Here is a 47,814-nt window from a genome sequence, read left to right on the forward strand (position 1 = left end):
GCGAAGATCAGCGACATTGCGGTCAGCGCCTGCTCGCCGCCGGAGAGCAGCGTCATCGTCTGCGGCTTCTTGCCGGGCGGGCGCGCGAGAATGTCGAGGCCGGCCTCCAGCGGATCGTCGCTCTCTATGAGCTGCAATTCCGCCGTGCCGCCGCCGAACAGCAGGCTGAACAGCTCCTTGAAATGCGCGTTCACCTGCTCGAAGGCGACGAGCAGGCGCTCGCGGCCTTCCTTGTTGAGGCTGGCGATGGCGCCGCGCAATTTCTTGATCGCCTCGGCGAGGTCTTCGCGCTCGGCCATCATCTTGTCGCGCTGCGTCTCGATCTCGCCGAGCTCCTCCTCGGCGCGCAGATTCACCGCGCCCAATCTTTCGCGATCCGCCTTCAGCCCTTCGAGCTTGCGCTCGATATCGGGGATGGAGGGGAGCTGCGTCTCCTCGCCGGTGACGCCGGCGAGCTCGGCGAGCGAATGCTCCTCGCTCTCCAATTCCATTGCGATGGCGTGCTCGACATCGGCCGAGCGGCGGCGCGCGGCCTCGAGCTGCGCCTCGCTACGGGCTTTCTCCTCGCGCGCGGCGCTCATCGCCTCCAGCGCCATGCGGGCGGCGCGATCGGATTCCGCCTGCGCGGTCTCGCCGGTCGTGCGCGCATCGGCGGCGGCGCGGCGGGCGGCCTCGGCCTCCTCGATCGCCGAGAGAAGATTGCGGCGCTGGAGCAGGAAGGTCTCCGGCGAATCGATCAGCCGCTCCTGCTCGTCACGCGAATCCTCGAGGCGGCGCTCCAATTCGGCGATACGGTCCTGCGCGCGGTCGCGCCGCTCCATCCAGGAGGCGTTCTCGCGCAGGATCGCGGATTTGCGGGCGGCGCGCGTCTCGGCCTGATGGCGCAGCGAGGTGAGCGCGGCGCGCGCCTCGCCGGCCTGAGCGCGCTCGGCGGCGGCGCGGGAACGCACATGCTCCACCGCGCCGGCGAGCGAGGCCGGCTCGTCCAGCGCATCCAGCGCATGCGCGGCGCCCTCGCGCTTCATCGCCGCCTCGTCGCGATTGGCGAGAATTTGCGCCTTGGCCTCCTCGAGCGCCGAGAGGCGCTGGGCGATCTGGCCGAGCCGGCGCTCCGCCACGACATGACGCTCGCGCGCTTCCTCCACCACGGCGCGGGCGCGGCGCTGTCCCTCGCGGGCGGCGCTTTCGGCGAGCGCGGCGGCGCGGGCCTGCTCCTGCGCCGTCTGCGCCTCGTCGGCGAGGGCGTCGGCGGTCTCGCGGGCGGCGGCGGCCTCGAGGCGCAGATCGGCGAGGCGGTTCTTCTCGGCGAGGCGGCGGGCGGCCGGCGTCGGCGCCTCGGCGGCCTGGGTGAATCCGTCCCAGCGCCAGAGGTCGCCCTCCTTGGAGACGAGACGCTGGCCGGGCTTCAGCATGGAACGCAATGCTGCGCCCTCGCTGCGCAGCACGACGCCGATCTGCGCGAGGCGCCGGGCCAGCGCCGGCGGCGCCTGCACCATTTCGGCGAGCGTGCGCACGCCCGGCGGCAGCGAGGGGTCGCCGGCGCCGGAGGTGAGCGCCCAATGGGCCGGGGCGGAGGTCTCGACGGAGGCGTCGAGATCGTCGCCGAGCGCGGCGCCGAGCGCCGTCTCATAGCCCTTCTCGACGCTGACGCTCTCGACGATCGGCGCCCAGAGATCGCCGCCGCCCGATTCGAGCAGCTTCTCCAGCGTGCGCGCCTCGGTCTCGAGCCGGCCGGCGCGCTTCTCGGCCTCCGCCAGCGGCTGGCGCGATAGGCTCTCCGCCTCGCGCGCCTCGATCGCCGCTTCTTCGGCCATCAGCGCGGTCTCGTCGGCCTCACGCGCCTGCTCGTTCGCCATTTCCAGCGATTCGGCGAGGCGCTCCACCTCTTCCGCCGCGCCGCCCTGGCCGGCGATCAGCGCGAATTCGGTCTCGACGCGGGTCAGCTCCGCCTCGAAACGCGAGACGCGCTGCGTCTCCTCGCGCAGCGCCGCCTCCAGCGCGGCGCGCTGGGCGTTGACGCCGGCCAGCGATTGCTGCGCCTCGGAAAGCTCGGCCTCGGTGCGGGCCAGCGCCTCCTCTATCTCGGCGAGACGCTCGCGGGCGGCCTCCTCGCGCTCGGCGCCGATGGCGTCCTGCTCGGCCAGTTCGCCGCGCTCGTCCTCGAGCCGCTGCGTCACTTCCGCCGCGTCGTCGATCAGCGCGCGCTCGCGTTCGACGTCGCGGGCGAATTGCTCGGCGTGGCGGGTCAGCTCGGCGATGCGGTCCTTGGCGCGTTTCTCCTCGCCGTCCAGCGCATCGCGGGCCATGATCAACCGATGCAGCGCCGCGCCGGCCTCGGCCTCCCTGTCGCGGAGCTTCGGCAGCTCGAAGGCGGCGATCGCCTGCAATCGCGCGGCCTCGGCCTGCTGCAGCGTGCGCTCCTCGACGAGCTTCAAATCCTCTTCCAGCTTGCGCTCGGCGGCGGTCAGCTGCTCGCTCGCCTGGCGATGCGCGATGTAGGCAGCGAGCGCCTCATTCTTACGGATTTCCGCCGCCACGGCGCGATAGCGCTGCGCCTGCCGGGCCTGACGGCGCAGGCTCTCGGTCTGGCCGTCGACCTGTTTCAACACATCCTCGAGGCGGGTGAGATTTTCGGCCGCCGCGGTCAGCCGCAGCTCGGCCTCGTGCCGGCGGGAATGCAGGCCGGCGACGCCGGCGGCGTCTTCCAGAATGCGGCGGCGCGCCTGCGGCTTGGCCGAGATGATCTCGCCGATCTGCCCTTGGCGCACCAGCGCCGGCGAGCGCGCGCCGGTGGCGGCGTCGGCGAAGAGCAGCTGCACATCCTTGGCGCGCACCTCGCGGCCATTGATCCTATAGGTGGAGCCGGCCTCGCGCTCGATGCGGCGGGTGACTTCCAGCGTCTCGGCGTCGTTGAAGGCGGCCGGGGCGGTGCGGGAGCTATTGTCCAGCACGAGGCCGACCTCGGCGACATTGCGGGCCGGGCGCGAGCCGCCGCCGGAGAAGATGACGTCATCCATCCCCGAGCCGCGCATGTTTTTATAGGAGTTCTCGCCCATGACCCAGCGCAGGGCCTCGACGAGATTGGACTTGCCGCAGCCATTCGGACCGACGACGCCGGTCAGGCCGGGTTCGATCAGAAAATCTGTGGCCTCGCAGAAGCTCTTGAAGCCGAGAAGTCGGAGCCGCTGGAATTTCATGGCGGCAAGAGCGCCACAAAATAGCGGGGAAAGCAAGAACAGGGCCGCGATATGTTGTGGAGGCAGGGCCTCCCGGCGGGGGCGGGCGCGGCCTCTCCCGACTCACCCACGCCGTCCTGGCCGGGACTAGCCCGGCCAGGACGGCGCCTTATGGGTGTGCGAAGCGCTGACGCAGAAACAGGGAGCGATCACGCCCCCGCAGCGATGAATTGCGCCTTGGCGAGCGCGGCGAACAGCCCGCCTTTGGCCACCAGCTCGTCGAACGTCCCGCTCTCGACGATCTCGCCGCGATCCAGCACCAGAATGCGGTCCGCATGGCGCACCGTCGCCAGACGATGGGCGATGATGAAAGTGGTGCGGCCGGCGGTCGCGGCCTCCAGCGCCTTCTGCAACTGACGCTCCGTCGTCGCGTCCAGCGCGCTGGTCGCCTCGTCGAAGATCATGATCGGCGGGTCTTTCAGCAGAGCGCGGGCGATGGAGAGGCGCTGACGCTCGCCGCCCGACAGCGTGCGGCCGCGCTCGCCGACCAAGGTCGAAAGCCCCTCGCTCTGCCGCGCGACGAGATCGCGCGCCTGCGCCAGCTCCACCGCGCGGGCGATCTCTTCTTCATTCGCATCCGGCTTGCCGACGCGCAGATTCTCCTCGATCGAGCGGGCGAACAGCATAGGCTCCTGAAACACGACGCCTATGTTGCGGCGGAGCGAGGTCAGCGTCATGTCGCGAATGTCGACCCCGTCGATCGTCACGCGGCCTTGCGCGGGATCGAAGACGCGATGCAAGAGACCGAGCGTCGTCGATTTGCCGGAGCCCGTCGCGCCGACCAGCGCGATGGTCTCGCCCTGCCGCGCCGAGAAGGAGACGTCGCGCAGCGCGAGACGCTCGCCGCCATAAGAAAAGCTCACATTCTCGAAGGCCACCGCGCCCGCGAGCCGGCCGAGATCGCGCGCATCCTCGCGATCGGCGACCGTCGGGCGCGTGTCGAGGATCGAGAAGAATTCGGCGATTTTCGGCGCGAGCAGAAACAGCACGTTCAAAAAGCCGACCATTTGCTCGAGCCGGCCGATGAGCATGGTCGCAAAGCTCATGAAGGCGACGATCTCGCCGATGGAGGCGAGGCCCTGCAAATGCAGCCAGGCGCCGAGTAGAAAAATGACGAGCAGGGTGAGCGTCGCCGAGGCGCGGCTCGCCACTGCGGCGAGCGCCCACCAGGACAGCACGGGAATTTGCGCGGCGAGCAATTCGTCGATGATCCGCCGCAGCGCATTGGTCTCGCTCTGCACGCGCGTGAAGCTCTGCACCACGGCGACATTGCCCAAAGCGTCGGAGGCGTGCTCGGCGAGCGACGAATGATGACGCTCCACTTTGCTCTGCAATTGCTCGGTGCGGCGCAGGACGAAGGAGGTGAGCGCGCCGAAGACGATGACGAGCACGATGAGCGGCAGAGCGAGTCGCCAATTGACGAAGAGCGTCGCCGGCAGCAGCACGAAGAGTGCGACGAAGGAGGCGCAATTCTCGCGGAAGAAGGAGAGCCACAGCCCCGCCATGCCGGAGGCGCCCTCCAGCATCACCTTCAGCAGCCGGCCGGAATGCGCGCCGGCGTGAAAGCTCGACGGCAGATCGAGCACATGCTCGAAATAAGCGGCCATCACCGCGAGCCGGCTCCTATGCGCGAGGCGGTCGGCATGGAGCGCGACCAGCACAGAGGCAGCGATGGAGAAGAGGCCGAAGCCGGCCCAGGCCGCGAGCAGCGGCACGAGATCGCCCCAGGCGAGCTTGACGCCGGCCGCCTGCGCGCGCGTGAGCACGTCGATGACACGGCCGAACAGCATGGGCTCGGCGAATTGCGCGACGGCCACGGCGAGATTGGCGGCGACGAGGATCGCCGCGAGACGTTTCTGCGGCTTCAGCTGCGCGAGGACACGGAGATAGACGGCGAGGACGGACATGAGCAACTAAATGGGTGAGGCGATGACGCGGTCTATAGCGGGCGGGGCGGAGAGCGCAAGGCGGTCGTGTCTCGCCGCGGCCCGATTTGACGTAGATTTCTCGTGGTGACGCCGATGGCCGAAATTCGGGTCTGCGCGACACCCGCAATTGGCGGTCTCATAGATGCCGATCACATTTCGCATGTCGACAATCGATGATCTGAGCAAATTTCGCGCTTGGTTTCACGACGACGAACTTCGGCGCCGCCTGTCTTTTCCGACGGATGATTGGTTCGCCTATGTGACAGCCGGAGACGCCGCCCGTAGTTGGGCGGCTTTGTACGCCGGCGAGATTATCGCGCAAGTGCAGGTCGATCGGGAAAGCCCCGAGCGCGGCTGCCTCGCTTTCGCCATGCGTCCCGACCGCAGAGGGCGAGGATTAGGAAAGCGGGTGCTTTCTGCGTTTTTGTCGGGACCAGGGCTGGCCTATCCGGTTTTGGAAGGGCAAATAGAGTTCGACAATGTCGCAAGTCTCGCTTGCTGCAGGCGATGCGGTTTCACGATCGCGCATGAGCCCGACGCCGACGGCTTCATTCGCGCGTCCTATCGCTCCAAACAGTGACGCTCGCGGCGTGCGCGAGGCCGAGCGAGACGCGAGCTTTGCAGAATCTCGCCGGCCACGCTTGTATTATGCGCCCATATGCCCCACATACGGTCTATCGAGTTTTCGGCCGGTCGACTCCTGCTTCGCGCCTAACGGCGCCCCGGGCACTATGACTTCCTCTCCAGAACATCGATCAAGCAAGGCGTCGCATGTCGCGAACGCCCCAAATCCCCGTGTTCTTCGAAAGGACAAGTCATGCAGACCGGCATAGTGAAATGGTTCAATGCGCAAAAGGGTTTCGGCTTCATTCAGCCGGAGGCCGGCGGAGCCGACGTCTTCGTTCATATCAGCGCCGTCGAGCGCGCGGGCCTGCCCGGCCTCGCCGAAGGCCAGAAGCTCTCCTATGAGATCGTCGTCGACCGGCGCAGCGGCAAATCATCGGCGGATCAGCTGAAGGTCGACTGACCTCGAGCGATCGGGCCCTGCACGCCGACCGCGGATGTACCGGCGGCGAGCGCGGGGCCTTCTCCCCCGGTGGAGGCGCGTCGTTCCTCAAAGGATCGGCGCGTCGCACTCCATCCGAAAGGGCCCGACATTATGAGCGCGCATTCGAATGAGCTCTCCCGCCATCAGCGGCTTCGCAAAGAGGCGCCGACGCATAAGTTTCGTCTCGGCGCGCAAATCTATCACCGCATCGGCGCGCGATCGGAAAAAGAGACATTCCGGATCATGCGCCTGCTGCCCGACAGCGGCGCGGGATTCCAATATGTCATCAAAGGAGACCGGGACGGTCTCGAACGTGTCGTGACGGAAGCGGGAATGGAATTCGCCTGGTAGTTTCTCGCTTCGTCTCGTCCCACACAGGCCGCGCGGCGGCGCCGTGATCGATTTCGCGCCGAAAAGCGCGGACGACAGGGAGAAGAGCGATGAGCGCATTCGATTACGGCATGGAAGCCGGCCTTTTCTCGTCCAAGACTCTCGCCAAACGGTCGAGATCCTATCAGAACTCCGTCCAATTCCGGCGCTTCGCCCAGGCTGCGGAGGCGATTCGCTACGCCGTGGAGGACATGCCTCCCGCCATGCTGGGAAGCTGCTCGCTCGAAGTGGCGGAGGCGACATATTCCGGCGCGGCGATTCGCGGATTATATGAAAGCGCGGAATTTCCGCTGCCACGACGGGTCGACTCGAAAAAATAAATTCCGCGGCGTGAAGCGAGCCGTTTCAACTTTGCGCAGAGGCTTTCGGGACAAACCGCTTCACGGCGATCTGGTCGGAGCGGTCGCGCATGGCGCAGGCGTCGAACCACGCCTGCATCTTCAACAGAGTGTCCATGCTCATTCCGAACGCCTTCTCTATGCGCAGCGCCATTTCCGGCGATAAAGCCGCTTTGCCGTTCACGAGGTCGGACAAAGTGGCGCGGCGCACGCCCAGCGCATCGGCGGCCTGCGCGACCGAGAGATCGAGAGGCTCGAGGACCTCCTCGCGGATGAAAACGCCGGGATGCGGCGGCCTCATGCCTATGGTCACAGGCGCGTCGGTCATCAGTGATAATCCTCCATGTCGAGGTTGGTGATTTCGCCGCGGTCGAGTTCGAACGTAATGCGCCAATTGCCGGAAACGGAAATGCTCCAGGTTCCGGCCCTGTCCCAAAGTTGATGTATCCGCCAGCCCGGCGGGCCTTGCAGGCCCTCCATATTCGTCGCGGCGACGAGCGCGGCGAGAATGTTGCGCGTTCGGTTCACCAGATCGGGACGCAGCTCCCTCGGGTCGTCGCTCTCGATGAAGCGCCTCAGGCCTCGGTGCTTGATCGTGCGAAGGTTCATCGCAATTAATGTACGGCGTAACCGTACATACCGCAAGTGTTTTTCGCGCCGCGCCGCTGGAGCATCGCCGCGGCGCGCGATAGATTCCCGCCATGACCGCCCCGCTCACCCGCGACGATTGCGCCCTTTCCCTTCTCCCCCGGCCCGGTTCGCCCCCGGTGGAATGGGTCGTGACCCCCGGCCTCGTGGCCTATGAGGCCGCCGTCGCCGAGATGGAATCGCGCGTCGAGCGCATCGCCGAGGGCGCGGCTCCCGAGCGCGTCTGGCTCATCGAGCATCCGCCCGTCTATACCGCCGGAACTTCGGCCAAGGAGGCCGATCTCCTCGATGCGCGTTTTCCCGTGCATCGCAGCGGGCGCGGCGGGCAATTCACCTATCATGGGCCGGGACAGCGCGTCGCCTATGTGATGCTGAATCTGACGCGGCGCAAGCGCGATCTGCGCGCCTATGTGGCGGGGCTCGAGGCCTGGCTCATCGAAACGCTCGCTTCGCTCGGCGTCGCCGGCGAGCGGCGCGAGGATCGCGTCGGCGTGTGGACGCGCCGGCCGGACAAACCGGCGGGCCTCTTCGGCGAGCCGGCCGAGGACAAGATCGCCGCGATCGGCGTGCGCGTGCGGCGCTGGACCACTTTCCATGGATTGGCGCTGAATGTCGCGCCGGATCTCACGCATTTTTCCGGCATAGCGCCTTGCGGCGTGCGGCAATCGCATCTCGGCGTGACGAGCCTCGCCGATCTCGGCAAGGTCTCGGATATGGCCGCGGTGGACGTGGCGCTGCGCCACGCCTTCGAGCCTATTTTTGGAGCGACGACGCCTCAGCCCGCCGAGAGATGAGCGAAATCGCGCACCACGCGCTCATAGACGTCGCGCTTGAAGGGCACGATCAGCTCCGGCAATAGCGCCGCGCGCTCCCAGCGCCAGGCGTCGAATTCCGGCGCGTGCTGGCCGCCGCCGGGCCGCTCTATGTCGATCTCCGCCTCCTCGCCCTCGAAGCGGAAGGCGAACCATTTCTGCGTCTGGCCGCGATATTTGCCTTTCCAGCGCTTCGAGGCCTCGGGCGGCAGATCGTAGCTGTACCAATCCTGCGACTCGGCGAGCACGGAGACGCTGGTCACATTGGTCTCCTCGGCCAATTCGCGCAGCGCCGCGGCGAGCGGCTCCTCGCCCTCGTCTATGCCGCCTTGCGGCATTTGCCATTCATGCTCGATCACTTCCGGATCGGCGCGTTTGGAAAAGCGCCGGCCGAGGAAGACGAGGCCTTCGGCGTTGATCAGCATGACGCCGACGCAGGGTCTGTAGGCCAGCTCGCTCATTTCCACTTTCCGGCTCTCGCCTCTTTGTCCTCGACCCGCGACGCCAGCGCGCTCAGCGGGACGAGCGCTATTCCCTTGCGCTCGAGCTCACGCGCGAAACGCGCGAGGCGCGCCATCGTCCGCGGCAGCGCGCCAGCGACGATGATCGCCTGACCATTACGGCGCGCGAGCGCCTCGATCTGCGTCAAGGCCTTCTCCACAGCCTCGCCCGAAGCGCCCGCGTCGATCGCCACATCCGCCCGCGCCGCCGTCAAGGCGAGGCGCGGCGCCAGGCTCGCGACCAGCGAGCGCGGCGAGGTGCCGTCGTCGAGAAAGAGCAGCCCGCGCCCGGCTATGTCCGTGAGCGTCGGCGTCAGCGCCGTCTCGTCGGCGGTGAATTGCGCGCCGAGATAGTTCACGACGCCGATATAGCCGGAAAAGCGGCTCATCAGCCAGCGCAGATCGTCGAGCCCGGCGCCGCGCGTCGTCAGCAGCGTGTGCGGCCCCGGATTTTCGCGTGGATAATCGTAAGGCTCCATCGGCGCCTGCAGCAAAATCTCGTGACCGCGGTCGCGCGCCTTCGCCGCGACGCTCTCGGGGTCGGCGCCATAGGGCGCGAGCGCCAGCGTGACGGCGCCCGGCAATTCGTCGATGGCGCTCGCCGTGAGCTGCGCATTGAGCCCGACGCCGCCGACGACGAGCGCCACGCGCGGCGCGCCGGCCGGCAGACGCGCGCTGATGGCGGCGGGGCGGGCGTAGATTTCCATCGGCTTTTCGCCGCCGGCGCCGATCTTCGGCAGCGGGCCGTGGCGGCCCTTTTCCATCACGCGCTTGTCGGGCGCGGGCGCGAGCGCCGTATGCTGCTCGTCGAGCCTTATCACGAGAGCGCCGGGCGCCTCGGCGCCGCCGATGCGCGTGATCTTGACGCCGGAGCGCTTCTCTATGTCGGCAATCTCATCCGCGCGCTTGTCGGATTCTGTGGCGACATGTTCCGCGGGAGGGCTCGCCGGCGCCGGCGGCTCGACCGTCTCTATCCGCGCGACGGCGACGGGCCGGCCGGCCTGCGGGTCGCGCATCGTCGGCGCGAAGGCGGCGAGACAAGCGCCGCCGAGCAGCGCTGCGGCGAAGACGACGGCCCGTCCGCGCCGGCGGGGGGCGGGGCGCGGCTCCAGCGGCGCATTCAAGCCCAATGGCGCGTTCAATTCGTCGGTCATGGCCCGCGGCGGCTCCCTATTGCGGCGAGGCGCGATTCGCGGCGCCTCGATCATTCATAATGCGTCGAACCCGCGCCGGCTCACGAAACCGCCTGCGCCAGCGCCGCCTGCTGTTGCGTGGTCATGCCGGCGATCTGAGTCGTGGTGAAGGCGGCGATCTGATTGCCGTTGAGCGCCAGGAGTTCTGTCGTCGTCAATGCGGTGATGGCGGTCGCCGTCAGCGCGCCGACTTGCGTCGTCGTCAATCCGGCGAGCTGACGCGCATCGAACGACGCGATGACCGCGCCGTCGAGATTGCCGAGTTGCTGCGTGGTGAGCGCGCCGATCTGCGTGGAGGTCAGCGCATCGAATTGGGTGGGCGAGAGAGCGCCGAGCTCGGTGGTGGTGAGATTGACGATCTGCGTCGTCGCCAGCGATGAGATTTGCGTGGTGGTGAGCGCGCCGACCTGCGTCGTCGTCAGCGCGCGCAATTGCGGGCGCAGCAGGCCGCCGAGCTGGTCATCGGTCAGCGCCGCTATCTCGGTCGTCGTCACCGCCTGCATCTGCGTCGTCGTCAGCGCCGAAAATTGCGTGGCTTGCAGCCCCGCGAATTGCGTCGTCGTCAGATTGGCGATCTGCGACACAGAGAGGCCGGCGATTCCATCCGAGGAGACGGCGCCGATCTGCGTCGCGCTCAAAGCCGAGAGCTGCGTCGTCGTGAGCGAGGCGGCCTGCGTCGCGGTGAGGCCGCCGAGCTCCGTCGCGGAGAGCAGCGCGATCAGCGTCGAGGTGAGGCTCGCAAATTGCGACGATGTCAGCGCCGCAATGGCGGAAGCCGAGAGGCTCGCAAATTGCGTCGAGGTGAGCGAAGCGATTTCTGTGGTGCTGAGCCCCGCCACGGCGGACGGCGACAGGGCGCTGATCTGATTCGCCGAGAGCGCGGCCGATTGCGTGTCGGCGAGAGCGGCGATCTGCGTCTGGCCGAGACCCGAGACGCCGGTCGTCGAAAGATAGGAGATTTGCGCCGCGCTCAGCGCCGTCAAACGCTCTGTGCCGAGCGAGGCGACCTGCGCGGAGGTCAGACCATAAATTTCCTGCGCGGTGAGCAGCTTCAGCTGCGTCGTGGTGAGCGCGGCGAGCTGCGTGGTCGAGAGCGCGCCGATCTCGGTGGAGGAAAAGCTCTGCAATTGCGTCGTCGACAGCGCGCCGAGTTCCGTCGTCGTCAGCCCGCCGATTCCGGTCGTCGACAATGCGCCGATCTGCGCGGCGGTCAGCGCCGCGAATTGCGTGGAGCTCAACGCGCCGAGCTGCGTCTGCGTCAGCCCGCCGACGCCCGTCGTCGACAGCGCGGCGATCTGCGTCGCATTCAGCAGCGCGAGCTGCGTCGACGCCAGCGCCGCCACTTGCGTCGCGGCGAGGCCGCCGATCTGCGTGCTGGTCAAGAGGCCGATCTGCGCCGATGTGAGCGCCAGCACCTGCGTCGTCGTCAGCGCCGCCATTCCGGTGGAGGAGAAGCTGCGGAACTGCGTCGTCGTCAGCGCGCCGATCTCGTCGCTGTTCAGCCCCGCGATCGCGGTCGTCGAGAGGGCGGCGATCTGCGTCGCTGTGACGCTGGCGAGCTGCGTCGTGGTCAGCAATCCGATCTGCGTCGCGGTGAGGCCGGCGATCGCCGCGGCCGTCAGATATTTGATCGTCGTCGTCGTGAGCGCGCCGAGGCGCGTGGCGTCGAGCTGCGAAACTTCGGTGGAGGTCAGCCCGCGCGCCTGCGTCGCGGTGAGCGCGCCGACCTGCGTCGTCGTCAGCGAGGCGAGCTGCGCGCTGGTCAGCGCGGAAATCTGCGTGGCCGCCAGCGCGCCGAATTGCGTGGCGTTCAGAGCCTGGAGCTGCGTCGTCGTCAGGCCGCTGATCGCGGAGGTGGAGAGCGCCGAAATCTGCGTGGCGGCGAGCGCGTCGAATTGCGTTCCGGCAAGCGCCGCCGCCTGCGTCTGCGTGAGGCCTTGCAGCTCGAGCGTGGTGAGCGCGGCGATCTGCGTCGTCGCCAGCGCGGCGAGCTCCGTCGTGGTCAGCGCGCCGACCAGCGCCGCGGTGAGGCCGCGCAGCTGCGTCGTCGTCAGCGCCTGCAATTCGGTCAGAGTGAGGCCGGCGATCGTCGTCGTCGACAGGCCGGAGAGCTGCGTCGATGTGAGCCGCGCGAGCTGATCGAGGCTGAAGGCGGAAATCTGCGTCGCCGTGAGCGCCCCCGCCTGCGTCGAAGTCAGCGCGCCGATTTGCGTCGTGGCGAGCGCCGCGATCTCGAGAGTGTTGAGCGCCGCGACGGCGGTGGTGGCGAGCCCTCCGATCTGCGTGGTGGTGAGCGCGGCGATCTGCGTCGTCGAGAGCGCCGCCGCCTGAAGATCGGTGAGGCCGGCGAGCGCCGTCGTCGTCACCGCCGTCAATTGCGTCGTCGAAAGCGCGCCGAGCTGGGACGTCGTCAGCGCGGCGAGCTGCGTGCTGGCGAGGCCGCGCAGCTGTGTCGTGGTGAGAGCCTCTATGACGCCGGTCGAGAGGCTCGCCACCGAATCGGAGGAGAGGCCCCTGAGCTGCGTCGACGAGAAGGCGCCGATCTGCGTCAGATCGAGCGCCGCGATCTGCGTGTCGACCAGCGCGCTCATCTGCCCCGCGGTGAGAGCGGCGAGCTGCGTGGTCGCGAGCTCGGAGATTTCCGTCGCCGTCAGTCCGCCGATTCCGGTCGCGGAGAGCGCGGCGATCTGCGTCTTCTGGAGCGCGTAGATTTGGAGCGGCTGCAGAGCCGCGACCTGCGCGTCGTTCAGAGCGCGCATCTGCGTGGTGACGAGCGCGGCGATCTGCGTCGCCGCGAGGCTGGCGAACTGGCTCGCCGACAGGGCGGCGACCGCAGTCGTCGACAGGGCGGCGACCTGCGTCGTCTGCAAGGCGGAAATCTGCGTCCATGTCAGCGCGGCGATCTGCGCGGCGCCGAGGCCCGCGGCGCCGTCGCGGCTCAGAGCCGCGATCTGCGACTCGCCGAGCGCGGCGATCTGAGCATCCGACAAAGCCCCGGTCTGCGTCGCGGTGAGCGCGCCGATCTGACTCGTGGTGAGGCTCGCGACATCGTCTGCGGACAAGCCCGCAAATCCCGTCGCCGACAGAGCGGCGATCTGCGTCGCAGCGAGAACGCCGAGCTGCGCGGGAAGCAATGCGGAGACCTGCGTATCGCCGAGCGCGTGCAATTGCGTGGAGGTCAGCGCCTTCAATTGCGCGCTCGACAATTCGCCGATCTGGCTCTCCGCGAGACCGCCGAGCGCGATCGCGGACAGCGCGGAGATCTGCGTCGTCGTCAGCGCGTCGATCTGCGACAGCGTCAGCGCCGAAGCCTGAGTCGCGGTGAGAGCCGCGATTTCTGTCGTCGTCAATGCGGCGAGCTGAATCGAACTCAGAACATTGATCTGCGTCTCGGCGAGCGCGCGCATCTGCACGGCGCTGAAGGCCGCGATCTGCGCCGTCGTCAGCGCGGCGAGCTGGTCGCTGGTGAGGCCAGAGGCGCCGGTCGAGGTGATGGCGGCGAATTGCGTGGAGGTCATCGCCGCGATCTGCGTCACCGTCATCGCGGCGACCTGCGTGTCGACGAGGCCGGCGAAGGCGCGCGAGGACATGGCCGCGATCTGCGTCGCGCTCAGCGCGGCGATCTGGCTGGCGTCGAAAGAATTGAGCTCGCTCGAGGTGAGGCCGGCGATCTGCGTCGTCGTCAAGCCGGCGATCTGCGTCGCGCCGAAAGCGTCGAGCTGCGTCGTCGTCATCGCGGCGATCTGCGCCGAAGTGAGGCCGGAGAGCTGGTCGACGGAGAGATTGGCGAAAGCCGTCGCGCCGAGGCCGGCGATCTGCGCCGCGGCGAGCCGCGTGATCGTCAGCGCCTGAATCTCCGTCGTCGTCATATTGTCGAGCTGTGTCGTCGTCAGCCCGCGCGCCTGCGTCGTGGTGAGCGCGGAGAGCTGCGTCGTCGTCAGCCGGTCGATGGCTTGCGAGGACAGTCCGCCGATCTGCGCCGCAGTGAGCGCCGCCGCCTGCGTCGTCGTGAGATTCTGCAGCTCGGCCGTGGTCAGCTGATTGAGGAAAGTGGTGGTGAGCGCCGCGATCTGCGTGGAGGCGAGCGCGGCGACCTGCGCGCTGCTCAATCCGCCGGCGCTGCTCGAGACGAGCGCGGCGATCTGCGCGGCGGTGAGATTGGCGATGGGGAGCGCCTCGACCGCCGTCGTCGTCAAGGAGAGGAGCTGCGTCGTCGTCAGGCTGCGCGACTGTGTTATCACGAGCGCCGACAGCTGTGTCGTCGTCAGATTGCCGAGCTGCGTCGTGGTGAGGCCGGCGATCTGCGCGGCGCCGAGCCAATCGACCTGCGTCGTCGTCAGGCTCGCGATGAAGGTCGAGGAGAGAGCGTTCAGCAGCGTGGTGGTGAGCGCGCGGAACTGCGTCGCGGACATCTCCGAGAATTGCGTCTCGGAGAAATCGGCGAAAGTCGTCGCGCTCATCGCGGAAAATTGCGCCGCCGAGAATTCGGCTATGTCGAGCGATCGCAGCGCCGTCGTCGAGAGATTCGCGAGCTGCGTCGCCGTCAGGCCGCGCGTCTGCGTCGTCGTGAGATCGGCGAGCCGCGTCGTCGTCAGCTCGGCGAGCGTCGTGTCGGAGAGGCGGGCGACCTGCGCGGCGGAGAGGCCACGGAATTGCGTAGTCGTGAGCGCGCCGAGCCGCGTCTCCGAGAGGCTGTTCAGCGTCGTCGTGGAGATAACAGCGATTTGCGAGGAGGTGAGCGCCGAAAATTGCGTGTCCGAGAGATTTCCGAACGCAGCGGGGCCGAGCCCGGCGATCTGCGCATTGGAGAAATTCGCGACCGACAGCGCCTGAATCTCGGTGGGGGTCATGGCCGAGAGCTGCGTCGTCGTGAGCGCGCGCGTCTGTGTCGCGGTCAGAGCGGCGAGCTGCGTCGTGGTGAATTCGGCGAGGTCGGTCGTCGTCAGCGCCGCGACCTGCGTCGCCGCCACGCCGGCGATCTGCGTCGTCGTCAAAGATTCGATCGTCGTTTGCGAGAGGCTGTCGAAGGCCGTCGTCGTCAGCGCGCCGATCTGCGTCGAAGAGAGGGAGGAGATCTGCGTCGCGGAGAGACTGTCGACATCCGTCGCATTCAGCGACCGCACCTGCGCCGCGGTCAGGCTGGTCACTTGCAGCGCGACGATCTGATCGAGGCTCAGCGCGTCGAGCTGCGTCGCGGTGAGGCTGCGCACCTGCGTCGAGCTGAAGCTCCCGATCTGCGTCGTTGAGAGATTGGCGAGCTCCGTCGTCGAGAGGCCGGCGATCTGCGCCGCGGTCAGCGCCTGCAACCGCGTCGTGTCGAGACTGCCGATCTCGGTCTCGTCGAGCGCATTGAGCTCCGTTTTGGTGAGCGCGGAGAGTTGCGTCGTCGTGAAGGAGTCGAAGTCGCTTTCGGCGAGCGCCTGGAATTGCGACAGATCGAGCTGCGCGATCGCGCCGCGCGACAGCGAGGCGACCTGCGTCGTCACCAGCGCCTGCAGAGTGCTGGTCTGCATAGAATTGAGCTGCGTCGCCGTCAGCACGGCGATCTGCGTCGTGTCGAATCCCTCGATGTCCGAGGTTTCGAGCTCGCTCATGACAGTCGTCGTGAGACGGGCGATCTGCACGGTCGTGTATGACGAGTAGATCGACGTCATGACAGCCCTGCTCCACGCGCCTGTTCCCGAGCCGGCCCGAGGCGCGGCGGCGCGGCCGCGGCCGGCGCGACGATCTTTGCCGGGAGAGGCTTGCGTGAAACTGGGCTCGCAGTATCGGTCGCGGATCAGCGAGCGGCGGCGTCCCGCGCCGTCGCGCGCGCGGCCCAATCGAGATAGGCCGGATCGCCGGCGGAAACGTCGAGGCGCAATATTTCCGGAACCTCGTAAGAATGCGCGGCGCGAATGGCGGCGGCGAGCGCCTGGAAATCCTCGGTCCGCGCTTTCGCCTGCACGAGAAATTCGGGATCGGCGCGGGTTTCGCCATTCCACTGGTAGAAGCTGCGAATGGGGAAAATCTGGATGCAGGCGGCGAGCTTGGCGGCGAGCAGGGCGCGGGCGATGCGCTCGGCGCCCGCCTCATCGTCGATCGTCGTCTGGACGACGCAGAATTTCGGCTCTTTCGCGCTCACGGGGCGTGACTATGGGCGCGCCTCGGGCCGAAATCAACGCGGCGGGCCGCCATTCGGCGCTTTTCTTGCTGGGCGCGAGGCGAGCGGCCGCCGACCCGCGGCTACATCCGGAGACAAAAGGACATGTTCACCAGGGTCTGCAAGGAAGACACTGTTTTCGAAGGGGAAATGCGGCTCGTCATCGCCGATTCCCATGTGATCGTCCTCGCTTGGGCCTTCGGCGGGGAGATCAAGGCCTTTCAGGGCGTTTGCCCGCATACCAATGCGCCGCTGGACACCGCCGATTTCGACGGCGAGGTGCTCACCTGCCCGCTGCATAATTGGACCTGGGACTTGCGCACCGGCGATCCGATCCATCCTCAGGAAAGCCGGCTCGCCGAATATCCGGTCAAGATCGAGGACGGCGTGGTCTATATAGATACGGACGGCGTCGCGCCCTTCTTCGCCGAGCGGTGAGCGGGCGGCGCGGACTCGATCGGCCCCGTACGGCATCGCGAACGGGGTGAATTTCACAAGCGGTTGATCTCATTGCGCCGAGCGCTAGGCGCCGTTCGGCGCGCGCAGATCGACGAGATCGGCGTGAGGGGGCGCGCCCGCGCGAGGAGAAGATTCTGCTTTTGCCGAATCGACAAAATTCTCTATGTTTCGCGCTGGATGCGTCTCTAGGCCACGAAGAGAGGTAGGAGATGAACCTGTCCGAACAGCCCCCCGTCCCCGAGGAGGCTTCGAGCGGCGCCGACGCCGTGAGCCTGGACGCGCAGCTCGAGGCGATGACCGCCGAGCGTGATCGCCACGCCAAGGACAAGATCGAGCTCATCACCAAGGCGAGCGCTTTGGCGAAGGATCTCGAAGCCGTGCGCGCGGAACTCGCCGCCGCGACGGAGGAGAAGGATAGAGCGGTTTCGGCCGTCGCCGGCGAGCGTGACGGCGCGGTCCTGCATCGCGATCGGCTGAGCGCCGAGCTCGACGCCCTGCGCGCGGAGCTCTCCGCCGCCCATGGCGCCAAGGAGAAAGCCGCCGTGCTGGCCGCGCAGGCGAGCGCCGAGATTGCCTATTTGAAGGACAGGCTCGCCGCCGCCGGCTCGCCCGATCCGCTGGTCGTCTTCTGCGATTACGCGCGCGAGAAGACCATCGCGGCCGTCGCCTGGACGCGCGCGAAAATCCCGGAGGGCCATGCGGCGCTGCCCTGGTTCGACCGCATCGTCGAGGCGACCGCGACCGCCGGCCGGCTGACCGCGAGCTTCCTGCGCTGGCTCGCCCCACGGCTCGTCGAGGCCTATCAATGGGCCAAGCCGCGCGCGCTGGAACTCTACGCCAAGGCGAAGCACGAGATCGAGACGAGGTACAAGCAGAGCTGATCGCTCGGCCGGCCGCATTCGAAAAGGCGCGCGTCCCTGCGACGCGCGCCTTTTTCATTTTGCCGAGACGCCAACGCGCCTTTTTGCGGACGCCGGGGCCGCTTCGGCAAGCGACACAATTGCGACCTTCGACAGGATTCGACCGAACAGCATCGCAGTCCTCACTTCGCAGAAAAATCGACGAGCCGCCCGCGAGAAACAGAAATGTCGAAGCTGGCGATCGGCGTGAGGCGTCCATCGATCGTCTGGGATAATGTCACGATTCGGTTCAAAAGCTCATCGCCTCGCCCGTTTTTCAATTTGGCCACGCTCGCGATATAGAGCCCACCGTCGTGAAGGAAGGGAGCGAATTCTTCTGGGCCGTGCGATGCATTTTCCTCCCTTTCCTGTCCCGCGAGCTTTTTCAGCTCAAGATAAGCCTCGCTCTGCGACGGCGTCAAAGAGGCGGAATTGCGAGCGGTCAAAAAATCTTCGACGAACCGCACGGACGCGCGCCGCAGGCTGTCGCAATCGGAGCCTTCGCAACCTGTCCCGGCGTCCGGCCGTCCATTAGCCTCGCTAGCTTCCACCCGCGGTGAAAATTCGAGCGTAAGTCGACACTCCGGCGCAAAGCGATCGGCGATCCGACGCGCGACGGTCAGCTTAGCGGTCAGTGATCGTCCCGCTCTCCAATCGTCCTCGAACGCCGCCGGCGTTCCTTCGAAGCTGCCGAGCCAACGACCGACGCCACATTCCGCGTGGGTCGCATCCCATCCGTCGGGGCCGTCCTCCAAAAAGGCGCGCCCGTTCTCGACTCGAAAATAGCTCTGCGAAGTGCAATAGGCCGACCCCTGTATCACGCTCGCCGCGAAGTGGCCGGCAGGCGCTTCGTCGATGAAGGCCTCGCCGGAAGAACCCCACTCCTCGAGCGCCTTGCGCAAATCCTCTGCGAGCGTCAGATGGCCGGTCTTCGCCCAGGCGAAAATGGACCTCGGCCCGTCGAGCTCCGTTCGTCGCCCGAAAGAAAATTCGGAGCCGCTCGCTTTTGCGAGAAATTCGAGCGGTCTGTCGGCGGCTTTGGATTTGTCCGCCGCCGCCGCGAAAGCAACTGCGTAGCGAGCGCCGAGCCTGCGGCAGATGTCGTGCCGGTCTTCCGGCATCGGCGCTCGCAGCAGGTCGATTCGCTTTCTGTAGAGATCGAGAAGACAAGAACGCCTTCGCTCATAATCTCCAACACAGTTTCCGACCCTCCGCCAGCTCCAGTCGTCATGCGCGCGCAGCAGCGCCTCGCGACGAGATGGCGTGGCGGCCTTCTCCAGCTCTCGAGCGAGAGTCGCATCGAGCGTCATCAACGCCGGATCGAAGCAGATCAGCTTTGTATTCTCGCGCGCTCTCTCGGTCAGGGCGCAGTCGATAGAGCGGGGCAATCGCCTTTTTGCGGTTGTTTCCTGCAACTCGGCGATTCGAGCTTCATAGACGCCGGAGAGGCAGGCGGCGGCCTCGGCTCGTTGGGCGTCCACTCCTGCGAATGCGCCGCAACGGCTATCGCGCGCCTTCACCCATTGGCGCTGCTCCTTCAATAGCGCTTCGCGCCGCTCCGCTTCGGCGGCGAGGCTCTTTCTGACCTCGAGCGACAGCTCATAATCGAGATCGCCCAGTTTGCGCTCGCCGCAGATCGAGCGTTCGACCGCGGTCAACCCCTCCCCGCAATGGAAGCTCTGCGCGAGCGCCGCGACGGCAAACGTCACGAGCCCCGAAGAGACAGCGAAGCAAAGCCGCCGGAACATCGAAACTCCTCCCGCGCCGCGCAATGCTCCGCCGCCGATCGCGAATCGGCTCCAGGGCGCCGCTTCAATCCCGAAACGAGGCGATTCGTCCTTCCTCGCGCCCATGCGCCGCGTAATGAAAGGTGGGCCCGAGATTCGTTTGCGCCACGTCGGGATAGAGCCGTAGATAGGCGGCCTCGTCGAATTTCGCGCGACGCAGCCGCGCGGCCTCTCGCTTCAATCTCCACTTCGCCTTCACGCGGCGAATCGCCTCTTTGATGAAATCATTGCCGGCTTCGCCGCTGGATCGATCGAAAACAGGGGTGAGCCGCAGTAATTCGTCGCGCAGCCGGCGCGTCTCTCGCTCCAAAGCCAGATTTCTTTCCGTGAGCTCTTCATCCCGTCGGGCCGCGGCGTCGCGCAGCGCTTCGGCGTCCCGTTTCGCCTCTTCCTCGCGGCGTTCGGCTCGCGCGCGTTGGTTCTCGAGCTCCCCCAACGTCACGCCAGCCGCCGCGAGCTCCGCGCGCAGACCTTCGGCGTCGCGTTTCGCCTCTTCGGCGATACGTTCGGTTTCCGCGCGGCGGCTCTCGCGCTCGGCCAGCGCCGCATGGGCCGCCACGAGCTCCGCGCGCAGACTTTCGGCGTCCCCCTTCGCGTTCTCGGCGATGCGTTCGGCTTCCGCGCGGCGGCTCTCGCGATCCGCCAGCGCCGCATGGGAGGCGGCGAGTTCGCCGCGCAAAACTTCGGCGTCTCGCGCGACGCGTTCCAGCCCCTGCTGCGCATCCTCGCGGTCGCTATAGGCGCGCGTTCTTTCGCGGCCATTGGCGGCGAGCCATTCGTGGAGATATCTCTCCGCCAGCCCGCTTCCGGGAGAAAGCTCGTTCAAGAGCTCGCGCCGAGCGATGCAATAGAACTCCTTGTCGGGATGAAACTCCCAAGGGCCGCCATAAGGGGCGAAACGAGAGCCGAAGCAAATCTCCTCTGAAATCCGAATCATCCGCACGCCGGAATAATTCGAAAGGAAATCGTAAACGTCGGCCAGACGCGCGTTACGGCGTCTGATGTGGATGAACTCCTTGAAAGGCTCCGGCTCGCCTTTGACGAGCGCGAGCTCGGAAAGAAAATGACACAGAAATATGACCTTCTGACCGCCATAAATTTTTTGTTGCAATATGTCATGGTAGAGTTTGTCGAAATAATATTTCCACATATTCCAATAATGTTCACAATCAGCCCAAATTAACTTGTGCCCCTTCATCTCCGGAATGTCGTCCAAGGACAGGTCCGGCCATTTTTCAGCGAAGACACCGGTCCTGAAATCGGGAAATATGCTGTCTCCGACTGCGATATGGGCTGTCAAATAGTCTCCGGCGACGTCGAAGAGAAAAGCGTCCGCGTCGCTTTCGCGCAGCAGATCCGTGATCTGTTTTTCAGTTTCCCGTGTGAGAAAATCGGAGGCCTCTTTGAGAGGAAGAAACCTCGAACGAAGTTTCAGCTTTGACGAGGCGAGGCTCGGAATCGTCGCGCGCCAGATATGCTTGCCGTCGACCAGGTGGCCGATCTCCGCCAAAATGTGCTCTATATAGCAACTTCCGAAGCCGATGACGGACTTCATCATCGGCGGCGGCGCGATCGACGATCGAATATCTTGTATATTGTCAGAATTGTCGGTTGTCACGCTAACGATATTGTCCATAATTCGATCCGGCCCCTCCCTCGGACGGCTCGGGAACGGCGGTCCCCGGCCGTCGAGATGAATGCGTCGATAGTTTATCTGCGTAATTTTACCGAAAGACGACATGTCGGCGCGTCGTGGGGCGAATCGGCGCTGTCTCCGGCGGCTCGGCCGGGCGGAGGCAGTCAAATCGCCGCTTCCCTTCGCCCCCCGGCGCTGCTATCCCCGCCGCCATGACGACGCGCAAGATCGACACTATCCGCAATTTCTCCATCGTCGCGCATATCGACCACGGCAAGTCCACGCTCGCCGACCGGCTGATCCAGGCGACGGGGACCGTCGCCGCGCGCGACATGGTGGAGCAGGTGCTCGATTCGATGGATATCGAGCGCGAGCGCGGCATCACCATCAAGGCGCAGACGGTGCGCCTCGACTATAAGGCCAAGGACGGCAAGGATTACGTCCTGAACCTCATGGACACGCCCGGCCATGTCGACTTCGCCTATGAGGTCTCGCGCTCGCTGAAGGCCTGCGAAGGCTCGCTGCTCGTCGTCGACGCCAGCCAGGGCGTCGAGGCGCAGACGCTCGCCAATGTCTATCAGGCGCTCGACGCCGGCCATGAGATCGTGCCGGTCTTGAACAAGATCGACCTACCGGCGGCCGAACCCGACCGCATCCGGCAACAGATCGAGGACGTCATCGGCCTCGACGCCGCCGACGCCGTGCTGATCTCCGCCAAGACCGGCATCGGCATTCCCGATGTGCTGGAGGCGATCGTCACCCGCCTGCCGCCGCCGCAGGGCGACGAGGAGGCGCCGCTCAAGGCGATGCTGGTCGATTCTTGGTACGACGCCTATCTCGGCGTCGTCGTGCTGGTGCGCGTCATCGATGGGCGGATGCGCAAGGGTCAGAAGATTCTGATGATGGGCACGAACGCCCATTACGAGATCGACAAGATCGGCGTGTTCAAGCCCAAGATGCTGGATGTCGCCTCGCTCGGTCCCGGCGAGGTCGGCTTCATCACCGCGCAGATCAAGCAGGTGGCCGACACGCGCGTCGGCGACACCATCACCGAAGATAAAAAGCAATGCGCAGAGCCGCTGCCGGGCTTCAAGCCGGCGCAGCCGGTGGTGTTCTGCGGCCTCTTCCCGGTGGACGCGGCGGATTTCGAGGATTTGCGCGCCGCCATCGGCAAGCTGCGCCTCAATGACGCGAGCTTTTCCTACGAGATGGAGACCTCCGCGGCGCTCGGCTTCGGCTTCCGCTGCGGCTTCTTGGGCCTGCTGCATCTCGAGATCATTCAAGAGCGCTTGCGCCGCGAGTTCGATCTCGATCTCATCGCGACAGCGCCTTCGGTCGTCTATAAGATCAAGCTGACCAATGGCGAGGAGATCGAGCTGCACAATCCGGCCGATATGCCGGATGTCGTGAAGATCGACGAGATTCTCGAGCCCTGGATCCGTGCGACCATCATGACGCCGGATGATTATCTCGGCGCCGTGCTGAAACTCTGTCAGGATCGGCGCGGCGTGCAGATCGATCTCAATTATGTCGGCAAGCGCGCCATGGCGGTCTATGACCTGCCGCTCAACGAGGTGGTGTTCGACTTCTACGATCGCTTGAAGTCGATCTCCAAGGGCTACGCCAGCTTCGACTATCACATCACCGATTATCGCGTCGGCGATCTCGTCAAGATGAGCATATTGGTGAACGCCGAGCCGGTGGACGCTCTGTCCATGCTGGTGCATCGCACACGCGCCGATTCCCGCGGCCGGCAAATGTGCGAGAAGCTCAAGGAGCTGATCCCGCCGCATATGTTCCAAGTGCCGATTCAGGCGGCGATCGGCGGCAAGATCATCGCCCGCGAGACCGTGCGCGCCTTCCGCAAGGATGTGACGGCAAAATGCTATGGCGGCGACGCGACCCGCAAGCGCAAGCTGCTCGAGAAGCAGAAGGAAGGCAAAAAGAAGATGCGCCAGTTCGGCCGCGTGGAGATTCCGCAGGAGGCGTTTATCGCGGCGTTGAAGATGGAGGATTAGACTGCTAAAGGCGAAATTGCATTGTGCTATTTAGGGATTTGTTACGATGAGCGAGAGCCTGTCATCGATCGAGAAAGGAAAAGACTCGGCTTCCGGGGGGCATGACTATGCCGTTATGCTCCCATGCTCTCCAGACTCTTTTGGAGAGTTTATCTCTGGGCTTCTCGGAAAACCCCAGGTTATCGAAGGATACGTTGATGGGTATTTTGAATTATCCCGAGACGATATCGTAAACATATTTCACCTCGTGAATCAGCGCATCGCTCAGCAAAATGAAGCTCAGTTGATTCAATTTTCTGTGCTAATAAGCTACGACGACAATTCAACCGTTATATTGAACTCTCTGCAAGACTTTATGACGTATGCAGAAGTAAAATCTCGCGTATCAATCGGATTCCAATTGTCGTGGACATATCTTGTGAAGTTTATTGGGAAGCAGGTCCCCGAGAAGCAGACTATCGACGTTTCATACCGAACTGGCCGCCTCTCTCGATACTCGTCTCGCCTGACTACAAGTAGTGAGAAGGGAGAGTTATATAATGGGTTTTATTTCAGAATCTGTCATACTGCGCGAAGCTGGGGGGTTGACATAGAGTCTTTATTGACGGGCCACCTTGGCGCTCTTAAAAGAGCAAATACGTCTGATTTTCGGCTATGGATTTCCGAGCGTATCGGATTTATTTCATTCTTTATTTGTACAGTTCTATTTATTATTTCAAATATTGGCCTGATTTTTACGATTAAAACGCATAGCGAGACCCAAACACGTGAATTTTCCACGCGTCTTGCGAGTGTGTCGGATAAGAACGGCGAAGCAATCATGTATTTAGCGAGCCAGGGCATTGGCGGAGGAGTGGCGTCGTATTTAGTATATATACTTGTATATATGATGATAACAATAATATTTATTATATTCTTTGCAATTATATTAAGATCTGTATTGCACTATTCGCCAACTGGTGCGCTCCTTCTTACAAATCAGGCTGAATCAGAATATGAGTTCCAGCAACGTGAGCTTTCAAAGTCGTGGTTGGATTCCTCAATCGCGATTGTCGGGGCTCTAATCGTCGGCGTCGCGTCAAATTTCTTATTTTTGTGGATTACGACACATTGGATGTAGGTGCGGTGTCCCGGTTTCGAGCGCTCTTGGCCCGGAGCATGAGCCGCGTAACCAAATTTGTGGCTTGTTAATGTACCCGTTCGCGTACATATTCCCACCATGCGCACCACCTCCTACAGCGACCTCCGCAAGAATCTCGCCGCGACGCTCGACCGCGTGACCGAGGATCACGAGCCCGTGGTCATCACCCGTGACCGCGGCAAGCCGGCCGCCGTGCTCATCTCGCTCGAGGATTTCGCCTCCTATGAGGAGACCGCGCATCTGTTGAAGAGCCCGCGCAACGCCGAGCGGCTGCGCGCGGCGATCGAGCAGCTCGATGCTGGCCAGGGCAAAGAGCATAAGCTCTCGGAATGAAGCTCGTCTTCGCGGAGCAGGCCTGGGAGGATTACCTCTATTGGCAGGCGCAGGACGCAAAAATTCTCGAACGGCTGAACGCCCTCCTCAGGGAATGCCAACGCACGCCATTTGCAGGGACGGGAAAGCCGGAACCTGTGCGCGGCAATCTGCGCGGCTGGTGGTCCAGGCGCATCACGCTCGAGCACCGGCTGATTTATCGCGTGGAGGGCGAAAGCTTGTTGATCGCGCAGTGCCGGTATCGTTATTGATGGCGGGCGCATGGAGAAGCAGAAGGAAGGCGGCCGCGTGGAGATTCCGCAGGAAGCCTTCATCGCTGCGCTGAAGATGGAAGATTAGGGGCGCGGTCTCGGGCGCGTGTCACGAATGGAAATGCACGGGCGAGTGATCGGAAAGGCGCCGCGACCTCCCCCTCGATGCCTTTTCTCAATCCGATAGCGCGAAGCGGGGGAGGGCTGGGGAGGGGGCTTTAAGCCCGCCCCTCCACGCTCTTCTCGATGATCTGCGCGAGATCGGTCATGATCGCGTTGAGATCATAGTTCTTCGGCGTGTAGACGGCGGCCACGCCATTCTCGCGCAAGAGCTTCTCATCGGCCGGTGGAATGATGCCGCCGACGACGAGCGGCACTTCACTGAGGCCCTTTTCCTTCATCAGCCGCAGCACCTCATGGGCGAGCGTCACATGCGAGCCGGAGAGGATCGAAAGGCCGACACAATGCGCGCCTTCCTTCTGCGCCGTCTCGACCAGCTCGGCCGGGGTCGAGCGAATGCCGGCGTAGATCACCTCGAAGCCGGCGTCGCGGGCGCGCACGGCGATCTGCTCGGCGCCGTTGGAATGGCCGTCGAGGCCCGGCTTGCCGACCAGAAATTTGGCGCGCTGGCCGATCTTGGTGGAGACGCGCTGCACCTCCTCGCGCACCGCGTCGAGCTGGCCGCCGACCTGCCGCGCCGTGGAGGAGACGCCCGTCGGCGCGCGATATTCGCCGAACACGCCGCGCAGCACGGCGCCCCATTCGCCCGTCGTCACGCCCGCCTTGGCGGCGGCGATCGAGGGCTCGACCATATTGCGGCCTTCCTTGGCGGCGCGGACAAGCTCGTCCAGCGCAGCTTGCGCGGCCTTGGCGTCGCGCTGCGCGCGCCAGGCGTTCAGCCGCGCGATCTGCTCGGCCTCGACATGCTCGGGCACGACCATGATCTGATTGTCGCCCGCGGTGAGCGGCGAGGGCTCGCCCTCGGTGAATTTATTGACGCCGACGACGATCTGCTCGCCGGCCTCGATCGCCTCGAGCCGCGCAGTATTGCTCTCGACGAGCTTGGATTTCATATAACCGGCCTCGACCGCAGCGGCGGCGCCGCCCAGCTCGTCGATCTTCTTCAACTCGGCGACGGCCTCTTCCTTCAGCGCCGCGACCTTTTTGGCGATGGCTGGATTGCCGTCGAAAATATCGCCATATTCCAGCAGATCGGTCTCATAGGCCATGATCTGCTGCATGCGCAGCGACCATTGCTGATCGAAGGGTCGCGGCAGGCCGAGCGCCTCGTTCCACGCCGGCAGCTGAACGGCGCGGGCGCGCGCGTTCTTCGACAGCACGACGGCCAGCGACTCGATCAATATGCGATAGACGTTGTTCTCCGGCTGCTGCTCGGTGAGGCCGAGAGAATTCACCTGCACGCCATAGCGGAAGCGGCGGGATTTCTCGTCCGTGACGCCATAGCGGTCTCGCGTGATCTCGTCCCACAGCTCGACGAAAGCGCGCATCTTGCACAGCTCTGTGACGAAGCGCATCCCGGCGTTGACGAAGAAGGAGATGCGGCCGACCACCTCGGCGAAATCCTTTTCCGAGAGGCCGGCCGTCTTCACGCCGTCGAGAATGGCGCAAGCCGTCGCGAGCGCATAGGCCAGCTCCTGCGCCGGCGTCGCGCCGGCCTCCTGCAGATGGTAGGAGCAGACATTCATCGGGTTGAACTTCGGACACTCTTTCGTGGTGAAGAGGATGAGATCCTGCGTCAGCCGCAGCGATTGCGCCGGCGGGAACACATAAGAGCCGCGCGACAGATATTCCTTGATGATGTCGTTCTGCGTCGTGCCCTGCAGTTTTCCACGCGGCGCGCCTTGCTCGTCCGCCGCCGCAATGTAGAGCGCGAACAGCCAGACGGCGGTGGCGTTGATGGTCATCGACGTGTTCATATCCGCGATTGGAATGCCGTCGAACAGCGTGCGCATGTCGCCGAGATGCGACACCGGCACGCCGACCTTGCCGACCTCGCCGCGCGAGAGAATGTGATCGCTGTCATAGCCGGTCTGGGTCGGCAGATCGAAAGCGATGGAGAGACCCGTCTGGCCCTTGGCGAGGTTGGAGCGATAGAGGAGATTCGACTCCTTGGCCGTGGAATGGCCGGCATAGGTGCGGAACAGCCAGGGCTTGTCGTGACGCGGTGCGGATTCGGTCATGTGTTCGGTCCCTCCGGCCGGGTCGATAACACATGACGCTATTCAGGTGAAAGCGCTCCGGTGGAGCCGACCACTGGCGTTGGGGGTGGCGGCGCGGCCGGAACCGATCAATTACCTCGACTCTCTAAAATCGAAGTAGTGGCTGACGCCGATTCTCACGCTGTGCAGATTTGCAGAGATATTGTTGGCCGTAATATTAGCGCTGGTCGATATAAATAGTCCACTCCCCGAGGCTGCGCTCACATTGAAATTGGTCCAAACCGGTCTCGATTCGAATCTCGTGTGGCGATATTCAACCTTCAAACTCCACGATGGACTGAATACGCGCTCCCAGCCTGCGCCAAATGTTATGCCGTCGAGACCAAAATTCTCGTCTTGATAAATGAACTTGCCGTAAGTGTAGCCGGCCAACGCATAGACGAGGTCGGTCTGGTCGACAAGATAGCCTATTCGACCGAGCGCGCTCGCCATCCACGAGCTTTCCACCACGGCATGAGACGAACCAAAGCCAGCGCATGGGGAGGGGCTGCATGAATAATTGAGCTTGCTCTGGAAGCCTTTTGTCGGGACGTTGATGCGCGAAAGCGTCGTTTCGGCCTGTATTCCTAAAACAAAGTTCCCATCCAAAAGAAAATTATATCCCAAGTACATATCTGCGAGTGCGCCCCACGCCCGGCTTCCGGTCGACGTTCCAATCCTGTTGCTGCTCGAGTCGCTGCTCGGCGGGGGCGAAAAACAGCAACTCGGTCCTATCGGTCCTATATACGAACTGGCATACAGTTCTCGTTCGAAATGCGTTAGAGAGCTCGCGACCCCTCCAGGCCCAGCGGAAAACCCGACAAAAAAAGCGCTCCATCCCGGCGATTGCTCGGAGATAGGGATCGCCGTCGGGCGTGCATCAGAAGGAGGAAGCTGTCGGTTCGGCTCAGATTTGTTCGCGTCGCTCCCAGGCTCCGCCCGGCCGGAGTGAGCTCTCATTCGAGAGGCGTCTACCGTTTTTCTATTTGCCAATTCGATCTGCCGGATCCTGCTCTTTAGCGTCTTGTTTTCGTTTTCTAACGCTTCGAGACGGGCGTTGCGCTTTTCGAGCGCTTCCAGCCGTTGCGAAATCACATCCAAAGATCGCGATGCATCAGATGTTTCTGCGATGCCCGTGTTCAAAGTAAGGAGCGAATTGAGAAGGCCTATCGCCAGATAATGTTTGGCGCCCATTACCTACCCCTAATTCTTAGTCGAAACTTAATATACTCATGGTTCGGCGCCAGCGCTATGGTCGGGCTCCCGGCAACGCTGACGCTGGTACCTCATTTTGGTCTTCCTCGCCAGCGTTTTTTGCAGCGCCGAGCGGGCCCGCCAGAGGCCGCACGAAAACCGCTCTGTTCAGGCGAATGCCCGCCGTATATGTATGCCTGCCGCAATGTGCAGTCGGCCAAGAAGAATTCCCGAGGAGCCAGACGTTGACCGAACTGAAAGACCTCTACGACATCGGCGAGATTCCGCCGCTCGGCCATGTTCCCGCCAAGATGCACGCCTGGGTCGTCCGCAAGGAGCGGCACGGACCGCCCGAGGAGTCGATGCAGCTCGAGGTTGTTCCCACTTGGGAGCTCGACAGCCATGACGTGCTCGTTCTGGTGATGGCGGCGGGCGTCAATTACAATGGCGTCTGGGCGGCTCTCGGCCAGCCGATCTCCGTGCTCGACGTCCATAAGCTCCCCTATCATATCGCCGGCTCCGACGCCGCCGGCATCGTCTGGGCCGTCGGCTCCAAGGTGAAGCGCTGGAAGGTCGGCGACGAGGTCGTCGTCCACTGCAACCAGGACGATGGCGACGACGAGGAGTGCAATGGCGGCGATCCGATGTTCTCCGCCTCGCAGCGCATTTGGGGCTATGAGACGCCGGACGGCTCCTTCGCCCAATTCTGCCGCGTGCAGGACCGCCAGCTCATGGAGCGCCCCAAGCACCTCACTTGGGAAGAGTCGGCCTCTTATACGCTGACGCTGGCCACCGCCTATCGCATGCTGTTCGGCCATGAGCCGCACCGGCTGAAGCCCAGCGACAATGTCCTCATCTGGGGCGCCTCGGGCGGTCTCGGCGTGTTCGGCGTGCAGCTCTGCGCGGCGGCCGGCGCCAACGCCATCGGCGTGATCTCGGACGAGAGCAAGCGCGACTATGTGCTCTCGCTGGGCGCCAAGGGCGTCATCAACCGCAAGGATTTCAAGGGCTGCTGGGGCCAGCTGCCGACCGTCAACACGCCGGAGTTCAACGACTGGTCCAAGGCGGCCCGCAATTTCGGCAAGGCGATCTGGGACATCACCGGCAAGAAGGACGTCGACATCGTCTTCGAGCATCCGGGCGAGCAGACCTTCCCGCTCTCCTGCATGGTGGTGAAGCGCGGCGGCATGGTGGTGTTCTGCGCCGGCACGACGGGCTTCAACCTCACCTTCGACGCCCGCTATGTGTGGATGCGTCAGAAGCGCATTCAGGGCTCGCATTTCGCGCATCTGAAGCAGGCGGCCGCGGCCAATCGCTTCGTCGTGGACCGCCGCGTCGATCCCTGCCTGTCGGAAGTCTTCCCCTGGGCGAAGATCCCGCATGCGCACACGAAGATGTGGAAGAACGAGCACGCCCCCGGCAATATGGCCGTGCTGGTCAACGCCCCGACCACCGGCCTGCGCTCGCTCGAGGATGTGGTCGCGGCCTCGGTGAAGAAGTGACGTGAACAGCGTGTCGATCGCTCGGGCGACCTGAGTCCGAGCGATTGACCGCCGCGAAGTCATATGAGAGATTTTAATTAATTGCATACGACAGCACAGAGGCCAGCACAGCCGATCGGGCGTGACTGCGCTGTCGTATCGTGCGCGCGCGCGCCGATGTGATGCCGGGTCGGACGGGCGCTTCGAGGCGACTTCCCACGCTATGCGCGGAAAGCTGCGAGAACAGCCCTCGGCGTCGGGAGGCGATTTCGCATGTTGGAAGCGCGCGAGCTGACCAAGAGATATGAGGGCAAGGCGGATCGCCCCGCCCTCGACCGGCTGAATCTGCATATTCCCGGCGGCGAGGCGTTCTGTCTGCTCGGCCCCAATGGCGCCGGCAAGACGACGACCGTCAATCTCTTCCTCAATTTCATTGCGCCGACTTCCGGCCAGGCGCTCGTCGGCGGCGTCGATTCGGCGCGCGAGCCGCTCGAGGCGCGGCGTCGTCTCGCCTATATCCCTGAGACGGTGATGCTTTATGGCGCGCTCAGCGGGCTCGAGAATCTGGAATATTTCACCGAGATTTCCGGCGGCCGGCGCCTCGTGCGGGCGGAATTGCTCGCCCTGCTCGGCGAGGCCGGGCTCGCGGAGGAGGCGGCCTTTCGGCGCGTCTCGGGCTATTCCAAGGGCATGAGGCAGAAGGTCGGCGTCGCCGTCGCTCTGGCGCGGCGCGCGCAGGCGCTGCTGCTCGACGAGCCGACCTCAGGCCTCGATCCGCTCGCCGCCAATGAATTCGCCGCTCTGGTCGAGAAGCTGCGCAAGCAGGGCATGGCGATATTGATGGTCACGCACGACCTCTTCCTCGCCAAGCAATGCGGCACGCGCATCGGCGTGATGCAGGCGGGACGGCTCGTCTCCGTCTTCGGCGCCGATGACGTCGATCATCTCGGCCTCGAGCGCGCCTATCTCGAGCAGTTCAGAGGAGCGGCCGCATGAGCGAGATCGTCGTCGCGAAAGCGCGCGCCGCCCAGGAGCCCGCCGGCCGCTGGCGCGTCGCCCGCGCCGTGGCTCTCAAGGAATGGGCGGAGCTGCGCCGGGACAGCCGCCTCGCTTGGCTGTTCGGCCTCGTCTTCCTGCTGATGCTGGGCGCGCTCGCTTTCGGCGCCGCGCAGCATATGCGGCTGGATCGCGAGCGCGCCGCCGCCGCCGCGACCGACCGCGCGCTGTGGACAGGGCAGGGCGCGAAAAACCCGCACGCCGCCGCGCATTTCGGCCAATACGCGTTCAAGCCGCAGAGCCCGCTGGCGCTCGCCGATCCGGGCGTCGACGCCTATGTCGGCGAGGCCGTCTGGCTGGAGGCGCATAAGCAGAATGAGGCGCAATTTCGCGCGGCGCGCGACGCCGGCGTCGGCGCGCGGCTCGGGGGCCTCTCCTTCGCTTTCGTGCTGCAGACGATCATGCCGCTCGTCGCCGTGCTGCTCGGCTTCGCCGGTTTCGCCGGCGAGCGCGAGCGCGGCACATTGCGCCAGCTGATGAGCCTCGGCGCCTCGCCCGTCGATATTCTCGCCGGCAAGGCGCTCGCCGCGCTCGGCGCGCTTTCGGTCCTGCTCATTCCGGCTTTCGCCGCGGCCGTGCTGGCGACGCTCCTCCTCGCCGATCATGATTTCTCCGTCGCCGATCAGCTCGAGCGTCTTTTGGCGCTCTCCTTCGGCTATGGCCTCTATCTCGCCGGCTTCGTTTTTCTCGCGCTCGGCGTTTCGGCTTTCGCCAAATCCACGCGCACGGCGCTGGTGCTCCTGCTGGCCTTCTGGCTCGCCAATTGTTTTCTCGCGCCGCGCGTGATGACCGATGTCGCCAAGCGCGCCGCGCCGCTGCCCACCGCGCTCGAGTTCCGCAACACCATCGCCGAGGACAAGAACAAGACCTTCGGCCATGACGAGACGCATCCGAGCTTCATCGCCTTTCGCGACAGCGTGCTGGCGCAATATGGCGTCTCGCGCATAGAGGATCTGCCGGTCAATTTCCGCGGCCTCGCGCTGCGCAAGGACGACGAGAACGGCTTCGTCATTTTCGACAAGCATTTCGGCGCGCTGCAGGCCGCCTTCGACGCGCAGGACAGGCTGCGCGCGGCGCCGGGCTTTCTCTTCCCCGCGCTCGCCATGCAGCCCTTCTCGACGAGCTTCTCGGGAACGGATTCCTGGCATCAATATGATTTCGCCACCGCGGCGGAGGCGCACAGGCGCCGCATTCAGACGGCGGCGAGCGAGGACCTCATCCATAATGCGCGCTATGGCGACGCTTCCTATGTCGCGTCACGCGATATGTGGGAGCGCATTCCCTCCTTCGATTACGCCGCGCCGGCCGTCTCCTTCGCGCTCTCCCATGCGCGCGGCGATCTCGTCGCGCTCGCGCTCTGGGCCGTGCTGACCGCGGCGCTCGCCGGCTTCGCCGCGCGACGCCTCAGACCCCTGTGAGGCCCGCCATGACTCTCTCTGCATTTCTCGCCGCATGGCGGTTCGAATGGCGGCTTCTGCGGCGCGACGCCGCCGCATGGGCCGTGCTCGCGGCGATCGCGACAATGAGCGCGCTCGCCTTTTTCGACGGCGCCGAGCGCATCGCCGCGCAAAAAGCGGCGATAGAGGATGCGCGGCGCGACGAGACTCTGCGTCTCGATTCATTGCGCAAGACGCTCGCCGATTTGGACGCCGGCCGTGTGAAGGGCGAGACGCCGCCCTATCGCGATCCGCGCAACGCGGTCTTCGTCGGCGGCGGCTCTGCGGCGGCGGTGGCGGCGTTGGAGCCGACCCCGCTCGCGATCGTCGCCACAGGGCAGAGCGATCTTTTCCCCGCCGCGCTCAAAGTGACGAGCGGGACCAAGGACAGTTTCCTCTTCGCCGATGAGATCGAGAATCCGGCGCATCTCGCCAGCGGCTCGATCGATCTCTCCTTCGTGCTGGTCTTCGTCTTTCCTCTGGCGATTCTCGCGCTCTGCTTCGATCTTTCGGCCGGCGAGCGCGAGAAGGGCACGCTCGCTCTGAAGCTCGCCAGCGCGGAGAGCCCGACCGCCGTTCTGCTCGGCAAGCTCGCGGCGCGGGCCGGCCTGCCGATATTGGCGATGATCGCGGCGACCTGCGCCGGCGTCTATCTGCTGCGTGGGGCCGAGCCCTTCGCTTCCTGCGCCTTCGCGCTGCTCATCGCGGCGATCTTCGCCTATGGCGCCTTTTGGGCGTTGCTCGCGGCCGTCGTCGACAGTTTCGGCAAAAGCTCCGCCTATAATGCGCTGGCGCTCATCGCCGTCTGGGCCGGCCTCACAATGATCGCGCCCGCCGCCGTCAACACGCTCGCCGACGCGCTCTATCCAGCGCCTTCCCGCTCGGAAATGACGCTGGCCGCGCGCGCCGCCACGACCGACGCCGATCGCGAGCGCGACGCCGCTCTCGCCCGCTACGCCGAGGAGCACCCCGACGCCACGGCGACGGAGATGAAGCTGGGCGACGCCAAGGAGCGCACCATTCGCCGCCTCGCCGCGCTGGAGACGGCCAACGCCCGCGTCGAGGAAGTGATGGCGCGTCACGAGGCGCAGCTCGCCCGCCAGCGCGCGCTCGCCGATCAATTGTCCTTTCTCTCGCCGGCGCTGCTGATGTATCGCTCGGTCGCCGATATCGCCGGCGCGGGCGACCGCCGCTATGCGGAATTCTCCGCGCGGCTCGATGACTTCCACAAGCGCTGGCGCGATTTCTTCTGGTCGCGCGCCCATGCCGGCCAAGCGCTGACACAGGCCGATTACGCCGCTCTGCCGCGCTTCTCCGCGAGCGCGGATGTGGCGAGCGCTTCGGCCGGCGTCGCCTCGGCGCTCGCGGCCGGCGTCGGGCTGCCGGCTCTGCTGCTCGCCGTGCTGGCGTGGCGGGGGCTGCGGCGCTGCAAGGCGGCGTGAGCGACGCTGCGTCGCGGGCGTTTTGCGCGCCCGCTCCGCGAATTGTGCTATCCTGCCTCGTGAGGGAATAACCAAACAGGCGGGATTCGTCTTGCGATCGATCTTCCAAAAGCTCCTGCTCGCGGCGCTGGTCGCGCTTCTCGCCGTCGCGCCGGCGCGCGCGGCCGACCGGCTCCGCCTCGGGCTGCAGAAGACCGGCTCGGGCGTTTGGGAGCTCACCGTCGTCTCCGCCTTCGGGCTCGATAAGGAGGCGGGGCTCGAGCTGACGGTCACAGAGCTCGCCAACACCGACGCCGCCAAGATCGCCATTCAGAGCAGCTCCGTCGATATCGTCGTCTCCGACTGGCTGTGGGTGGCGCGCCAGCGCGCCGACGGCGCCAAGCTCACCTTCTATCCGCACTCCACCGCCATAGGCGCGCTGATGGCGCGCGACAAAGCGGTGAAGAGCGTCGCCGATCTCGCCGGCAAGAAGCTCGGCGTCGCCGGCGGCCCGCTCGACAAGAGCTGGCTGCTGCTGCGCGCCTATGCGCAACGTCAGGGCGTCGATCTCACCAAATCGGCGATCATCGTTTACGGCGCGCCGCCGCTCATCGCCGAGAAAGCCGCCGAGGGCGAGCTGGACGCCGCGCTCGAATTCTGGAATTTCGCCGCCGATCTCGAGGCGCGCGGCCTCTCCCGCGTCATCGATCTGCGCAAGGTGGAGACGGCGCTCGGCGCCAAGGGCGCGCCGGTCGTCACCGGCTATGTGTTCGACGAGGGCTTCGCCGCGAAAAGCCCCGCGCCGCTGCTCCGCTTCTTCGCCATGATCGACAAGGCGCGCCATCTGATCGCCGCCTCCGACGCCGCCTGGCGCGTCGCCATGCAACGCATTCCGACCAAGGACCCCGCCGTGCTCGCGCTCTATCGCAAGAGCTATGTGGAGGGCATTCCTGCCCGCAGCGTCGCGGAGGAGCGGGAGGACGCCGCGGGGCTCTACGCCACTCTCGCGGAGATCGGCGGCGCAGCGCTGGTCGGCTCGGCGAAAACCTTGCCCGCGGGCACTTTCTACGAGCCCGCGGCGAGCGCGGTGCGGTGATCCGCCTCCTGTCGCTGGCGCTGCTGCTGGCGTTCTGGCAGGGCGCGGCGCTGTTTTCCGATCCGCGCCGCCTGCCGGGGCCGCTGCCTGTCTTCGAGGCGATCGCGCATGAGGCCGAGAGCGGCGCGCTGTTCACCAATCTCGCGGCGACACTGGCGCGCGTCGCCGCCGCTTTTCTGCTGGCCATGAGTCTGGGCGCCGCGCTCGGCTACGCCATGGGACGACGGCCGGCGCTGGATCGGCTGTTCGATCCATGGCTGGTCATTCTCCTCAATCTGCCGGCGCTGGTCGTCATCGTGCTGGCCTATCTCTGGGCCGGCCTCACCGAGGCGGCGGCGGTGGGCGCGGTGGCGCTCAACAAGCTGCCCAACGCCATCGTCGTGATGCGGGAGGGCGCCCGCGCGCTCGACCACGAGCTGGATGAGATGGCCGATGTCTTCCGCCTGCGCCCGGCCGCGCGGCTGCGGCATATCGTCTTGCCGCAGCTCGCGCCCTATATCGCGGCGGCGACGCGCTCGGGCCTCTCGCTGGTCTGGAAGATCGTGCTGGTGGTGGAGCTGATCGGCCGCTCCAATGGCGTCGGCTTCGAGATCAATATGGCGTTTCAGCTTTTCGACGTGCGTTTGCTGCTCGCCTATGCGATTCCCTTCGTCCTGCTGATGCTCGCCGTCGAAACTCTCCTGGTGCAGCCCTTTGAACGACATGTCTCGCGATGGCGCCGCCGCCCTGCTCGAGGTCAGGGTTTCGCATAAGGATTATTCGAGCGCCGGCGCCCGGCCGCAGCGGGCGCTCGAAAACTTCGTGCTTTCGCTTCCCGTCGGCCGCGCCGGCGCGGTCGTCGGCCCGTCCGGCTGCGGCAAGACGACATTGCTGCGCATCATCGCCGGGCTCGACACGGAATTTTCCGGTGAGGTGACGCTTCCTGCGGGCGGGCGGCTCGGCATGGTGTTTCAAGAGCCGCGCCTTCTGCCCTGGCGCAGCGTCATCGACAATCTGCGCATCGCCGCGCCGCAGGCCAGCGAGGAGGCGCTCGCCGCTCTGCTCGCCGCGCTCGAGCTTTCCGAACATGCGCGCCATTTCCCCGGCGAATTGTCGCTCGGCCTCGCGCGCCGCGTCGCCATTGCGCGGGCGCTGGCGATCGAGCCCGATCTGCTGCTGCTGGACGAGCCTTTCGTCTCGCTCGACGACGCGCTGGCGCGCGATCTGCGCGCGCGCATCGCCGTGCTGATCGACGAGCGCCATGTGACGACGCTGATCGTTACCCATGATCTGCGCGAGGCGATCGAGCTCGCCGACGTAATTTTTCTTCTGTCGCCGCGCCCTTCGCGCGTCGGCGCGACGCTCAACGTGACGACGCCGCGCAAGCTGATGACGAAGGACGTCGCCGATGCGCTGGAAGCGCGGGCGCGCAAGGAGATCGAGGCGATGCGTGGGTGCTGACGCCCTCCCCCGCTTCGCTTCACGGAGAATTCGCGCGACGCCTGCCGCCTATCCTCTCCCGCGCTAGGGGGGAGGGTGAGGGAGGGGACGCTACAGCTTCGACAGAAAGCCCGCGAAGCGCAGCGAGCCCTCGGGCCAAGGCCCATGGCCGCTATCGGCGTTGATGTGTCCGGCCGCGCCGGCGTCCACCAGCTCCGCGCCTATGTCCTGCGCCAAGACCCTCGAGAAATCCGCCTCCGCATTAGGATCGTCGGAACTGGCGACGAGAAGCGCGGGAAAGCGCAGCCGCTCGCGCGGAATCGGCAGAAAGGCGGGATCGATCGCCGTCAGCTCGGCGATCGCGCGCTCGGAGGGCGGCGCGACGAGGAAGCCGGCGGCGATCTTGTCGCTGCCGCGCGCGGCGACATGCAGCGCCGCTATGCCGCCGAGCGAATGCGTGACCAGCACCACGGGGCGCGTCGCCGCGGCGATCTCGCGCTCTATGCTCTCGATCCAATCGGGAAAGCGCGGCGCATCGAAATCCGCCTGCGCCACGCAGCGCGCGGTGGAGAGCTTCTTCGCCCAGCGCGTTTGCCAGTGCTCGAGGCCGGAGCCGCCCAGCCCCGGCAGGATCAGAATATCCGCATCCGCAGCGCGCATGTTCGTCGCTCCTGTTCCCTTGCTCTAGGACATCGTCATCGCGAGGAGCGAAGCGAAGGAGCGAAGCGAAGAAGCGATCCAGAGGCCGCCTCATGGCTTCTGGATTGCTTCGCTTCGCTCGCAATGACAGCCGAAGCCAGCGGCGGCCTAAGCGGCCTTCGTCAACTCCCCGGCGAGCGCCTTGGCGATGAGGCCGCGCGTCTCCTCCACGCCGAACAGCGCGACGAAGGAGCCGAAGCGCGGGCCGCGGCTCTCGCCGAGCAGAACCTCATAGAGCATGTTGAAGAAATCATTCGACACGCCCGGCCGCTCCGGCGTCGCGCCTTTCGCCTTCAAATCCTGATAGCGCGGCACGGCGCGCGCGACGTCATAGAGGGCGGTCTGAATATCCTCGGCGCTGGCGTCTTTCGGCAGCGACGCCAGCGTCTCCGACAAAGTCGTCAGCACGTCGCGCTCCACATCGTCGGCGGCGCGATATTTTTTCGCCGGCCGCACGAAATCGCGAAAGTAAGCAACCGCATAGCCAACGAGCTTGTCCAGACGCGGATGATTCTGCGGCGACACATTCGGCGCATAGCGGCGCAGAAAGCCCCACAGCACCGACGAATCTTCGGCATTGGCGACGGTCGCCAGATTGAGCAGCATGGAGAAGGAGATTGCCGTCCCCTTGGCGTCGCCGTCATGGGCGAGCGTCTCCGGCGCCGGCGGCGCGCCGAAGTGAATGTGCCACGCCGGATTGCCGAGCCGCTCCTTCCACGCCTGCCGCTGATAGGCCTCGAGGAAGGAGAGGTAATCGTCGACATTGCGCGGAATGACGTCGAAATAGAGCTTCTTCGCCGCGCTCGGCTTTTGAAACATGAATTGCGCGAGGCTCTCCGGGCTGGCGTAGGTCAGCCACTCCTCGATCGTCAGACCATTGCCCTTGGACTTGGAAATCTTCTGGCCCTTCTCGTCGAGGAAGAGCTCGTAATTGAAGCCCTCCGGCGGGCGGCCGCCGAGCGCGCGCACGATGGCCGAGGACAGCTTCACTGAATCGATGAGGTCCTTGCCGGCCATCTCGTAATCGACGGAGAGCGCATACCAGCGCATCGCCCAATCGGGCTTCCACTGCAGCTTGCAATGGCCGCCGGTGACGGGCGTGACGAAGGCTTCGCCGCTCTCGGGATCGCGCCAGGAGATGGTGCCCGCTGTGGCGTCGATGGAATCGAGCGGAACCTGCATGACGATTCCCGTATGCGGGTGAATCGGCAGGAATGGGGAATATGTCGCCGCGCGCTCCTCGCGGAAGGTCGGCAGCATGATCTTCATCACCTCCTCATAGCGCGCCAGCATATGCAGCAGCGCCGCGTCGAAGCGGCCCGAGGCGTAATAGTCCGTCGAGGAGGCGAATTCGTAGCGGAAGCCGAAAGCGTCGAGAAAGGCGCGCAGCCGCGCATTGTTGTGCGCGCCGAAGCTCTCATGCGTGCCGAACGGGTCCGGCACCTTGGTCAGCGGCTTGCCGAGATGGGCGCGGACCAGCTCCTTATTGGGGATATTGTCGGGCACTTTGCGCAGCCCGTCCATATCGTCCGAGAAGGCGAGCAGGCGCGTCTCGATCTTTCCCTCGGTCAGCACTTCGAAGGCGTGGCGCACCATGGAGGTGCGCGCCACCTCGCCGAAGGTGCCGATATGCGGCAGGCCGGAGGGGCCATAGCCGGTCTCGAACAGAACTTTGGTCTGGCCGGTCTCGGCCACACGTTTGACGAGCTTGCGCGCCTCTTCGAACGGCCAGGCCGGCGAGACGCGGGCGGCTTCGAGGAGATCGGCGGGCAATGGCTCGGACGTGGGCATGATGCGGCTTTTGTTGCGGTTGCGAAGAGGGGCGCACACTATGGGCGCCGGGCGGAGGCGTCAACGCGCGGGGGGACGAGGATCTCTATTCGTCTAAAGTTATCCGCCACATACAATCGCGGCCACCTTCGAGCCACCATCCCTCCAACACGTCGTCATCTGGCTTCATATGGAGAGTGGCCTTCACTTTTTGAGCGGAATCCTTAAGTCAAAGTGGCCTGCAGCGATTTCATGGCCAAAGCAAACGTAATTTATGTTTTCGTAGCGAAATGAAATGACAATACTCGGCCCATCAATTCTTGCTTCACAGGAATGGTTTCTTACTATTCCTGAATCCGTATACCAATCGATTGTGGATCCTTTAAAGACCGACATGGAAACCTCACGTTCGCTTTCGTCGCTTTTATTCCGAAATGAGAAAGCACTTCATAACACAGCGACTCCCTACTCCCTGCCTTCCCTCACCCCCAGCTCGTATCCCGTCCACAGCGCGACCGCGGCGAGCGCGACATCCGTGAGCGCCACGGGCCAATAGGGCATCACCTCGGCGACGCGCGGCTGCAGCCAGTGCATGGCGCCCGCCACCAGCGCGACGAAGGGCGGGAGTCCGGCCAGCAGCAGCGGCGCGGGACGGCCGAGCGCGCGGAAGCGCTTGGCCGAGAGATTCACGAAGCTCACCGCGATCAGCAGAATCGCCAGCGCATAGAAGGTGAGATAGGCGTAGGCGGCCACCGTCTGCCAAACGAAGAACGGGTCCTTCGCGAGGTCGTGATCCGTATAGGGGAAGAGCGCCAGCCAGATCAGCGTCAGCGGGACGAGCGCGGCGAGGAGGCCGGCTGCGCCGCAGCGCCAGCCGGCGCGGTCGAGGCTTCCCTCCTCCGTGCGATAGAGGAAGCTCAGGCGCTCGCGCGAGGGAAGCTCCATCAGTCCCTCAGCAGCTCGTTGATCGCCGTCTTGCCGCGCGTCTGCGCGTCGACGGTCTTCACAATGACGGCGCAATAGAGCGACGGCCCGGCCGAGCCGTCCGGCAGCGGCTTGCCCGGCAGATTGCCCGACACCACCACCGAATAGGGCGGCACATAGCCGATGTGAATCTGGCCGGTGGCGCGGTCGATTACCTTGGTCGAGGCGCCGATGAAGACGCCCATGGAAATCACCGAGCCTTGGCCGACGACGACGCCCTCGACGATCTCCGAGCGCGCGCCGATGAAGCAATCGTCCTCGATGATGGTGGGGCCGGCCTGCAGCGGCTCCAGCACGCCGCCGATGCCGACGCCGCCGGAAAGATGCACATTCTTGCCGATCTGCGCGCAGGAGCCGACCGTCGCCCAAGTGTCGACCATGGTCCCGGCGTCCACATGGGCGCCGAGATTGACGAAGGAGGGCATCAGAATCACGCCCGGCGCGACGAAGGCGGAGTGACGCACGATCGCGCCCGGCACGGAGCGAAAGCCCGCGGCCTTATGCTCGGCCGCGCCCCAGCCGGCGAATTTGGAGGGAACCTTGTCCCACCAGCTCGCGCCGCCGGGACCGCCCTCGATCACGCTCATATCATTGAGGCGGAAGGAGAGGAGGACCGCCTTCTTCAGCCATTGATTGACCTTCCAGGAGCCGGGGCCGGTCGCGCCCTCGACCTTCTCGGCGACGCGCAGCTTGCCCGAATCGAGCAGACGCAGCGCGCTCTCGACCGCGTGGCGAATGTCGCCCTGCGTGGAGGCGTCGATATTGGCCCTGTCTTCGAAGGCGGTGGTGATGAGGTTCTCGAGACCAGTGTGCGGCATGAAATCGTCCAGCTCCGAGAGGTCGCGGGCAGGCGGCCCGCAGAAAGGGTCAGGGCTATAGGCGGCAAGGCCGCCGCCCTGTCAATCGCGGAAATAGGGCCTATCGCCGCGTCGGCGGCGGGACGTCTTTCCTGCCTGCGGCGCATTCTTTCCCGCGGCCGTGGACGCGTGGCGGGGGTAGGCTCGCCCGCCGTCGCCACAGAAGCGACGCAGAGCGAGGGAGCCTTCACCATGTCCTCGGCCCGAGCGAGACGCCTTTTGGCCGCCGTCCTCCTGATTCTCATGCCGCCGGCGGCCGCGGCGGCGGACCGAAGCCGCGCCGATATAGAGCAGCTGATCGCCGCTTCCGCCGGAAAGCCAGTGGCGCTCACCGATCTCGACCTCTCCGGCCTCGATCTCTCGGGGCTCGATCTTCGACGCGCCGATCTCTTCGCCACGCGGCTCGCCGGGGCGAAGCTCGTCGGCGCAAGGCTCGGCGAGGCCAATCTCACTCGCGCCGATCTGCGCGAGGCCGATCTGTCGGGCGCCGATCTTTCCGGCGCGATCCTCTATGCGGCTATTCTCGACGAGGCGGATTTTTCCGGCGCCGATCTGACGCGCGCCCGCATCATCGGCGGCGGCCGCGGCGCGCGCTTCGCGAAGGCGAAGCTCGTCGAGGCCGACCTCGGCGCCGATCCTGCGAATCAGGGCATGGTCCCGGTGCGCGCCGATCTCACCGCCGCGATCTTCGACGGCGCCGATCTGACCGGCGCCAATCTCACCCATGCGGTGCTGGCCTCGGCGCGCTTTGCCGGCGCGAGCCTGCGCAATGCGCGGCTCGATCATGCCAAGCTCGGCGACGCCGATCTCTCGGGCGCCGATGTCACAGGCGCGAGCTTCCACGGCGCCGATCTCGACAGCGCGCGGCTGCCGGCGGGCGTCGGGCGCTAGGCCCTGCGCGGGACCGCCAGAGCCGGCGCCCGGCGCTCGCCGAGCTTACGCTTGAGCCGTCGCCAGCCGATGACGATTCCGGTGACGCTGAGCGCAAAGCCCGCGCCATTGAGCGCCAGCATGAGCGCATCCCACAAGGGCCGCGCCGCGAGCAGCGCCGGCGCGTCCCAGCTGTGCAGAAAGGCGAACAGCCAGCGGCTCGTGCGGCGCCCGGAATCCAGCTTGCCGAGCACGGCGCCCGTATGCGGGTCGATATGCGCCCAGGTTCCGGCGGCGTCGTCGAACTCGAGCCGCAGCACAGGCAGGCGCTTGTCGACATCGCCATGCATCGTGTGTGGCGCGCGCGCGAAATAATAGAAGTCGTAGGTCTCCATGACGGTCGCGGCGGTGATCTTCGCGCTGGGCACGAGCCGCGCGCCGAGCCGTTTCAATTCGTCGAATGGCAGGGTGAAGGCGGGGGCGGCGTCGGCCTCCGCGCGCAAGATGCGCGTCGCGCCGCCGGCGCCAAAGCCGACATAATATCCGGCGCCGTCGATGACGCGCAGCTCGAGCTCGCGCGTTGCGAGGCCGTCATCGGCGAATTTCGTCAGCGCTTGCGCGATGGAAAGACGGAATCGTTCGGGCGCGAGCGCGCCGCCATAATAGGGCTTGGCGTCGAAGGCCGATTTGGTCTCGAAGATTTTCCAAGGGTTCACCGACATCATGCCGCTGAACACGAAAGTGACCGCCGTCGCGCCGCCGATGAGGCCGACGATATGGTGCCATTTCATCATGCCTTCGCGATAGGGCGTGCGCGCGCCGGTCTTATAGGGCGCGCGAAAGCGCCAGCGCATCACTCCGACGACGAGGCCGGTGACGGCGAGCACGGTTCCGATGAGCGAGGAATAGACGACGATATCGTGCCAATAGGCCTCGAACCAGCCGCCGCGAAACGGATAGAGCCAATGGATCCAGGCGCCGGCCCAGTTCCACAGACGTTCCGTTCGCGTCGCGTCGCGGACCACTTCGCCGGTGACGGAGGAGACATAGAGCAGCGTCGAATCCACATCCGACATGAAGACGCGGTGCAATGGGCGCAGACCGTCGAGACCTTTGGAATGCGTCCATTGGTCTTCGACGATGACGCCGTCATAGCTCGCCTCGCCGTCGAGAAAGGCGCGCGCGGCGGCGATGGCGTTTTCTTCTGAAACGCGGGTCACGCGCGCGCCGTCGCTGGCGCGCACCGCCGTGAATTGCGGGCCGCTGTCCTTCGCGCGCCGCTCGAAAATGAAAGTCGGCGCGCCGGCGATGCGGGTGAGGCGGACGGATTGTGGCGCGCCGCCCTCTCCCGCGGCGGCGAAAGCGCGAGAGAGATCGACGCCGCTCGCGGCCGCATCGAGCGGCGGCAGCGCCGCCAGCCGCTCCGACGGCAAGAGCTTCGGATAGCCGACATACATCATGACGACGCCCGAAAAGAACCACATGGCCATGAAGAGACAGAGCCCGATCCCGAGCCAGCGATGAGCGAGATAGAGATATCTCTTCATGTCCGCCTCCTCAGAAGGTCATCTTCAGCGACAATTCGAAAGTGCGCGGCTGGCCGAGCCGCAGTAGCGGTCCAGTGCCGCCCGTCGCCCACTCGACATAAGCGGCGTCGGTCATGTTCTTCAGCATGGCGGTCAGCTTGGCGTTCGGCGTTATGCGCCAGGAGAGGCCGGCGTCGAAGGTCGTAAAGGCCGGTATGCGCATCGTATTGGCGTTGTCGGCGAAGCGATCGCCGACGAAGCGCGCCGCGAAGGTCGCCTGCCAATCGGGCAGGAAATCCCAGGTGATCCAGCCATTGGCGATCCAGCGCGCCATATTGGTCGGCCGATTGCCGGCGCGCGACACGCGCAGCGTCGTTCCGGCGATCGTCGCCGCCTCCTCGAAGGATTCGAATTTCGGATTGATCCAGGCGGCGTTGCCCTGCACGCTGAGATTATCCAACACCTGCACGCCGACATTGGCCTCTATGCCATTCGACGATTGCTTACCGACATTGATGACATTGTTGGGATTGGCGGGATCGGAAGTCGTCAGATTGCTGCGCTCGATGAAATAGCCGGCGACGGTCGCCGAGCCTCTGCCCTCCCAGAAATCGAGCTTCGTTCCCGCCTCCACCTGCCAGCCGGTGGTGAGCTCGAAATTGCGCAAATTGCCGGCGCTGTTGGTGAGCAGAATGCCAGAGGGCGGATCGGCCGCCGTGCTGTAGGAGACGTAGACATTCGCCTCCTTGGTCACGTCGTACATCAGCGCGGCGCGCCAGGTGATCGGCTCGTATCCTTTGCCGAAATAGGCGGGATTGCCATAAGGGTTCGAGGCGCTGGGCAGGGTCGGAATACGGTAATTGAAGCGCTCGAGGCTGATCTTCTCCCAGCGCAGGCCGGTCACGAGATGTAGCTGCTGCGTCAGCGACAGCCGGTTCTCGGCGAAGAGCGCCAGCGTGTAGAGCTTGCTGCGGGCGTCGCCCACATAGCTCGTCGCCGCCGGATTGTCCTGATAGAGCTTATAGGCCGAATAGCCATAGGGCTCGACCGTGTCGACGGCCAGTCCCGACTCGAGGCTTCCGTTGCGCGTCTGCTGATTGAGCGAAAAGTCTATGCCCGCGACCGTCTTCGATTCGAGGCCGAATAGCGTCGTCGCATTCGTCGCCTCCAGCCTGTCGCCGACGAGGCTCTGGACGTGCCGGGTGGCGAAAGATCCGCTGCGCTCGATGAGCGTGTTGGTCGCATCGTAGCGATAGGATTCGACGTTTTGATATTGCCGGTCGGCGCGATAGAGATAGAAGGTGTTTTTGAAGCTCGTCTCCTCGTCGAGCTTATATTCCGCAATATCGCGCACCCACAGCACCTGCTGGTCGAAGACCGGCTTCAGGCTGTTGTAGTTCTTGAAGCGCACGCCGGGATCGAATTTGAGATCGAGAACCGGCAGGCCGAAGGTTCCCCAGGCAATCGTGCCCGTTCCGCCGAGCGGACGCGGAACCGGCGTGCCCCAATAGGCGTCGCGCTGCTCGCTCTGGAATTCCACCGCGACAGTGTTGGAGAGGCCGGGCGCGATATCGGTGAGCCAGGAGATGGAGCCGGCGCCGGAATTGTGATTGGAATTCTCGACCCAGCCTTGCGAGCCCTTGTAGCTCAGATCGAATTGCAGCCAATTAGTCTCGTCGAGCTGCTTGTTGAAGCCATAGGAGGCGCGGCGGTTGAACCACATGCCGCCCATCAGCAGCGCCTCATTGCGCTCTTCGCCGCGCGTGGCGATCTTGCTGACGTAGTTCACCGCGCCGCCGACGGCGCCCTGGCCGTAGAGATAAGAGGAGGCGCCGCCGAGAAGCTCGATGCGGTCGTAGAGCCAGCTGTCGACGGGGCGTCCGGCGATGGCGTCATATTGCACGGTGATGCCGTTGAACATCTGCGTCACCGACGACGCGCCGAAGCCGCGCAGGCTGATCGCGCCGGCCGAGCCCGGCGGGTCCGAGGTGACGACGCCGGGCATTCGCTGAATAACCTCCTGCGTCGTCTGCGCGCCGCGCGCCTCGATCGTCGCGCGATCGACGATGGAGACGGAGGAGGGCGTCTCGCGCGGCGTCAGGCCGAGGCGGCTGCCGGTCTGCGAGGCGACATCGAGCTGCAGCTTGCCGTTCGGCGGCTGCAATTTCCCGCGCGAGGGACCGGCGACGGGGCGCTGCTCGCCGGAGATGTCGATGGTGGGCAGGGCTTCCTGCGCTGCGGCGGATGAAAAGACGACGAAAGACAGCGCGCCGGCGGATGCGCCGCGCATGAGGGCGTTGCGAGACATGGGCAAAGACTCCTGGCGCGACGCGTCGAACATGCGCGCGATTCCGATGGAAAGATGCGGCGAGAGAGCCGCGATTCGTTTCGGATCAGGAGAGGGAAGGCGGCGCGCGCGACGACCAGCTGCTGGCCCAGCCGAGCGGCGTCGTGGGTTGGGCGGCGTCGGCGCTGCGTGGCGCAAGGCGCGAATCCGGTTCCGGCGGCGAGACCGCCGTAAGGCGCCAGAGCGCTGCGAGAGTCGGCATGACGCCGCGTGCGCCGAGCGTGCAGAACATGCAGCGCTCGCAGGAGGAATGGTCGCTCAGCGGATTTTCGGCGCCGTTCTGGCCAGCGCAGCGCCCGGTCGCCGGCGCATGAGCTTCGCTCCAGCCGGCGGCGTCGGCCGTTCGCTCGGCGAGACTCGGTCCCGCAGCGACAATGAAGCCTTGCAGCATGAGCAAGCAGGCGAGCGCGCGCGCGATCACGCTCGCTCTCAAACGCCGATGTGCCCCCGCTCGCATCATTGCCGCATTGAAGAGAGCGGGCGCTCTACAGTCAAGGCGACGTTGCAAAGAATGCCGCTCCGTTGCGGAAATGTGACAGTTTCTGAACGGGATGGGAAATCGGCTCTACGACGCGGCGTCCCGGTCGTAGGCTTCTAAGCTGTAGATAAGCGAGGTTTCCTGATGCGAGCGATCGTCGAAAAATGGGGCAGCTCCGCAGCCGTGCGCATAGCTTCGGCCGTCATGGAGCAGGCGCGCCTCGAGATCGGCCAGACTGTCGAGTTGCGCGTCGAAGGCGGCCGCGTTGTGATCGAGCCGCTTACAGCGCCCGAATGCTCTCTCGATGATCTACTCGCCGGGGTGACGCCGGAAAACCTGCATGACGAGGAAAGCTTCGGGCCGCCTGCTGTCCGATGACGGCGAAGATCAGGCCTCTACTGGGGTTGTGACGTCGCCGTCAGCCCCTCTAAAAATCCCGCGAGATCATTGGTCGTAAAATCCACATGCGGCTCGCGACCATGGGCGATCTCCCAGGATTCGCGCTTTTCCTCATGGCCGGCTTCCGGCGTCACCAGCACGGTGGTCATGCCGCGCGCATGGGGGATGATGAGATTGCGCGCTATGTCCTCGAAAAGGGCGGAGCGCTTCGGCTCGATGGCGTGGCGATCGAAGAAGCGCTCATAGGCGCCCTCATGCGGCTTGGCGATGAAATCGGCCGCGACGATATCGAACACATCCTCGAAAATATGATCGATGGCGAGCTGCTTCGCCGTATCGAGCGCATGTTCGCGCGAGCCATTGGTGAGGATGAGCTTGCGGCCCGGCAGCGCCGCGATCGCCGCCGCCAGCGAATGATTTGGCGGCAGCGACGAGCGATCGATGTCATGGACGAATTTCAAAAATGCGTCGGCGTCGACGCCATGCTCGGTCATCAGCCCGCGCAGCGTCGTGCCGTAATGCTTGTAATAATGCTTCTGCAGCGCGCGCGACGACATTCCGTCGAGGCCGAACAGGCGGATCATGAACAAAGTGATTCGATGATCGATCTTCGGCCAGAGGTCCGACGACGCCGGATAGAGCGTGTTGTCGAGGTCGAAGACCCATGTGTCGACATGGGCGAAGCGATTGGCGATGGTCAGCAGGCGCGGCTCGTCGGCGGGCTCCGTCATCGTGCGCGCCGCCCCGTGCGTGGGGCGACGCGATCCGGAGCCGTGAGGCGGCTCCAGGATCGCATCGTCGCCACGCGCTTCGCCGTCAACGCTTCACCTCGTTATCAGCGTGCCGGCGCCATGGTCGGTCAAAAGCTCGATCAGCACAGCATGAGGCAGCTTGCCGTCGAGAATGACGACGCCTTCGACGCCGCGCTCGATCGCATACATGCAGGTCTCGACCTTGGGGATCATGCCGCCGGTGATGGTGCCGTCGGCGACGAGGCCTGGAATATCCTCGACCTTCAGCTCCTTGATGAGCTGCTTGTTCTTGTCCAGCACGCCGGGAACGTCGGTGAGGAACAAGAGCCGCTTGGCGCCGAGCGCGCCGGCGATGGCGCCGGCGAAAGTGTCGGCGTTGATATTATAGGTCTCGCCGTCGAGGCCCTGCGCGACTGGCGCGAGCACGGGAATCAGCTCGCGGCCGAGCAGCTGGCCGAGCACTGTGGTGTCGACCTTGGACACTTCGCCGACGAAGCCGAGATCGATCGCCTTGCCGTCCTCGTGATTGGGGCGCGAGAGCTTCTCGGCCGTCACCATGCGGCCATCCTTGCCGCAGAGGCCGATGGCGCGGCCGCCCTCGGAATTGATGAAGCCGACGATCTGCTTGTTGATATAGCCGGCGAGCACCATTTCGACGATTTCCATCGTCGCCTTGTCGGTGACGCGCAGGCCATCGGCGAATTCGGATTTTATGCCGAGCTTGCCGAGCATGGCGCCGATCTGCGGGCCGCCGCCATGCACCACGACGGGGTTCACGCCCGATTGCTCGAGCAGCACCATGTCGCGGGAGAAGTCGCGCGCGACCTTGTCGTCACCCATGGCGTGGCCGCCATATTTCACCACGACTGTCGCTTCGTCATAGCGCAGCATATGGGGCAGCGCCTGCATCAGAATACGGGCTTGCTGGAGCGCGCTGTCGGCCGAATCCTCGGTCATGGGTCCGCCTGTGGTGAGAGAACACGCCAATCGAGCGAATGACAGACGCTCACCTCCCCCTGGAGGGGGAGGTTGAGCGCCGGAGGCGCTCGGG

The 47,814-nt window shown here is 65.1% G+C and carries 40 protein-coding genes and 1 pseudogene (1 of these 41 running past the window's edge); 19 read left to right on the forward strand and 22 right to left on the reverse strand.

Going from position 1 to position 47,814, the window contains the following annotated elements:
- Positions 1–3,197, reverse strand: partial view of a chromosome segregation protein SMC gene (smc, locus tag C5689_RS02970; RefSeq protein ID WP_108915777.1) — the 5' portion only. 262 nt of this gene lie to the left of the window's left edge; only the first 3,197 of its 3,459 coding nucleotides appear in the window; its start codon is at positions 3,195–3,197; its stop codon lies off the left edge, out of view.
- Between the two features lie 188 nt (positions 3,198–3,385).
- Positions 3,386–5,143, reverse strand: a complete 1,758-nt coding sequence (locus C5689_RS02975) for a glucan ABC transporter ATP-binding protein/ permease (protein WP_108915778.1) — start codon at positions 5,141–5,143, stop codon at positions 3,386–3,388.
- Between the two features lie 181 nt (positions 5,144–5,324).
- On the opposite strand from C5689_RS02975, the gene C5689_RS19030 reads away from it, so the two are divergent.
- The 3 genes from C5689_RS19030 (at position 5,325) to C5689_RS02990 (ending at position 6,563) form a co-directional block, all read left to right on the forward strand.
- Positions 5,325–5,744, forward strand: a complete 420-nt coding sequence (locus C5689_RS19030) for a GNAT family N-acetyltransferase (protein ID WP_158271733.1) — start codon at positions 5,325–5,327, stop codon at positions 5,742–5,744.
- 237 nt (positions 5,745–5,981) lie between these two features.
- Entirely contained in the window at positions 5,982–6,191 is a 210-nt protein-coding gene (locus tag C5689_RS02985) for a cold-shock protein (RefSeq protein WP_108915780.1), read from the forward strand.
- 132 nt (positions 6,192–6,323) lie between these two features.
- Positions 6,324–6,563, forward strand: a complete 240-nt coding sequence (locus C5689_RS02990; RefSeq protein ID WP_108915781.1) for a hypothetical protein — start codon at positions 6,324–6,326, stop codon at positions 6,561–6,563.
- A 384-nt stretch (positions 6,564–6,947) separates the two neighbouring features.
- On the opposite strand, the gene C5689_RS03000 is transcribed toward C5689_RS02990, so the two are convergent.
- Positions 6,948–7,268, reverse strand: a complete 321-nt coding sequence (locus C5689_RS03000) for a HigA family addiction module antitoxin (protein ID WP_108915783.1) — start codon at positions 7,266–7,268, stop codon at positions 6,948–6,950.
- Positions 7,268–7,549: a type II toxin-antitoxin system RelE/ParE family toxin gene (locus C5689_RS03005; RefSeq protein ID WP_108915784.1), complete on the reverse strand. Its 282-nt coding sequence runs from the start codon at positions 7,547–7,549 to the stop codon at positions 7,268–7,270. The genes C5689_RS03000 and C5689_RS03005 overlap by 1 nt, the downstream gene beginning before the upstream one ends.
- 92 nt (positions 7,550–7,641) lie before the next feature.
- Between C5689_RS03005 and lipB the strand changes: the two genes are divergently transcribed.
- Positions 7,642–8,382 carry a lipoyl(octanoyl) transferase LipB gene (gene lipB / locus C5689_RS03010; RefSeq protein ID WP_108915785.1) on the forward strand — a complete coding sequence of 247 codons (741 nt, stop codon included), beginning with the start codon at positions 7,642–7,644 and terminating at the stop codon, positions 8,380–8,382.
- Here the strand turns inward: lipB and C5689_RS03015 are convergent.
- The 4 genes from C5689_RS03015 to cutA form a co-directional block, all read right to left on the reverse strand.
- A complete protein-coding gene (locus C5689_RS03015) occupies positions 8,364–8,861 on the reverse strand; it encodes an RNA pyrophosphohydrolase (protein WP_108915786.1) in 498 nt (165 codons plus the stop codon). The two genes, lipB and C5689_RS03015, sit on opposite strands and share 19 nt — an antisense overlap.
- Positions 8,858–10,054, reverse strand: a complete 1,197-nt coding sequence (locus C5689_RS03020; RefSeq protein ID WP_108915835.1) for a divergent polysaccharide deacetylase family protein — start codon at positions 10,052–10,054, stop codon at positions 8,858–8,860. The genes C5689_RS03015 and C5689_RS03020 overlap by 4 nt, the downstream gene beginning before the upstream one ends.
- Positions 10,055–10,134: 80 nt before the next feature.
- Entirely contained in the window at positions 10,135–15,747 is a 5,613-nt protein-coding gene (locus tag C5689_RS03025; RefSeq protein ID WP_108915836.1) for a beta strand repeat-containing protein, read from the reverse strand.
- A 125-nt stretch (positions 15,748–15,872) separates the two neighbouring features.
- Positions 15,873–16,217 carry a divalent-cation tolerance protein CutA gene (gene cutA, locus C5689_RS03030; RefSeq protein WP_108915787.1) on the reverse strand — a complete coding sequence of 115 codons (345 nt, stop codon included), beginning with the start codon at positions 16,215–16,217 and terminating at the stop codon, positions 15,873–15,875.
- Positions 16,218–16,340: 123 nt separating this feature from the next.
- On the opposite strand from cutA, the gene C5689_RS03035 reads away from it, so the two are divergent.
- Positions 16,341–16,673 (forward strand): monooxygenase system ferredoxin subunit, encoded by a 333-nt coding sequence (locus C5689_RS03035; RefSeq protein ID WP_108915788.1) that lies wholly within the window; start codon positions 16,341–16,343, stop codon positions 16,671–16,673.
- A 230-nt stretch (positions 16,674–16,903) separates the two neighbouring features.
- On the forward strand, positions 16,904–17,575 hold the full coding sequence (locus C5689_RS03040) for a hypothetical protein (protein WP_108915789.1): 672 nt from the start codon (positions 16,904–16,906) through the stop codon (positions 17,573–17,575).
- A gap of 161 nt (positions 17,576–17,736) precedes the next feature.
- On the opposite strand, the gene C5689_RS18780 is transcribed toward C5689_RS03040, so the two are convergent.
- The 3 genes and pseudogenes from C5689_RS18780 to C5689_RS03050 all read right to left on the reverse strand — a co-directional run bounded on the left by C5689_RS18780 (position 17,737) and on the right by C5689_RS03050 (position 21,016).
- On the reverse strand, positions 17,737–18,495 hold the full coding sequence (locus tag C5689_RS18780) for a hypothetical protein (RefSeq protein ID WP_244594555.1): 759 nt from the start codon (positions 18,493–18,495) through the stop codon (positions 17,737–17,739).
- A gap of 522 nt (positions 18,496–19,017) precedes the next feature.
- A pseudogene (locus C5689_RS19035) lies at positions 19,018–19,446 on the reverse strand (lysozyme inhibitor LprI family protein); the annotation flags it as partial.
- Entirely contained in the window at positions 19,406–21,016 is a 1,611-nt protein-coding gene (locus C5689_RS03050; RefSeq protein WP_108915791.1) for a hypothetical protein, read from the reverse strand. The pseudogene C5689_RS19035 and the gene C5689_RS03050, both read right to left, overlap by 41 nt.
- A gap of 212 nt (positions 21,017–21,228) precedes the next feature.
- Here C5689_RS03050 and lepA point away from each other — a divergent pair, with 212 nt between their 5' ends.
- From lepA to C5689_RS03065, 4 genes are all read left to right on the forward strand, one after another.
- Entirely contained in the window at positions 21,229–23,034 is a 1,806-nt protein-coding gene (gene lepA, locus C5689_RS03055; protein ID WP_108915792.1) for a translation elongation factor 4, read from the forward strand.
- Positions 23,035–23,080: 46 nt separating this feature from the next.
- The gene (locus C5689_RS18110; protein WP_146188307.1) at positions 23,081–24,154 is read left to right on the forward strand and encodes a hypothetical protein; all 1,074 of its coding nucleotides are present in this window, start codon (positions 23,081–23,083) and stop codon (positions 24,152–24,154) included.
- 99 nt (positions 24,155–24,253) lie between these two features.
- Positions 24,254–24,508, forward strand: a complete 255-nt coding sequence (locus C5689_RS03060) for a type II toxin-antitoxin system Phd/YefM family antitoxin (RefSeq protein WP_108915793.1) — start codon at positions 24,254–24,256, stop codon at positions 24,506–24,508.
- Positions 24,505–24,759: a Txe/YoeB family addiction module toxin gene (locus C5689_RS03065; protein ID WP_108915794.1), complete on the forward strand. Its 255-nt coding sequence runs from the start codon at positions 24,505–24,507 to the stop codon at positions 24,757–24,759. The genes C5689_RS03060 and C5689_RS03065 overlap by 4 nt, the downstream gene beginning before the upstream one ends.
- Before the next feature lie 218 nt (positions 24,760–24,977).
- Here C5689_RS03065 and C5689_RS03075 read toward each other — a convergent pair whose 3' ends face one another.
- Together C5689_RS03075 and C5689_RS03080 are read right to left on the reverse strand one after the other, a co-directional pair.
- A complete protein-coding gene (locus tag C5689_RS03075; RefSeq protein WP_108915795.1) occupies positions 24,978–26,960 on the reverse strand; it encodes a protein meaA in 1,983 nt (660 codons plus the stop codon).
- A 111-nt stretch (positions 26,961–27,071) separates the two neighbouring features.
- On the reverse strand, positions 27,072–28,172 hold the full coding sequence (locus tag C5689_RS03080) for an outer membrane protein (RefSeq protein ID WP_108915796.1): 1,101 nt from the start codon (positions 28,170–28,172) through the stop codon (positions 27,072–27,074).
- Positions 28,173–28,417: 245 nt separating this feature from the next.
- On the opposite strand from C5689_RS03080, the gene ccrA reads away from it, so the two are divergent.
- From ccrA to C5689_RS03115, 7 genes are all read left to right on the forward strand, one after another.
- Entirely contained in the window at positions 28,418–29,674 is a 1,257-nt protein-coding gene (ccrA, locus tag C5689_RS03085) for a crotonyl-CoA carboxylase/reductase (RefSeq protein WP_108915797.1), read from the forward strand.
- Between the two features lie 252 nt (positions 29,675–29,926).
- A complete protein-coding gene (locus C5689_RS03090; RefSeq protein ID WP_108915798.1) occupies positions 29,927–30,649 on the forward strand; it encodes an ABC transporter ATP-binding protein in 723 nt (240 codons plus the stop codon).
- On the forward strand, positions 30,646–32,127 hold the full coding sequence (locus C5689_RS03095; protein ID WP_108915799.1) for a DUF3526 domain-containing protein: 1,482 nt from the start codon (positions 30,646–30,648) through the stop codon (positions 32,125–32,127). The genes C5689_RS03090 and C5689_RS03095 overlap by 4 nt, the downstream gene beginning before the upstream one ends.
- 8 nt (positions 32,128–32,135) lie before the next feature.
- On the forward strand, positions 32,136–33,587 hold the full coding sequence (locus tag C5689_RS03100) for a DUF3526 domain-containing protein (protein WP_108915800.1): 1,452 nt from the start codon (positions 32,136–32,138) through the stop codon (positions 33,585–33,587).
- A gap of 91 nt (positions 33,588–33,678) precedes the next feature.
- On the forward strand, positions 33,679–34,662 hold the full coding sequence (locus tag C5689_RS03105) for an ABC transporter substrate-binding protein (RefSeq protein ID WP_167398676.1): 984 nt from the start codon (positions 33,679–33,681) through the stop codon (positions 34,660–34,662).
- Positions 34,659–35,414 (forward strand): ABC transporter permease, encoded by a 756-nt coding sequence (locus C5689_RS03110; RefSeq protein WP_108915802.1) that lies wholly within the window; start codon positions 34,659–34,661, stop codon positions 35,412–35,414. The genes C5689_RS03105 and C5689_RS03110 overlap by 4 nt, the downstream gene beginning before the upstream one ends.
- The gene (locus C5689_RS03115; RefSeq protein ID WP_108915803.1) at positions 35,365–36,102 is read left to right on the forward strand and encodes an ABC transporter ATP-binding protein; all 738 of its coding nucleotides are present in this window, start codon (positions 35,365–35,367) and stop codon (positions 36,100–36,102) included. The genes C5689_RS03110 and C5689_RS03115 overlap by 50 nt, the downstream gene beginning before the upstream one ends.
- 90 nt (positions 36,103–36,192) lie before the next feature.
- On the opposite strand, the gene C5689_RS03120 is transcribed toward C5689_RS03115, so the two are convergent.
- From C5689_RS03120 to dapD, 4 genes are all read right to left on the reverse strand, one after another.
- Positions 36,193–36,741 (reverse strand): RBBP9/YdeN family alpha/beta hydrolase, encoded by a 549-nt coding sequence (locus tag C5689_RS03120; RefSeq protein WP_108915804.1) that lies wholly within the window; start codon positions 36,739–36,741, stop codon positions 36,193–36,195.
- A gap of 147 nt (positions 36,742–36,888) precedes the next feature.
- On the reverse strand, positions 36,889–38,571 hold the full coding sequence (locus C5689_RS03125; protein ID WP_108915805.1) for a lysine--tRNA ligase: 1,683 nt from the start codon (positions 38,569–38,571) through the stop codon (positions 36,889–36,891).
- 444 nt (positions 38,572–39,015) lie between these two features.
- Positions 39,016–39,495: a hypothetical protein gene (locus C5689_RS03130; RefSeq protein WP_108915806.1), complete on the reverse strand. Its 480-nt coding sequence runs from the start codon at positions 39,493–39,495 to the stop codon at positions 39,016–39,018.
- Positions 39,495–40,352 (reverse strand): 2,3,4,5-tetrahydropyridine-2,6-dicarboxylate N-succinyltransferase, encoded by an 858-nt coding sequence (gene dapD, locus C5689_RS03135; protein ID WP_108915807.1) that lies wholly within the window; start codon positions 40,350–40,352, stop codon positions 39,495–39,497. Before dapD ends, C5689_RS03130 begins: the two co-directional genes overlap by 1 nt.
- 258 nt (positions 40,353–40,610) lie before the next feature.
- On the opposite strand from dapD, the gene C5689_RS03140 reads away from it, so the two are divergent.
- A complete protein-coding gene (locus C5689_RS03140; protein WP_108915808.1) occupies positions 40,611–41,282 on the forward strand; it encodes a pentapeptide repeat-containing protein in 672 nt (223 codons plus the stop codon).
- On the opposite strand, the gene C5689_RS03145 is transcribed toward C5689_RS03140, so the two are convergent.
- The 3 genes from C5689_RS03145 to C5689_RS03155 all read right to left on the reverse strand — a co-directional run bounded on the left by C5689_RS03145 (position 41,279) and on the right by C5689_RS03155 (position 45,555).
- Positions 41,279–42,808: a PepSY domain-containing protein gene (locus C5689_RS03145; protein ID WP_108915809.1), complete on the reverse strand. Its 1,530-nt coding sequence runs from the start codon at positions 42,806–42,808 to the stop codon at positions 41,279–41,281. The two genes, C5689_RS03140 and C5689_RS03145, sit on opposite strands and share 4 nt — an antisense overlap.
- 10 nt (positions 42,809–42,818) lie before the next feature.
- Positions 42,819–45,095 (reverse strand): TonB-dependent receptor, encoded by a 2,277-nt coding sequence (locus C5689_RS03150; RefSeq protein ID WP_244594556.1) that lies wholly within the window; start codon positions 45,093–45,095, stop codon positions 42,819–42,821.
- An 85-nt stretch (positions 45,096–45,180) separates the two neighbouring features.
- Complete coding sequence (locus C5689_RS03155) at positions 45,181–45,555, reverse strand: hypothetical protein (RefSeq protein ID WP_108915811.1); 375 nt, start codon at positions 45,553–45,555, stop codon at positions 45,181–45,183.
- Positions 45,556–45,756: 201 nt separating this feature from the next.
- Here C5689_RS03155 and C5689_RS03160 point away from each other — a divergent pair, with 201 nt between their 5' ends.
- Entirely contained in the window at positions 45,757–45,990 is a 234-nt protein-coding gene (locus tag C5689_RS03160; protein WP_108915812.1) for an AbrB/MazE/SpoVT family DNA-binding domain-containing protein, read from the forward strand.
- Between the two features lie 17 nt (positions 45,991–46,007).
- On the opposite strand, the gene C5689_RS03165 is transcribed toward C5689_RS03160, so the two are convergent.
- The gene (locus C5689_RS03165; RefSeq protein WP_108915813.1) at positions 46,008–46,742 is read right to left on the reverse strand and encodes a pyrimidine 5'-nucleotidase; all 735 of its coding nucleotides are present in this window, start codon (positions 46,740–46,742) and stop codon (positions 46,008–46,010) included.
- A gap of 93 nt (positions 46,743–46,835) precedes the next feature.
- Positions 46,836–47,720 (reverse strand): acetylglutamate kinase, encoded by an 885-nt coding sequence (gene argB, locus C5689_RS03170; protein WP_108915814.1) that lies wholly within the window; start codon positions 47,718–47,720, stop codon positions 46,836–46,838.
- Between the last annotated feature and the right edge of the window lie 94 nt (positions 47,721–47,814).

Source organism: Methylosinus sporium (assembly GCF_003113265.1).
Classification (GTDB): Bacteria; Pseudomonadota; Alphaproteobacteria; order Rhizobiales; family Beijerinckiaceae; genus Methylosinus; species Methylosinus sporium.

What these genes read in the sequence shown, in the direction of transcription:
- C5689_RS02975 (WP_108915778.1), bottom strand. Translation starts at nt 5,143, where the DNA reads ATGTCCGTCCTCGCCGTCTATCTCCGTGTCCTCGCGCAGCTGAAGCCG.
- C5689_RS19030 (WP_158271733.1), top strand. Translation starts at nt 5,325, where the DNA reads ATGTCGACAATCGATGATCTGAGCAAATTTCGCGCTTGGTTTCACGAC.
- C5689_RS02985 (WP_108915780.1), top strand. Translation starts at nt 5,982, where the DNA reads ATGCAGACCGGCATAGTGAAATGGTTCAATGCGCAAAAGGGTTTCGGC.
- C5689_RS02990 (WP_108915781.1), top strand. Translation starts at nt 6,324, where the DNA reads ATGAGCGCGCATTCGAATGAGCTCTCCCGCCATCAGCGGCTTCGCAAA.
- C5689_RS03000 (WP_108915783.1), bottom strand. Translation starts at nt 7,268, where the DNA reads ATGACCGACGCGCCTGTGACCATAGGCATGAGGCCGCCGCATCCCGGC.
- C5689_RS03005 (WP_108915784.1), bottom strand. Translation starts at nt 7,549, where the DNA reads ATGAACCTTCGCACGATCAAGCACCGAGGCCTGAGGCGCTTCATCGAG.
- lipB (WP_108915785.1), top strand. Translation starts at nt 7,642, where the DNA reads ATGACCGCCCCGCTCACCCGCGACGATTGCGCCCTTTCCCTTCTCCCC.
- C5689_RS03015 (WP_108915786.1), bottom strand. Translation starts at nt 8,861, where the DNA reads ATGAGCGAGCTGGCCTACAGACCCTGCGTCGGCGTCATGCTGATCAAC.
- C5689_RS03020 (WP_108915835.1), bottom strand. Translation starts at nt 10,054, where the DNA reads ATGACCGACGAATTGAACGCGCCATTGGGCTTGAATGCGCCGCTGGAG.
- C5689_RS03025 (WP_108915836.1), bottom strand. Translation starts at nt 15,747, where the DNA reads ATGACGTCGATCTACTCGTCATACACGACCGTGCAGATCGCCCGTCTC.
- C5689_RS03035 (WP_108915788.1), top strand. Translation starts at nt 16,341, where the DNA reads ATGTTCACCAGGGTCTGCAAGGAAGACACTGTTTTCGAAGGGGAAATG.
- C5689_RS03040 (WP_108915789.1), top strand. Translation starts at nt 16,904, where the DNA reads ATGAACCTGTCCGAACAGCCCCCCGTCCCCGAGGAGGCTTCGAGCGGC.
- C5689_RS03050 (WP_108915791.1), bottom strand. Translation starts at nt 21,016, where the DNA reads ATGGACAATATCGTTAGCGTGACAACCGACAATTCTGACAATATACAA.
- lepA (WP_108915792.1), top strand. Translation starts at nt 21,229, where the DNA reads ATGACGACGCGCAAGATCGACACTATCCGCAATTTCTCCATCGTCGCG.
- C5689_RS18110 (WP_146188307.1), top strand. Translation starts at nt 23,081, where the DNA reads ATGAGCGAGAGCCTGTCATCGATCGAGAAAGGAAAAGACTCGGCTTCC.
- C5689_RS03060 (WP_108915793.1), top strand. Translation starts at nt 24,254, where the DNA reads ATGCGCACCACCTCCTACAGCGACCTCCGCAAGAATCTCGCCGCGACG.
- C5689_RS03065 (WP_108915794.1), top strand. Translation starts at nt 24,505, where the DNA reads ATGAAGCTCGTCTTCGCGGAGCAGGCCTGGGAGGATTACCTCTATTGG.
- C5689_RS03075 (WP_108915795.1), bottom strand. Translation starts at nt 26,960, where the DNA reads ATGACCGAATCCGCACCGCGTCACGACAAGCCCTGGCTGTTCCGCACC.
- C5689_RS03080 (WP_108915796.1), bottom strand. Translation starts at nt 28,172, where the DNA reads ATGGGCGCCAAACATTATCTGGCGATAGGCCTTCTCAATTCGCTCCTT.
- C5689_RS03090 (WP_108915798.1), top strand. Translation starts at nt 29,927, where the DNA reads ATGTTGGAAGCGCGCGAGCTGACCAAGAGATATGAGGGCAAGGCGGAT.
- C5689_RS03095 (WP_108915799.1), top strand. Translation starts at nt 30,646, where the DNA reads ATGAGCGAGATCGTCGTCGCGAAAGCGCGCGCCGCCCAGGAGCCCGCC.
- C5689_RS03100 (WP_108915800.1), top strand. Translation starts at nt 32,136, where the DNA reads ATGACTCTCTCTGCATTTCTCGCCGCATGGCGGTTCGAATGGCGGCTT.
- C5689_RS03115 (WP_108915803.1), top strand. Translation starts at nt 35,365, where the DNA reads ATGTCTCGCGATGGCGCCGCCGCCCTGCTCGAGGTCAGGGTTTCGCAT.
- C5689_RS03120 (WP_108915804.1), bottom strand. Translation starts at nt 36,741, where the DNA reads ATGCGCGCTGCGGATGCGGATATTCTGATCCTGCCGGGGCTGGGCGGC.
- C5689_RS03125 (WP_108915805.1), bottom strand. Translation starts at nt 38,571, where the DNA reads ATGCCCACGTCCGAGCCATTGCCCGCCGATCTCCTCGAAGCCGCCCGC.
- C5689_RS03130 (WP_108915806.1), bottom strand. Translation starts at nt 39,495, where the DNA reads ATGGAGCTTCCCTCGCGCGAGCGCCTGAGCTTCCTCTATCGCACGGAG.
- dapD (WP_108915807.1), bottom strand. Translation starts at nt 40,352, where the DNA reads ATGCCGCACACTGGTCTCGAGAACCTCATCACCACCGCCTTCGAAGAC.
- C5689_RS03145 (WP_108915809.1), bottom strand. Translation starts at nt 42,808, where the DNA reads ATGAAGAGATATCTCTATCTCGCTCATCGCTGGCTCGGGATCGGGCTC.
- C5689_RS03150 (WP_244594556.1), bottom strand. Translation starts at nt 45,095, where the DNA reads ATGTCTCGCAACGCCCTCATGCGCGGCGCATCCGCCGGCGCGCTGTCT.
- C5689_RS03160 (WP_108915812.1), top strand. Translation starts at nt 45,757, where the DNA reads ATGCGAGCGATCGTCGAAAAATGGGGCAGCTCCGCAGCCGTGCGCATA.
- C5689_RS03165 (WP_108915813.1), bottom strand. Translation starts at nt 46,742, where the DNA reads ATGACGGAGCCCGCCGACGAGCCGCGCCTGCTGACCATCGCCAATCGC.
- argB (WP_108915814.1), bottom strand. Translation starts at nt 47,720, where the DNA reads ATGACCGAGGATTCGGCCGACAGCGCGCTCCAGCAAGCCCGTATTCTG.